Genomic DNA, 57,671 nt, shown 5'->3' with positions numbered 1-57,671 from the left:
CCTATGCGGTCATCCCGCATGGGGTGATGTCGGACATCGTGGTGAGCTACCTGCCCGGCTGGGATAAAACCCGCGCTTGGGTGCTGGCTCGCCCGCTCACCGGCTTTGCCGAGACCTTCGCGCAACTGATCGTCGAGGTTTCTCCCGGCGGCGGCACCACCAATCCCGAACCCGATCCGATGGCGGAATGCGTGATCTTCGTGCTGGCGGGCAGCATGCGCCTGACCATCGGTGCGCGCGCCTATCAGCTTGAGCCCGGCGGCTATGTCTTCGTCGCCCCCGGCGACAAGTACACCATCGCCAATGACAACGACACGCCCGCGACCTTTGTGTGGATTCGCAAGCGCTACGAACCCGCGCCGGGCATCGACAAACCCGAAAGCTTTGTCACCGCCGATATGGAAAAGCCGCCCGTGGAGATGCCGAACACTTCCGGCTACTGGTCCACGTCGCGCTTCGTCGATCCGCATGACCTGCGCTACGATTTCCACGTCAATATCGTGACCTTCCTTCCGGGCGGCACCATTCCGTTCGCCGAAACTCATGTCATGGAACACGGGCTCTATGTGCTTCAGGGCCGTGGCGTTTACCTTTTGAACCAAGACTGGGTCGAGGTCTCTGAGGGCGATTTCCTTTGGCTCCGCGCCTTCTGCCCGCAAGCTTGCTACGCCGCCGGTCGTCGCCCGTTCCGCTACCTCCTGTACAAAGACGTGAACCGTCACGCCAAGCTGGAGCTGGGATGAGCCGTATCATCACAACCGAGTCCCTGACCCCCGAGGCCTTCGCCCCTTACGGCGATGTGCTCGACGCCAAAGGCGCACCCGACAAGATCATCAATCAGGGCAAATGCGGTCGCTACCACGACCGCGCTCTGGTCGATGTCGCCCCTGACACCGGCGGCCGCGTCGGCGTGTCGGTCTTTCATGCCGAGCTGCGCAGCTTTCCCTACGAGCTCGACCTGATCGAACGGCACCCGGAAGGCTCCCAAACCTTCGTCCCGATGTCCGCCGATCCGTTCCTTGTGATCGTCTCCGATGGCCCCGATGTAACGCCCCGCGCTTTCGTGTCCGACGGCGCACAGGCGATCAATTTCCATCGCGGCACATGGCACGGCGTCCTGACGCCCCTCACCGGCAACGGCCTTTTCGCCGTGGTCGACCGGATAGGGGACACGCCGAACCTCGAAGAGCATTGGTTCGAGACGCCCTGGACCGTCACCCGCTGACGTTCCGTAACCGAGCTGCAACCTGCGGGAATAGCTCGACACAGCCTCGCTCCCCCTGCACAGTTTCCCAAGAAACGACGGCAGGGGACAGGCATGCAAGCTTCGGCACTTTTCGACACTGCGAAGATCATCGGCGGACGGCTCATCCGGCTCGATATCACCGGCATCAAACGGCTCTCGCGGGTCAACAGCCTCTTTGCCCCCGGCAAGATCGTCTGGAATTTCTCCCATCTCGATCAGCTCTTCCACGCCCTGCCCTTCGACATGCCAAGCGACGCGCCCAGCCCCCTGCCGGAGGCGAAAGCGCCGCTCACGGCCAGCGTTGATCTCGAACGCTATTTCACTGAGCGGAACGTCAAAAGCTTTCTTGTTCTGAAAGACGGCGCGATCCGCCATGAGCAGTATCTGCAAGGCACCCGGCCCGACGACCGTCACATCTCATGGTCCATGTCGAAAAGCGTCACCGCACTGCTCCTCGGCATCCTGATCGACAAAGGGATGATCCCCGCCGACATCCTTGAGGCCGAAGTACAAGAGCACCTGCCCGCCCTCAAGGGCAGCGGTTATGACGGCGTGCGCCTTCTCGACGTGCTCACCATGTCAAGCGGCGTGCGCTTCAACGAGGACTATGTCGATTATCATTCCGACATCAATCGTATGGGCCGGATCATCGGTGTCGGTGGCTCGATGGACGATTTCGCCGCCACGCTGACCCGGCAATGGCCACCCGGCACCTATATGCATTACGTCACCGTCGACACCCATGTCATCGGCATGATGATCCGGGCGCTGACCGGTCAAAAGATGATCGACCTGCTGAACACCCATGTGATCCGCCCCATGGGGGTTGAGCACAGCGGCTTCGTCATCACCGATGAGGAACAGGAACCCTTCGTGGCGGGAGGCTTCAACATGAGCACCCGCGACTATGCCCGACTCGCCCAGATGATGCTGCAGAAAGGCGAATGGAACGGCACGCGGATCGTGTCTGAGGCGTGGATCGACCGTATGACCCGGCAGACCGCCCCGCTTCCCGATCCAGAGACCGCAAAAATTCCCGACGGGCAATTGCGCTACGGCCTGCAATGGTGGCTGCCGCCAGAGGCGCGCGAGGGAGAGTTCTTCGGCATCGGGATTTACGGGCAATACATGTACATCCACCGCGCGGCGGGCGTGGTGATCGCCCAGAACGCCGCAGATACGGAATTCCGGGTCGGCGACGGCGCGATCAACCTTGAGACCCTCACCATGTTCCGGCAGATCGCAGAGGAGTTGGCTGGCACTTAGTCCCGCCACGCGCCCCGCGCGTTTCGTGCCCGACAAAAGTCCGACAGAAGTCCGACACTTTGCCGACAGCGATTTCAGGGCGATTTTGGGTGGTTCCGGGCAGCCCTCACGCCGCCCCAAATCCCCCGCCGCCCGGCGTTTCCATCACGAAAATCCCACCTGCGGGCAGGTCAATCTCGTCATTGCCCTGAAGCTGGATTTCGGTTCCGTCCGGCATCACCACCGAGTTGCGCCCAACCGCACCGGGTGCGCCGCCATCGACGCCGAAAGGCGGCACCACGCGATGCGAGCAGAGGGTTGTAACGGTCACCGGCGTGAGAAATTCTATCTTTCGGATCAAGCCGTTACCACCATGATGCACCCCTGCCCCACCGGAGTTCGGACGGATGGAGAATTCCAACAGCCGCACCGGGAAACGCGCTTCCAAAATCTCGGGATCGGTCATGCGGGTGTTGGTCATATGCGATTGCACCGCATCACAGCCATTGAAATCAGGCCCCGCCCCGGTGCCGCCCGCGATGGTTTCATAATTCTGAAACGCATCGTTGCCCCAGACAAAATTGTTCATCGTCCCCTGCGACCCGGCAATCACCCCCAGCGCACCGAACAACGCATTACACGCCGCCTGCGACACCTCCGTATTGCCCGCGATCACTGCGGCCCCCTCACCCGGATTGAGCATGGAGCCTTCCGGCACAATGATGCGGAGCGGTTTGAGGCAACCTTCGTTGAGTGGAATGTTTTTGCCCACAAGTGTCCGGAAAACATAGAGAACCACGGCCCGCGAAATCGACAGAGGGGCGTTGAAATTGCCCCTCTGCTGCGGCGAGGTGCCGGTGAAATCTACGGTCGCGGTGCGGGCTTTCGCATCGACCGTAAGCCGCACCTTGATCTGCGATCCACCATCCATCGGATAGGTGAATTCGCCGTCCGAAAGACGGTCAATCACGGCGCGAACAGAGGCTTCGGCGTTGTCTTGCACATGCTGCATATAGGCGGTGACCACATCTGCACCATAGCGCGCCACGACGCCCATAAGCGCTTGTTTTCCGGTCTCATTCGAAGCCACCTGCGCCTGAAGATCGGCGATATTCTGGTCAATATTGCGCGCCGGATAGCGCCCGGATGCGAGCAGCGTGCGCATTTTGTCTTCCTCGAAGCGACCCGCCGTCACAATGCGGGTGGTCTCGATCACAACGCCCTCTTCTTCGAGCGTCGTACTGTCAGGCGGCAGCGATCCGGGCGTGCGTCCACCGACATCCGCGTGGTGGCCCCGCGCGCCGAGCCAATAGGCAGGTTTGCCGTCCACAAAGACCGGCGTCACAACGGTAATGTCCGGCAGATGCGTGCCGCCGCGATAGGGCGAGTTGAGCACGAAAGCATCTCCCTCAGCGGCGTCGGCAAACTGTCGGATCACCGTCTGCACAGAGTCGGACATCGAACCAAGATGCACCGGCACATGCGGCGCATTGGCAACGAGCCGCCCCTCGGCATCGAAGATCGCACAGGAAAAGTCGAACCGCTCCTTGATATTCACCGACCAAGAGGTATTCGCCAGCGTCGCGCCCATCTGGTCGGCAACGGACATGAAGAGGTTCGACATGACCTCCAACAGGATCGGATCGGCTTCCGTCCCAGCCGCGGCATCGCGCACAGCAGGTGTCGCACGGGTCAGAACAAGATTTCCCTTGTCGTCCAGTCGCGCCGTCCAGCCGGGTTCGACCACATTGGTGCCCGTCGGCTCGGAGATCACCGCAGGCCCCTGAATTTCCGCATCCTGCGGCAGGGTGAGCCGGTCATAGAGCGGCACCTCGCCCCAACCACTGGCGCTCACAGTCAGCGTTGCTTTGGCATCGGCCCTGCCCTCTGGCATCGGCTGTCCTAAGGGGGCCTCCCCAGTTTCGCCAATCGCTTCCACGGCCAACATATCGAGGATCAGATCGCGGCCCGGAGGCGCAAAGCCGAAACGCGCTTTATGCGCCTCTTCGAACGCAGCGCTCATCTCCGGCGCAGAGCCAAAAGGCACATCGAGGGTCTGATGCGATCCGGTGTAGCGCAGATGCGCGCGGACAAGCGTCCGGATTTGGGCGACACCCTGCGCGGCAACTTCGGCCTCGACCTCAGACTTGAGCTCTGCGGCCATGGCCTCCGCCTGTACCAGATTGGCAAGCGGCGCATCCAGTTGCGCCTCGCGCAGTGCCCGGATTTCGGCCAGCCCCATGCCATATGCGGACAGCACCCCGGCGAAGGGATGGATCAGCACCCGCGACATGCCAAGCGCATCTGCAACGAGACAGGCATGCTGCCCCCCGGCCCCGCCGAAACACTGCAAGGTGTACTGCGACACATCATGCCCGCGCTCGACCGAAATTTTCTTGATCGCGTTGGCCATGTTATCGACGGCAATCTTCAGGAAGCCTTCGGCCACCTCTTCCGGCGACAGGCTCTGGCCTGTGGCCGCATTGATCTCGGCAGTCAGCGCCTCGAACCCACGTCGCGTCGCGTCAAAATCGAGCGGTTCATTGCCCTCCGGCCCGAAAACATGCGGGAAGTGATCGGGAGAGAGCTTGCCCAGAAAGACGTTACAATCGGTGACCGTCAAAGGCCCGCCCCGACGATAAGCGGCGGGACCGGGATCAGCGCCAGCACTTTCGGGCCCAACCTGAAACCGCCCATCGCGGAAGCTACAGATGGAACCGCCACCGGCGGCCACAGTATGAATGTCCATCATCGGAGCACGAAGGCGCACGCCAGCCACCTCAGTCTCGAAACTGCGTTCATAGAGGCCAGCATAATGCGACACATCCGTCGAGGTGCCGCCCATATCGAACCCGATCAACTGATCGAACCCGGCGGCTTCTCCTGTTCGGACCATGCCGACGATTCCGCCCGCCGGCCCCGAAAGGATCGCATCGCGCCCTTGGAACAGGGAGGCATCGGTCAGCCCGCCATTCGATTGCATGAACAAAAGACGCTCGCAGGCATGGCCCAGCGACAAAGCCTCGGCGACCTGATCGACATAGCGGCGCAGGATCGGAGAGAGGTAGGCATCGACCACGGTGGTATCCCCACGCGACACGAGCTTTGCCAAGCGCGAGGTCTCATGCGAGGTGGAGACTTGAGTAAACCCGATCTCACGCGCGATTTCCGCCGCACGGATTTCATGCGCGGGCTCCAGATAGCCATGCAGAAACGCGATGGCGACAGAACGGATGCCCGAGCCGTAAGCAGCTTGCAGAGCCTCCCGCGCGGCAGTTTCATCGAGCGGGGTCACGACCGAACCATCCGCAGCCAAACGCTCAGGCACCTCGGACACAGTCTCATAAAGCAGTTCCGGGCGCTCGATATCGAGGGCGAAGAGATCAGGCCGGGTTTGATAGCCAATGCGCAGCAGATCGCGGAAACCTTGGGTAATCAGCAACAGAACGCGCTCGCCCTTCCGTTCCAAAAGCGCGTTGGTGGCAACGGTCGTGCCCATTTTCACCGCCCCGATCGCGCCTTCGGGAATCGGCGCACCGGGCGCGAGGCCCAAGAGATCGCGAATCCCCTGTTCCGCGGCATCGCGATAGCGCTCAGGATTGTTGGACAACAGCTTATGGGTGTGCAGACGCCCCTCCGGATCGCGCCCCACCACATCGGTGAAGGTGCCGCCCCGGTCGATCCAGAAATCCCATTGTTTCGCGCCCATGCTGCCCTGCTCCGCTGTCTTTTCGTCTGTCGCGGGAGGTTAGGAGATCGCGGCACGGGCAACAAGGCGCGGCGAGAGATCAGGGTGAGATGGCAGCTCGGAAATTTCTGCGGTTTTTCGTCGAAATCCCTCTTGACCCTCGCGGTGGCTCCATCTATCTACGCGGCACTTCGGCGGAGTAGCTCAGTTGGTTAGAGCAGCGGAATCATAATCCGCGTGTCGGGGGTTCAAGTCCCTCCTCCGCTACCATCACCCTCACATCGAGAATACAGTGATCATAAAATAATAGTGATCAGGGTTCGCCGTGTCTGTTCCGATGTGTTGGCGCGCCGACCGCGAGCCACTCGGTTCACACGCGCTGCACCTGATAGCCGATTTGCGGCTCAAGGAAGACTTCGGTGAAATAGTCGTAAAACACCCGCGTCGCTTCACTCCATTCCTCTCCCTTATGCCAAGCCAGACCGACATCCATCGACGGGATCGCCAGATCGGTCGTCACCGTGCCAATTCGTCGCCCTTCGAGCGACCACGGGCGGTGCACCATATCTGAGAGGATGGTCACGCCTTGACCGTTCGCCACCATCGAGCGCACCGCCTCCGTTGAAGAGGTCCGCAGTTTGACATTGGGTGACAGACCCGTCGGCCCCCAGTATTTCATGGACGTGTGCGCCGCCTCATCGACCGTGAGCATGATGTAATCCTCATCCGCAATCTCCGCGAAGGTGGCGAGCCCCTTGAGCTGGAGCGGATGGTTTTGCGGCACCCAAAGACGGCGTTGGGAACGCAGAAGCGTCTGGGTCTCAAGTTCCGGGTTCGCTGTGTTCGAAGTCAGAAGAACCGCCATGTCGAAGCGGTTGGTGATCAAGCCCTCCTCGATGCTTTCGCGGTTCAACTCGCTCAGGCGAATGTCGAGCTTTGGGAAGCGATGCTGAAGACGGTCCAGATGGAAGGGCAGGAAGTACCCGATCACCGTATAGGTCGCGGCGATGTTGATCGTGCCCTCGATCTCGGAATGGCTCTGCACCACGTTGCGCGCCATCTCGACCTTTTCCATGATTTCGCGCGCCGCGCCCAAAAGCTCCCGTCCCGGCGGCGTCAATTCCATCCCGTGGGCCGTGCGCACGAATAGGATGGCGTCGAGATCCTGCTCCAACTCCCGCACCGCAGAGGTGATCGAGCTTTGCGAAATCCTCAATTCACTCGCCGCCCTGCTGACCTGACCAAGCTCGGCGGTGGCGATGAAATACTTCAGCTGACGTAGGTTCATGGACGCGCTCCTGTTCGGATTCTCCGAAATCTGTCGGAGCTATATTTCGAAACATCCTGCACAAACGGGATGAAAACGTAAAATTCGATTTTCGTTATATATATTATCTAAAAATCCGAACCACTTTGAGGCGACTTCGTTCACACATCGCCCAAAAATCGATCAAATCCTTATTTTCAGCGATTTTTTGATAATCCAAATTTCAAAAATTCATTCGGATTTTTCGATAATGCATGAGCTATATTTTGAATTTTACAAACAAAAGATTTTTTTCAGAGGATGGGCCCAACGAAATTAAGGACCAGTCATGCGAAAGATCATCGATTTGAATTGCGATATGGGAGAGGGCTTCGGACATTGGGTTCTGAGCGAAGCCCCGGATGAAGAGCTGATGGCTCTGATCTCCTCGGCCAATATTGCGGCCGGGTTTCATGCTGGCGATCCGAACTCCATGGATCGGGTGATCAAACTGGCGCAGGCCTACGGCGTTGGTCTCGGCGCGCATCCCGGCTACCGCGATCTTCAGGGCTTTGGTCGCCGCTACATCAAGACCACGCCGGAAGAACTGGTCAACGACATCATCTATCAGGTCGGCGCAGTGCGCGAGTTTGGGCGCCGTCATGGCATCCGCCTCCAACACGTCAAACCGCATGGCGCGCTTTACATGGAAGCGGCGGTGAATGAAGACCTGTCACGCCACATGATCGAAAGTCTTTCGGCGATCAGCGGCGATCTTCTGATCTTCTGCATGGGCGCCTCAAAAACTTACGAGGTCGCCAAGCGCCTTGGCCATCCGGTGATCCGCGAATTCTACGCGGACCGCGACTATGGCGATGACGGCGCGATTGTCTTCACCCGCCGCGTGGCCCGTCCCGATCCGCAGGAGATCGCCCAGAAATGCCTGCGCGCCTGTGTCGAGGGCAAGGTGACCAGCGTCACCGGTAAAGACATCGACATAGAATTCGAGTCGATCTGTTTCCATTCCGACACACCCGGCGCCGTCGAAATCGGCCGCGCCATTCGCACCATTCTCACCGAGAACGGTATCAACATCGCACCGGCTTCCGCCGTGCTCGAGACCGCCTGAAACCGGCTCCAACAACAGGGAAATGACAAAATGAGCGATATCCAATCCCCCCTCCCCGGCACGTTTTACCACAAACCTTCCCCGGAAGAGCCGCCGTTCAAAGGTCCCGGCGACAAAGTGGCCGTCGGCGATCAAATCGGTCTGGTCGAGGTGATGAAAACCTTCATCGCGGTCAATTCCGAGATCGAAGGCACGTTCAAAGGCTACAGCGTCGATGACGCCACACCCGTGACGGCTGGCGCGGTGCTCGCGGAGCTTGAGTGATATGGCGATCCAACGACTGTTCATCGCCAACCGTGGGGAGATCGCCGTTCGCGTGGTGAAAGCCGCCAAAGCGCTCGGCATCCACACCATTCAGGCGCATTCCGAAGCGGACACGGAGATGCTCGCCGTCAAACTCGCCGATGAGGCAGTTTGCGTTGGCCCCGCGCCCTCGAAAGACAGCTATCTGAACATTGCCGCCGTGCTCGAAGCCGCGAAAGCGACCAAGGCCGACGCCATCCACCCCGGCTATGGTTTTCTCTCTGAGAGCCCCGCCTTTGCTCGTGCAGTGGAAGAGGCTGATCTGATTTTCGTAGGCCCGTCAGCCGACACGATCGAGCGCATGGGCGACAAGGTCGCCGCGCGCCAAGCCGCAGAGGCCGCAGGCGTCCCGGTTGTGCCCGGTTCCGACGGCCGCATTGATGTGTCTGAGGCCCTCAGCGTGGCCGAGAAAATCGGCTATCCGGTGATGATCAAAGCCGCCGCGGGAGGCGGTGGTCGCGGCATCCGGATCGCGAAGAACGAAGCCGAGTTGAAAACCCTCGCGCCGCAAGCCAAGGCCGAAGCCGAAGCCGCCTTCGGTGATGGCGGTCTCTATATTGAGCGCGCGATCCTCTCCCCGCGCCATATCGAGGTGCAAATTCTTGGCGATGGTGAAAACGCAGTCCATTGCTACGAGCGCGAATGCTCCCTGCAACGTCGTCGCCAGAAGGTTTGGGAAGAAGCCGGGGCGATGTGCCTTGACGATGAGACTCGCGAAAGCCTCTGCGCCTCTGCCGTCGCACTCGCCAAAGCGGTGAACTATCGCGGCGCGGGTACGCTGGAATATCTCTACGACGAAGTGGCGAATGAGTTTTACTTCATCGAGATGAACACCCGCATTCAGGTTGAGCATCCCGTGACCGAAATGGTGACTGGTGTCGATCTGGTGGCCGAGATGATCAAGGTCTGCGGCGGCGCGAAACTGTCGATGACCCAAGATGAGATCAAAAAGACGGGTCACGCCATCGAAGTGCGCCTCTGTGCGGAAGACCCGTTCATGAACTTCATGCCCTGGCCGGGTGTCGTCTCGACACTCAAAGAGCCGGCTGGCGCAGGCGTGCGGTTCGATCACTTCCTCTCAGAGGGCTATCAGATCCCGCCATTCTACGACTCGCTTCTCGGCAAGGTCATCGTCCATGCCAACACCCGCGACGCGGCCATCGACAAGCTGGTGACTGCGCTGGAGAGCATGGAGATCGGTGGCACGAAGACCACCGCGCCGCTGCACCTTGCATTGGCCGCTGATCCAGAGGTGCGCAAAGGCGCCTTCCACACCCAATGGCTTGAGCCGTGGCTTGAGGCCGGAAACCTGTCCGCAACCAAAGGAGACGCCGCATGAAAACGCGTTACAGCTATGGCGGGGACGAGCATATCTATGTCGAGATCGACGATGAGATGTCCCTCGACGCCTTCTTCATCGCCCTGTCCCTGTCGAACATGGTACGCGAGGCCAATATCCCCGGCGTGACAGAGATCCTGCCCGCCAATGCCTCTTTTGAGGTGCGGTTCGATCCCGACATCATCGCGCCCGACGAGATGATGGCGAAGATCAAGGAATTCGAACATCAGGCCGAGGCACAGGAAAAGCGTCTCGATACCCGGATCATCGAAATCCCGGTCTATTTCCAAGACCCTTGGACCCACGAAACGCTGATGCGCTTCCGCGAACGCCACCAAGACCCGTCGGGGTCGGACCTTGATTACGCCGCGCGGATCAACGGCTATGACACGGTCGAAGACTTCATCGAAGCCTTCCATTCGCAGCCGTGGTTCGTCTCGATGGTGGGCTTCGTCGCAGGTCTGCCCTTCCTCTATCAGCTCGTGGACCGTGACAAACAGATCGAAGTGCCGAAATACCTTCGTCCGCGCACCGATACGCCGCGGCACACGGTGGGGATCGGCGGCTGTTTCGGCTGCATCTATTCCGTGCGTGGCGCGGGTGGGTACCAGATGTTCGGCATCACACCGATGACGATTTTCGATCCGGATCAAGAAGTCAGCTACCTGAAAGACTTCATGGTCTTCTTCCGCCCCGGCGACATCGTGAAATGGAAACCCATCGGGCGCGAAGAATTCGACCAGATCACCAAAGAGGTCGAGGACGGCAGCTACACGCCGCGCATCGCAGAGGTCGAATTCGATCTCGACGCGTTCAACAACGACATGACCGGCTTTAACGCCAAGCTGATGGAGGCCCTCAATGACGCTTGAGATCATCAAACCCGGTCTGGCAACGACCATTCAGGATTTGGGCCGCCCCGGCTATTTCCACCTCGGCATTCCCGAAGGCGGCGCGATGGATCGCCTTGCCTTCCGGGCCGCGAACCTTCTCGTGGGCAATGACGAAGATGCCGCCGGTCTTGAGGCCGTATTCATGGGGCCGGAGATCAAATTCGGTGCCGAGATGAGTATCGCTGTCACCGGTGCCGACATGCCGATGATGCTGGACGGTGAGCCGCGCGAGACTTGGACCTCTTTCACCGTGAAACCGGGACAGGTTCTGTCCTTTGGCTTCCTGAAAACCGGCGCTCGCATCTACATCGCCGTCTCTGGCGGGATCGACACGGAACCGGCTCTCGGCTCTCGTTCGACCTATCCCATCGGCGCTCTGGGCGGCTTCGAAGGCCGCGCGATTGCGGCAGGCGATGTGGTCCCGGTGGGCGAAGCCTCCCCGGTGGCCGAAGGCCGTACCGTTCCCGAAAAATTGCGCCGTCGCCCTGGCACACCCGCCGTTCTGCGCGCGATCACCGGGCTGTATTGGCACCGTCTGACTGAGAAGAGCCAAAAGGCCTTCTTTGACGACGATTGGGTGGTCGCGCCCGAGGCCGACCGCATGGGCTATCGCTTCCGTGGTGGTCAGCCGATGGAATTCGTGGATCGTCCGCAGCCCTTCGGCGCGGGTTCTGATCCCTCGAACATCGTGGATGGCTGCTACTCATATGGCTCCATTCAGGTGCCCGGTGGCCTCGAGCCCATCGTGCTGCACCGTGATGCGGTGTCGGGTGGTGGTTACTTCACCCTCGGCGCGGTGATCTCCGCCGATATGGACCTGATCGGTCAGCTCCAGCCGAATACGCCGGTGAAATTCAAACGTGTCGAAATGGACGAAGCCCTCGCCGCCCGCGCTGAGCGCAAAGCCATGATCGAAGCCATTCGTCAGTTCCTCTCCTGAGGGGCTGACGCTCTCCCCCGTGAGGCCACGCCTCACACTCCCTGACGCGAGGCCACGCCTCACATTCCCAATGGTGGGGGAATTTCCCTCCACGATCTTGCGGGGCTTCGGCCCCAGACGTCCGGGGCCCTGCCCCACCTCGAAAGCCAAACAACAAGCGGCATAAAGCCGCCTTCCCTGATGAACCAACAAGGAGTCAGATCCATGAAACTTGCCCTGATGACAGGCGCGGCACTTGCCGCGCTGGCCACCTCCCCCAGCTTCGCAGAAGACTGGTTCCCCTATGAGGCAGAAGAAGTGACCCCCGCCTTCTCGACCGACGGCACCACCAGCGCCGTCACCTACACGCCGCTCGAAAAGGCCGATGCGGCCTATGACATCTGCGTGTCCTTCCCACATATGAAAGACGCCTATTGGCTCGGCGTGGACTACGGTGTCTCCGAAGAAGCCAAGCGTCTCGGCGTCAAGATGAACCTCGTCGAAGCTGGCGGCTACACCGAGCTTGCCAAGCAGGTCAGCCAGATCGAAGACTGCGTCGCCGCAGGGGCCGACGCGGTGATCATCGGCGCGATTTCTTACGATGGCTTGAACAACGTGATCGCGGAAACCGCCGAGAAAGGCATCCCTGTGATCGACGTGATCAACGGCGTATCCTCCCCGGACATCTCCGCCAAATCTCTGGTGTCCTTCTACACCATGGGTTTTGAAACCGGGAAATACCTTGCCGAAAAACACCCGGCGGGCACCGATCCGGTCAAGGTCGGCTGGTTCCCTGGTCCGGCAGGCGCAGGCTGGGTTGAAGCCGCAAACACCGGCTTCCTTGAGGCTGTCAAAGGTTCCGCCGTCGAAGTTCTGGAGCCGCGTTACGGCGACACCGGCAAGGAAGCCCAGCTCAAACTGGTCGAAGACGTGCTGCAATCCGATCCCGACGTGAAATACCTCGCCGGCACCGCCGTGACCGCCGAAGCGGCTCAGGGTCTTCTGCGCGAGCGTGGCCTCACAGACGACATCGGCCTTCTCGCCTTCTACATGACCCCCGGCGTCTACACCGGCATCCAACGCGGCATGATCGCTGCGGCCCCGGCGGACTCGATGGTCATTCAGGGCCGGATCGCGATGGATCAGGCTGTGCGCATCATCGAAGGCAAAGACTACGTCAAACACGTTGGCCCGAAAATCTTCGTCGTTGACCAAGACAACATCGGTGACGTGTCCCGCGATGCAATCCTTCCGCCGGAAGGCTTCCGCCCGGTTTTCTCCGTCGAGTGATCCCAGACCAATCCTCGACCTAATGTGAAGACCATTTCGGGTGAGGCAGATCCCCTGCTGCCTCACCCGTCAGGAGGCCCCATGACTCTTCCGCTTTTAACCACGCACAATCTGACCAAGACTTACCCCGGCGTGCGCGCTCTGGACGGTGTCGATTTCGACCTGATGGCTGGCGAAGTCCACGTCCTGTTCGGAGAGAACGGCGCGGGAAAATCCACGCTGATTTCCATGCTCGCTGGCGCCAACACGCCCTCTGAGGGCAAGATTTACCTTGAGAACCGTGAGGTCGCTTTCGACTCCGTTGCTCGCGCCAAGGCGCATGGTGTCTTCACCGTGTTCCAAGAATTCTCTCTCATCCCGACGCTGACAGTCGCCGAGAATATGTTTCTCGGACAGGAACCGCGCACCGGGATGCTCATAGACCACGCCGAGATGCGCCGCCGCGCGCAGGAAATTTTCGATACGCTCGGGTTTCCAATCTCCCCCACCGCGCAGGTCTCGTCCCTGTCGCGCGCCCAGCAGCAAATGTTGGAAATCTCCAAAGCCTTTCACGGCGACCCGAAGGTTCTGATCCTCGACGAACCGACCGCCTCGCTCACCGACCGCGAGGTGGATCATCTCTTCGGCTTCATCAAACGCCAGAAGGAAAAGGGCGTCGGGATCATCTACATCTCGCACCGGATGCAGGAGTTCAAACGCATCGCCGACCGCATCACAGTGCTGCGCGACGGGGCCAAGATCGGCACGGTCGATATGGCCGTAACCGATGAGACTGCGCTGGTGGAAATGATGACCGGCCGGTCGATCGCGGAAATTTACCCGACCATCGCCACCGAACCCGGCGAGATCGTCCTTGAGGTCAAAGGCCTCGCCACCTCCGGCGTCGCGCCCTCTTCCCTAACGCTGCGCCGGGGCGAAGTCCTTGGCGTGGCCGGTCTGGTGGGCTGCGGCAAGTCTCGGTTCTTCCGGGCCATGATGGGATTGACCCCGGCCCGGTCCGGCACAGTCACCCTGAAAGGCAAAGACATCACCGGGATGCCCACGCGCAAGATCATCCGCGAGGGTCTTTATTACCTGTCCCCGGACCGCAAACACGAGGGGTTGGACCTTGCCAAGACATCCGACGAGAACCTCGCACTCAATGTCGTAACCTCCGGCGCGCCGGTGAAACGCGGCTGGATCGATTGGCGTTCCGTGCGCAGCACCGTAGCCGGGATCGCCACCCGCGTCGAACTGCCGGAAGACTACCGCGCCCGCCGCGTGTCACAGCTCTCGGGCGGCAACCAGCAAAAGGTGCTCTTCGGCAAAGCCTTTGGCCAAGACGCCGATGTCTACATTTTCGACGAACCCACCGTGGGCGTCGATATGGGCACCCGCGCCGCGCTGTATCTCAAGATCAAAGCGCTCGCAGAAGCGGGCAAAGCCGTGGTCGTGATCTCCTCCGACCTGCCCGAAGCGATCAACCTCTCTCACCGCCTCATGGTCTTCGCCAATGGCTTCGTCAGCGCCGAACTTCCGCGCGCAGAAGCCACCGAAGACACCGTCCTCAAACATTTCTTCACCGAAAGCGAGCCCGTCCAATGACCGATGCCACCGTGCAGGCGCAAAGCGACACCCCGCGCGCCAACCCGCTCAAAACGCTGTTCATCCGTGTCGGCGTTCTGCCCTTTTTCCTCGCCATCGCTCTGGTGGTGTTCACCCTCATGTCGAACAAGTTCCTGACCGGGCAGAACCTCGTGAACGTGGCGCGCCAGTCCGTCTATTTGGTACTCGTGTCCCTCGGACAGATGCTCGTTCTGGTGTCCGGTGGCTTTGACCTGTCGGTTGGCACCGCGATTGCGCTGACCTCGGTCGTCTCGGCCCTGTCGATGACATGGGCCTCGGGCGTGTTTGACAGCGTCTTCCTCGTCATCCTCATCGGCATCGCCGCTGGCGGCTTCACCGCGTTGCTCGTCGGGTTGATCAACGGCGTGGGCGTCGCCTATTTCGAAGTCTCCCCCTTCATCATGACCCTCGGCGTGTCCTCCGTCGGTGCGGGCCTTGCGCTGTTCATGACCGGCGGCATCCCGATCTCCGGCCTCCCGTTTGCCTTCGGCGACACCTTCGGCTTCGGCAAACTGTTCGGCATCCCTGTGCCAGTCCTGATCGCGCTACTTTGTATCGCCGTGATGTGGCTGGTGATGTCGCGCACGCCGCTGGGCACGCGCATCTATGCGGTCGGCGGCAATATCAAAGCCGCGCATCTCTCCGCCATCGACACCAAGAAGACGCTCGTTCTGGCCTATGTACTCTGCTCGCTGATTGCCTCTCTGACCGGTATCTTGCTGACCGCGCGCGTCGAAAGTGGCGAAGCAAACCTCGGCGGCACGATGGCACTCGAGTCCATCGCTGCTTGTGTCATCGCCGGAGTCTCCCTGCGCGGCGGGATCGGCCGGGTGCAGAATGTGGTGCTCGGGGCCTTCTTCATCGTCATGGTGCAAAACGGCATGAACCTCGCAAAAATCAGTTCCTACATGCAGATGGTTCTGCTGGGCGGCTTGCTCATCCTCGCGGTGATTTTCGATCAGCTACGCTACCGGATGATCATGCGCGGCCGCTGATAGCGCGACAGATATGAAACTTTGGAAAGGGGGCTGCATCGCAGTCCCCTTTTTTCATGTCCGCTTATTGGGGTGAGTCGCGGCGTCGAAATCTGCGCCTGTGCGTTTTTCACTGCAAAAAGTCACCGGAAGAAAAATGTAATACTTTTACGAACGGACATGCTGCATCTGCGAAAGAATGAAGGGCTCACTGTGTGGTGAAACCGTCTCTTTGCTGTAGAAATCCACTTGCGCCTTTTCTAAAAAAGCGCAAAAGGCGTTGAGAATAGGAGGAATTCCGCCCGCTTTGGGCAGCTTTTCGCCACAGCCCCTATGAATTGGCATTTCCTGCTGCAGAGCAAAATTCACGCCCTATTTACTGCAAAGACTATGACTGTACGGAGTACGAGTTTGACGAACACCACCGGGTCCACCGCCGCCGACATTCGCCGCCGCCGCTTTCTTGCGACGCTCGCGGGGTCTGTCGCCGTGTCCACGATGTTGCCCTACGCTTTGCGCGCGCAGGATGCCATCGCACAGACCTCGACGCCCCCCGCAACAGACGCCCCGGTTGCAGAGACGGCGACGCTCCCCGCGTTCAGCTTTGACAGCCTGACCGAAGAGATGCGCGTCGCCGCCGGGGAAAGCTGGCATCAAGGCGAGGTGATCGAAGGACCATTGGCCAACCTCGACTACGACGCCTACCAACGCATTCGCTTCCGCCCCGATCACGCCCGCTGGCAAGACGGCGGACAGGAATTCCGCCTGCATGCATTCCACCTTGGCTGGCTGTTCAAGGAACCCGTCCATATCTACGAGATCGTAGACGGACGTGCCCGGCCGATGGAGTTCACCACGCACGATTTCGAATATGGCGGCAATGTCAGCGAGCAAATCCCCGAAGACACCCCGATGCCGGGCGTTGCGGGCTTTCGCCTGCATGCGCCTCTGAACCGGGCCGATATTTTCGATGAGTTGATCGCCTTCCTCGGTGCGAGCTACTTCCGGGCTCTGGGGCGCGGCAATGTCTATGGCCTGTCGGCCCGTGGCCTTGCCGTCAACACCGCCATGAACGGCGGCGAGGAATTCCCGCGCTTCACCAATTTCTGGATCGAACGTCCGGTTCCCGGCGCGCCGACGATTGTGGTCTATGCCGCACTCGACAGCAAATCGGTGACCGGGGCCTACCGCTTCGCCATTACGCCGGGCGAGACCACCGAAATGGAAGTCACCGCTCGTCTCTTTATGCGCGAAAAAACCGATCAGATCGGCATCGCGCCGCTAACCTCAATGTATCTCTTCGGCGGGGCAGATCCGCGCGGGTTCGACGACTTCCGCGCTGCCGTACATGACAGCGAATATCTCGTGCTCAACACGCGCGGCGGAGAAACCTATCTGCGCGCGTTGCACAACCCCTCCCGTCTGGCCAGTTCCTACCTCGGCGCGGAAAACCCGCGGTCCTTCGGCCTGATCCAACGCAGCCGCGATTTCGACGACTACCTCGACGCGCAGGCGCATTACGAACGCCGCCCCTCGCTCATGGTCGAACCGATCGGCGACTGGGGCAAAGGCACGGTGCGCCTCGTGGAAATCCCGTCCAAACTTGAGGGCAACGACAACATCGTTGCCTTCTGGGTGCCCGAGGGCCAGATGGAAAAAGGCGCAGCGCTCGAATACGCCTATCGCCTGCATTGGGGCATGAATCCGAAAGGCGACCGCAGCGTCGACCGTGCCCGCGTCTTACGCAGCCGCGTCGGCGAAGGCGGCGTCGCGGGTGTCGAGCAGAAAAGCGACACGCGCAAATTCGTCATCGATTTTCAAGGTGGCACGCTCTCCGGTCTGCCCGCTGATGCAGAACTTTCTGCGCAGGTCAGCATCGGGCACGGAGAGATCAAAGAGGCTATTGTAAGCAAGGTCAGCGGCACCGATATCTGGCGTCTGGTGATCGAGGCAAAGGCTGAACCCGGAAATGTGACGGAACTTAAAGCCGCTCTCACGGGTTATGATCAGACATTAACGGAAACATGGCTTTATCAATGGGTGAGGGAATAACGATGGCTCACACTCCGACTGACACAGAAACAAACATGGGCAACAAGGCCCTGCTGGACGCCTCTCTGGACTGGACCCCGCCCGAAGCACCTCTCGAGATGCCGCAACAGGTTCTCGAGCGCAAAAAGACCGGGACGGAATGGTCCCGTGTGCTGCGCCTGATCCTGCCCGGAAAACCCGTCTAAGGGAGGCCGCACATGTCGTCTTCATCTCGTAAGGCGCTGGCTCCCGACCACCGCACGAAACTTTTGCGCCTCTTCGCCGTGAGCTTTGCGCTCTTGGCGGCGTTGACCGCATCGACCTTGCTGGCCGATGCCGCCATTCAGGACGGTATTGACGTTTGGGATGTCGTGCGGGGGCTTTTGATTTTCGTTACTACGGCCTGGCTGGCCTGGGGCGCGACCCTGTCTTTTGTCGGACTTGCTCCGAGTTCCCGAAAACGCAGCCCTGTGCCCGAGTTGAGCGCACCGGCACCGCGTGTCGTGGTGCTTGTCCCGATCTGCAATGAAGATCCGGTGACGACCTTTGCCCGCATCGCCGCGATGGACCATTCGATCCGCGCCGAGGACATGGCCGCAGATATCGCAATCCTGTCGGACACGCGCAACGAGGACGCCGCGCTTCTCGAACGCCAGACCTACCTGCGCCTGATCGAAGAGACTGGGGGCAAGGGCCGGATTTTCTACCGTCGCCGCAGTGACAACCGTGGCCGCAAGGCGGGCAATATCGAAGAATTCATCCGCCGTTCCGGTGGTGGTTATGATTTTGCGCTGATCCTTGACGCCGACAGCCTGATGGAAGGCCGCACAGTCCGCGAGATGGCCGCCAAAATGCAGGCCGATCCGCAGCTTGGCCTTCTGCAGACACTGCCGAAAATCATCGGAGCGCGGTCTTTCTTTGCCCGCGCCATGCAATTCGCGGCAAGCTTTCACAGCCCGATCTTCACCCGTGGTCTCGCCCGCCTTCAGGGCAACACCGGTCCCTTCTGGGGCCACAACGCCATGGTTCGGCTCAAAGCCTTTGCCGAAAGTTGCGCCCTGCCGGAACTCGCCGGACCGCCGCCGTTTGGCGGGCATATCCTGAGCCATGACTATGTCGAAGCCGCGCTTCTGGCGCGCGCGGGCTGGCGTGTGCAGGTGGACCACACCATCGGCGGCTCTTTTGAGGAAGGCCCGGAAAATATCCTGTCCTACGCCAAACGCGACCGCCGCTGGTGTCAGGGCAACCTTCAGCATTCCCGACTTTTACTTGCCCCCGGCCTCGCCTTCTGGTCCCGCTTCGTCTTCCTGCAAGGCATCTTCGCCTATCTCGTCTCCGTGCTCTGGGCGGCCTTCCTGATCGCGTCCGTCGTCGCCACGATCCTCGCGCCCGTGCCGAACTATTTCCCGGAACCGCACATGCTTTTCCCGGTCTTCCCCGATGACCGCACGAAGGAAATCACCGCGCTGATCGTCGGCATCATGGGGCTTCTGATCCTGCCGAAATTCGCGATCCTCTACGAGGCGTCCGGCACCCGTCGCACCGCGCGTTTTGGTGGCTCCGTGAGGGCGTTTTTCTCTGTTCTGGCGGAAATCTTACTCTCGTCCCTGATCGCGCCGCTGATGCTGATGTATCAGACCAAAGCCGTGATGCAGGTCCTCTCCGGGCGTGATGGTGGTTGGCCCGCAAACCAACGCGGCGAAGGCGCTCTGACGCTGGCCGAAGGTTTCCGGGCCGGTCTTTGGATCATGCTGACCGGTGGCGCGGCGCTCGCGCTCGTTGCCCGCGTGGCCCCGGACCTGACCCTCTGGCTCCTGCCCGTCTGCCTGCCGATGCTGACCGCGCCGTTCCTGATCGCATGGACCTCGCGCCCGCTGACGCACAAGCTGTTCCTTGTCCCCGAAGAACGTCGCCCCGCCCCGGTCATCCGCAGCTATCGCGAAATCCTTGGTCGCTGGCAGGACGCCGCAGAACAAGCGACGCCTGAGCCGGAGGCGCATCATGTCCCGGCCTGAACCCGCGATCCCCGAAGCGCTCTCCCGCCCCGTCAAACGCCCGCGCGATCCCCGGATCGACGCGTTTCGCGGTTTGGCGCTGCTGATGATCTTTGTCGATCACTCGCCGGAGAACCCGTATGAATACCTGACCGTCCGCAACATCGGTTTTTCCGATGCGGCGGAGGCGTTCTTTATCATGTCCGGCATCGCCGCTGGCTTGGCCTATACGGGCAGGTTTGAAACACGGCGCGAAAAAGGCCTCTGGCAGGCCATCGCGCCGATGTGGAAACGGTCCTGGACGCTGTATCTGGTGCAACTCTTCCTGACCGCCTGCGCGATTGCGATTTTCGCCGCCGGGGCGGTGATGTTCGGCGTTGACGACCTGCTGACCAAGATCAACCTGAAACAGGTGTTCGCCAACACCGAAGAGGCGCTCATCGGCATTCCGCTTCTGGGCCATCAGCTTGGGTATGTGAACATCCTGCCGGCCTATTCGGTCCTGCTGTTCTTCGGACCTTTGATGATCCTTCTGGGGCTTTGGCGCCCCATGGCTTTGCTTGGGCTCTCTGCCGCACTCTGGTTGGCGGCGGGCCTCTGGCGGATCAACCTGCCGAACTACCCGAACCCGGGTGGCTGGTTCTTCAACCCCGTCGCATGGCAGTTCATCTTCGTCGTTGGCCTTCTGACCGGCATCTTCCTGCGCCGGAGCGAGCGGTTCGTGCCGAAAACGCCCTGGCTCTTCTGGCTGGCAACAGGCTGGCTCGCTTTGGTCGTCGCGTGGCGATACGTGCCCGGTGTCGGGCCGTTCCTCAATCACCAGATGGCGCTTTTGGGCAAAGCGGGACTGCCGTTCAACATGGTGTCCCACGACAAGACCTTCCTCGCCCTGCCCCGTATGACGCATGCGCTGGCGCTGGCTTATGTGCTGTCCTGCCTGCCTTGGGTCACACGCCTGACCGGCTCGAAAGCACTGTCCTTCCTGCGCCTTTTGGGGCGTCAGGGCTTGCTGGTCTTTGCAACAGGCACGATCCTCGCGCTCTGCAACCATGTGATCATGGGCTACTTTGACGAGGCGCTCTGGCTCGGCTGGGCGCTTATGCCGCTTGGCGCACTGGTGATGATTGGCGTGGCGTGGCTCGGCGACATCCAGAAGACAGCAAAACGCCAGAGCGCTCCCCATCCCATCGCCTTCGCGGCACAGCCGATCCCGGCAGAGTGAACTTATTGGCCGAGCCCTTCGCGGCTCAGCCAGTCGCGAAACTCCGGCAGGTGCTCGACGTTCAAAGCGGCGCCAATCACCGGCGGGGTCGCGGACAGGGGCATGTTTTTCTCCTTCGTTCAGGTCAGCCCATTTTAGGAGCCGACCGTCACGAAAGGATGACAGCTCACCGGATCGCGAGACCTTTTTCATCAAAGAGATGCGTGCGGCCTTCGCCGAATTTCAGGCCGACCTTTTCGCCGACCTTATGCGGCGCGTCACCCAGATCACGGACCGTCATCTGTCCTGCACCATTCTCCGCGTCGATGATGATGTAAGTGTCCGCGCCGAGGTATTCGACCACATCGACCACACCGTCGAGATCGCCCTGCCCTGCGGGCACGATGGTGATGTGTTCCGGGCGAATGCCAAGGTCTTTGCCCTTGTCGCCCAGCCCCATCGCCGTCGCCGGGATCACGTTCATTTTCGGCGAGCCGATGAACTGCGCCACGAAGAGGTTGCCGGGGCGTTCGTAAAGCTCTTTCGGCGAACCGACCTGCGCGATTTTACCGGCTTCCAGAACGACGATCCGGTCGGCGAGTGTCATCGCCTCGACCTGATCGTGGGTCACATAGATCATCGTGCTTTCAAGCGAGCGGTGCAACTTGGCCAGCTCATAGCGCATCTCGACCCGAAGCGCGGCATCAAGGTTCGACAAGGGTTCGTCGAACAGGAATGCCGTGGGGTCCCGCACGATGGAGCGACCGATGGCGACGCGCTGACGTTGCCCACCAGACAGGTCTTTCGGGCGGCGGTCGAGATAGTCTTCGAGTTTCAGAACCCGCGCCGCCTCATCGACTTTCTGCGCGATCACGTCCTTCGGTTCACCGGCGGCCTTGAGGGCAAAGCCAACATTATCGCGCACCGACATGTGCGGGTAGAGCGCGTAGCTTTGGAACACCATCGCAAGCCCGCGTTTCGAGGGCGGCTCGGCGGTGGCATCGCGCTCACCGACGAACACCTTGCCGCGGGAGGTTTCCTCAAGCCCCGCGATCATCCTGAGAAGCGTGGATTTCCCGCAACCCGAAGGACCGACGAAAATGATGAACTCACCTTCTTCGATCTTGAGATCAACGCCCTTGATCACCTGTACTTCGCCAAACCATTTCTCGACGGCCTGCAACTCGATACTTGCCATGTTATGTCTCCTTCCCTGCCGTTAGCGGGGCACGACCGACGCCGCACCATGTGAGCCAGACGGCAGCCGTCCAGCCAAAGGACGGACCGCCGCAGGGCGTTCCATCGATCGGATCATAATATTCCCAAAACCCGCCCATCTCGATCAGGCGGGCGGTTTCATCGCGCAGTCGCGCTTCGGCCTCTTTGCGGCCCATGTCCTTGAGCCCCATGGCGATCAGCGAATTGACCACAGGCCATGTCGGACCGCGCCAATAGCGACGACGTTCAAACCGTTCGCTGTCCGGGTCTGCTGATGGGATGCCATAGGCAACCTTGTCCCAGCTTCGCGCGAAATGCGCGTCGAGTGCCGGGCGGGAGACCCCTGCGAGATAGGCGAGGAACGCGCCCGACCCGAGCACACCGGCAAACGTAGCGCTGCGCAGGTCATAAGCATCGAACCAGCCTGTCTCAGGGTTCCAAAGCTTGTCGAGACCATTGCGAAGCTGCGCTTCCTGCGCAAGAAGCCCCGAGACGTCCTCCCCAAGAAGTCGCCCAAGCTCGATAAGATCGGCAAAGGCCCGCAGAAGAACGAAAGTGATCCCCGGATCGGCCATCAGGAACGGACCGTTTGCGATCATCTCCCGATCATCCCAATTCACCGACCGGCCAAACGCAAGGATCGCAAGATAGCGGTCATAGTCAGACGCGACGGGGCGTTGATCTGCATTCAGAAGACCAAGATCGCGCCGCTTGTTCTCTCGCGAGATGCGGATGTAGGGATCCCTGTCATCGACCGGCACGTTTGCCATGCCGATGTCCCAATCCGGGCAATTGTCCCGCCCGGATTCCCACGGGTGCACAATGGCCACAGGCCCGTCCGCACAACGCTCCCGGATCCACCAGTCATGCCATGCGACCAGCTTGGGGTAGAGCGCTTTGACATGTGGCAGCCCGGCGTCCGGGTCCGCCTCGTAAATCTTGCGAATGAGCGTCGCGGCGACGGGCGGCTGCGAAATGCCGGACGTGGGCGGCGATTGATCCGCGCCCCACACGTCGGGACCGGGGAAATACTCCGGATCGACCTCATGGAACACCATATGGGGCACCATACCGCTGTCCCATTGGCTTGCGAACAAGAGCTCCACCTCAGTCCACGCCCGCGTGATGTCGAAGGTGGAATAGCCCCAGGCAGAGAACATGCTGTCCCAGTTCCACTGGAACGGATAGAGCCGCGCCGTCGGGATCGTGTAGCCGCCACGATCATTGCCCAAGAGCACGTCGCGGGCAGCTTGGTCGAGTGGGTTTTGAGATACCTTTGTCATATCAACGCCCTCCCTGCGCAGAGCAGTGGCCCTGCGCGTTCGACATTTGAAACGTGCCACTGGCATCTTTCATTTTGCGATGCAAAACCATGTCTCACCCTTTCACCGATCCTGCCGTCAGCCCCTTGGTCATGAATTTCTCAAGCCCCAGGAACAGCGCCATGATCGGCACGGTAGCAATCACCGAGCCCGCCATAAGGTGTTGTCGTGGAATTTCCGAGGAGTTGAGCGAGGCAATGCCGCGCGTCAGCGTGAATTTCGACGGATCATCCAAGAGCATGAAGGCGAGAAGGAATTCATTCCACGCGATCATGAAGACGTAGAGCGACACAGAGGCGAGCGCCGGCAGCGACAACGGCAGGGTGATTTTCCAGATCACCTGAAGCCGTGACAACCCGTCCATCAGCCCCGCTTCCTCAACCTCAGAAGGCAGGCCGCGGAAGTAGCCCTGTAGCATGTAAAGCGCCACCGGGATGGTCGTCACCGGATAGATCATCACGATGCCCGCCACGGAGTTCCTGAGCCCAGCCATGGAGAACGCGATGTAGATCGGCAGGGCCAAAACGATCATCGGCACCATGTAGATCAACAGGATAGAGCGCGAGAACGCCGCCTGCCCACGAAACCGCAACCGCGCCACGGCATAGGCACCGGGAATGGCAAACAGCAGCGTGATCAGAACCGTCAGCACGGAAATGTAGAACGATGTCCACATGTAGCTGCCGAAATTATACTCCGTCATCAGCTCAACATATGAGCGGAACAGCCCCCAGCCTTTTGAGATGTCGATGGAGAAATCGAGCGGGTTCTGCATCAGCTCCGCCTGATTTTTCAGGCTGGTCATCAGCATCACATAGAAAGGAATAACCACGATGGCGGTGAAGAACACATAGCCAAAGCCCTTGAGCGCCTTGATCACCGCATCCTCGAACTCATGCCGGGTGAGCGCGCCCAAGGTAAGCTCTTTGAGATAGACGACGAGCGGCCAACCGATTCCGATCCCCATGAACAGTGCTGCAACCACGCGCGCCACCAGCGACACGTTGCCCGTCAGAACCGGACCGATCCCGAGGGACAGGGCGACGAAATAGACCACAGCCAACACGGCTGAGGCGATCACCACCTTGCCGCGCCAAACAAGCGCAAGACCGGTCGGAATCCCGAAGATCAGGGACCATGTGATCGAGGGGCGGAAGGCTTCGCCCGTGGCGAAGCTCATCGCCACCGCGACGGTCACCGCCAGCACAAAGGTCCAGAGCACGCCCAGAAGCGGGCCGGTGATATAACCGAAACGAAGGTATTTCATAGCCCTTCCTCCTTCGACATGAATTTGAAGAAGAACACGGAGAACAACAGCAGACAGGCAAAGATCACAACCGCGACCGCCGCCCCAGCACCGATGTTCGACACAGCAAAGGCCTGTTCATAGACATTTACGGTCAGAACCCGCGTCCCCGCGTTGCCGCCGGTCAGAAGGAAAATGTCGTCGAACTTGTTGAAGGTCCAAATGAAGCGCAAGAGGAACAGGACCGAGAGGATACCCAAAAGCTGCGGCAGGCTGAGATACCAGAATTGCTGGAAGGGCGATGCCCCGTCCATATCGGCGGCCTCATACATATCCGTCGGGATCGACTGCATCCGTGCGAGAATGAAGAGGAAAGAGAGCGGGAAATAGCGCCAGATCTCGAAAGCCGTGACCATCAGAAGCGCCAGAGGTTTTTCGCCAAAGAAATTGATTGCGTGATCTGTCAGGCCCATCTGCACGAACAGCGCATTGGCGGAACCGGAGAAAGGGTCGAACAGAAGAATCCACGCGAAAGCGACGGCGATCACCGGAGCTACGTAGGGAAAAAGGTAAAGCCCGCGCAAAATCCCCTGCCCTTTGAAGGAGTGATTGAGCAACATGGCAGCGAACAGCCCCATGATCATCGCGCCGACCGTGCCGAAGATCGTGTAAAACAAGGTCACACCAAGGACAGCCCAGAACTCGCCTCCGTCAAATACGGACACGAAATTCTTCATCGTGAACTCGCCATTGGTGAGCACGAAAGAGGCTTTGCCATCGACCTCGACCGGGTCATCGTCCACGTCGCGACCGGCATCGAAATAGGCCTGCTCGGTCACCACCGGAATGCTGAGCGTCTCGCGATGCCCGCCTTCCCAGTCCCCTAGGTCGCAGAACAGCTCTCCCTCGGCAATCTCACAGCGTGGATCAAGATCATCCGCAAGCGTCAGACCTTCTGGCCAGACATCGGTGAGCGTCACGCCTGTGATTTCTGACGTTGGCGAAGAATTCCTGAGACGATAGCGCAGCGTTGCCTCATCTCCGGCGGACGCAGGACGGCCACGTAAATCTTCACGCACAACAGTTTCCGGTGCGCGCAAATCAGCCAGAGAAACCGGTTTGACCGAAATCCAGAACACCGCAAGAAGCGGCAGGATCACAACCAGCGAAACGGCAAGAATGGTCGGGGTCAAAAGTCCCCATGCAAGCCGCGCCTCGGTACGGGCCAAAGGCCCGGAACCGCGCGGCGGTCCGATGTCCGACATGGAAAACTCCCTGTCTTTATAGGAAAGTGGCGGGGCGGATCATACCGCCCCGCGAAAGATCGGTGTTATTCGATCGCGCTCAGCTCGGCGTTCATATCCGCCACAGCCGTTTTCGCGTCGATGTCACCATCGATGTACTGACGCACAACGCGGTTGATCACCTGGGAGTTGTTCATCTTGGACGCCAGACCAAGCTGACCTTCCTTGACACCCCAACGCTGAGCCACATCGAGACCGCCGACGATCTCGTCAACCATCTCCTGCGCATAAAGATCACCCAGCGGCGCTTTGCGATCCACACCAACCGGCAATTTCGCCCATTCGTTGATGAAATACTCCGGATCGTCTTCGGTGCCGCGACGGGTCGGGAACATACCTTCCGGCGCGATGGAAAGCGTCTGGATATAGCCCTCGTCCATCGAGAATTCGACGAATTCCTCCGCCGCATCAAGCGACGCATCCGTGGTGATGCCGAAATAGTTGATGTTCGCATAAGCCGCGCCATCCGGGTTGGACGGACCGGAGAAGTTGGTCACGATACCGGTTTTCGACGCCAGTTCCGTGGAGGTCGGATCGTCATTGATGGTGGGCGGAGCGCTGTCACGCAGACCGGCCAGCTCATCGAGGATGAAGGGCGACCAGAAGACCATCGCAGTATTGCCGGAGAAATACAGCGTCCGTGCCTGATCCCAGTAGAGATCGCCCGGAGGCGACGCTTCCGCGATTTTCTTATAGAACTCCAACACTTCGGTGGTTTTGACCTCATCGAGCGGGGCAAACCCATCGGCACCCACCGGGCTCACGCCATTGGCGAGGAACACATGTTCAAGCACCTGCGACATGAAGGCTTCATCGACTTTCGTCGCAGCCACGAAGCCATACATTTCCGGCGGATTGTGCAGTTTTTCAATCGCGGCTTCTACGGCGGCATAAGAGGTCGGCGCCTCAAGCCCAGCCGCATCGAACAGGTCTTTGCGATAGACGATCATCTGGGTCCAGCCATTCGCAGGCACGGACGCATAGCCGTCATCCATCGCCGCCATCGCAAGCGCCCCGGAGGCGAAGGTGTCAGCGCCAAGGTTCTCGATCACGTCGGTTGCGGCGTCGATATCGAGGATACCGGCTTCGGCCCAAGGCAGGGCGTATTGCAGCGGGTGATAGATCACATCCGGCAGGTCGCCCGCGGCAAATGCGGCGGTGGCACGCGTGCCAAGCTCGGATTCCGTGACCGGAATCACCTCGACCGTATTACCGGTTTTCGCCTCAAACGCCTCTGCCATTGCCTCCTGCTTGGCCAGACGATCAGGCTGTTCCTCTGTCGTCCAGAACCGCAAATTATCGGCACCTGCCGCCATGCTCGACAAAGCGAGCGCCGTGGCGGCAGTGGTCAGAAGGGTCAGCTTTTTAAAGGTCATCTCTCTCTCCCTGAGTTGATGATGATTACGTGTAAACAGCGGCCAGATCGGCCAAATGCTGCGCCAGTTGTTCCGGCGTCAGCGCGGGCCGTCCCGTAGAACCGCCCGGAGTGAATGTTGCGCGAATGAGCCCTTGTGCGACGGGCGCCTCGGGGTCTTGCATCCGGTCGATGAACATCTCGCCAAGGCGCGCACCGGCTTGGCGATTGTCCACGGCGAAGGTCGCAAGGCGCGGCCACATCGCCTGCCCCTCGGGAGCACCGTCATACCCAACGACGGAAAGCTCGGAGCCGATTTTGAGACCGAGAGTGTTCGCCACCTCATAGACCCCGCGTGCGAGCGTGTCGGTGGCGCAGAGGATGGCGGTCGGCGGCGCTTCAAGCGCGAGAAACTGCCGCGTTGCCTGAGCCGCATGATCGGGGGACAAGGCCCCTTCGATCATCAAAGCAGGATCAAAGGTCATCCCTTCGGCAGCAAGTCCGGCTCTGAAGCCTCCCCGCCGCGCATGGGAAAAAGCATAGTGCGGCGCAGAGCCGATGTAGCCGATCCGACGATGCCCGAGCCGCGCCAGCCAATTGACCGCATCGGTCATGGCCGCCTCACTCAGCACATCAAAATAAGACATCATTTCATGATGATTTGGGCGCCCGTAACAAATAAAAGGTACTTTTTCGCGCTCAAGGAAAGCAATGCGCGGATCATCCCAAAGCACACGTTGGAGGATAAACCCGTCAGCTTTCCGATCCCGAACGAGATCACGCATGATGCGAACAGTGTCGGCTTCGCTCTCCGATGTGGCAATCGTCAGCGTCCAGCCTGCGGCGGATACGCTCTGCGTCAGACCTGCAAGAAATTCCGCGAGGAAAGGTCGGTGGGCGTCATGCTGCGACAGCTCCACGACAAGACCAAGCGAGCAGCTCCGCCCCGTCTTGAGCGCCTGCGCATGGCTTAAAGGGTGATAGCCCATCGCCTGCGCCGCGCGGATGACGCGCGTTCGGGTGGTTTCTGAAATATCGGGGTAGCCGTTCAACGCGCGGGAAACAGTGCCTTTCGTCAGGCTCAAGGCCTGCGACAAGTCCGTAATCGTCACCCGCGCATTGTCGCGCGCACGACGGTCGATGTTTCCGTTTGACCGCACTTGATTCGCCTCCTCCTGACAACACTGTGGTTCCGAAACCGGTTTCGGCAATGTTTTTTATCAAATAGTCTGGAAAATCGGCATTGCAAAAATGCGCTTGCTGAGTTTCCGAACCCTTTGAAAATTGTGGGGAAGTTCAGGCGATGCGGAAAACCTTGGCGGCATCCTCCTTGGAAATCTCGGATTTCTTGTGAGACGAGGTGACACGGCCACGCTCCATGAAAACAAGCTGATCGGCGAGGTCATAAGCGAATTCGAAATACTGCTCGACAAGAACAATCGCCATGTCGCCCCGGTCGCGCAGAAGCGAAATCACGCGCCCGATTTGTTGGATGATATTGGGCTGGATGCCCTCGGTCGGCTCATCCAGAAGAAGCAATTTCGGCTTGATGATCAGGGCGCGAGCGATGGCGAGCTGTTGCTGTTGCCCCCCCGACAAGTCGCCCCCTCGGCGATGCATGAAGTCCTTGAGGATGGGGAACAGTTCGAAAATCTCGTCCGGAATGAAATGCTCGGATTTGGGCAGGCAGCTGAACCCGCTTTCCAGGTTCTCCTTCACCGTCAGCAACGGGAAAATCATCCGCCCCTGCGGCACGATGGCGACGCCTTTATGGGCAAGCTCATGAGCCGGGGCTTTGCCCACATCTTCCCCATCGAGCATCATGGACCCACCCGAGCGCGGATGGCTGCCGGAGATCGCTTTCATAAGGGAGGTCTTGCCCACCCCGTTGGTGCCCATGACACAGGTGACCTTGCCGGCCTCAGCCGTCAAATCGACGTCATAGAGGATTTGCGACCCGCCATAATGCAGGGAGAGGTTATTCACTTCGAGCATGGTAATCCCTCCTTTAGCGCCCCAAATAGACGTCAATCACGTCTTGGTTTTGTGTCACGTGATCGAGCGAGCCTTCGGCCAGAACCGATCCCTCATGCAAAACCGTGACCTTGCACTCCAATCGCCGCACGAATTCCATGTCATGCTCAACCACAACAACAGCACGCGTCTTCGCCGCCTCTTTGAGAATGTCGGTTGTGTGTTCGCGTTCCCCGAGCGTCATCCCCGCCGCCGGTTCATCGACCAACAAGAGCTTGGGGTCTTGCGCCAGCAACATGCCGATCTCCAACCATTGCTTTTGACCATGCGACAGCTCACCGGATTTGCGCTCAAGCTGATCAGATAGACCAATTTCAGCGGCCAGCTCCTCGACCTTCGCGAGATCCTTGGGCTTGGGCCGGAAGAACAGCACCTTGAGCGGGTTGCGATCGTTTTTCACCGCCATGAGTAGGTTATCGAACACCGACTGGTCCTCGAAGACAGTGGGGCGCTGAAACTTCCGGCCGATCCCGGCCCGCGCGATCTTCGCCTCGTTCATGCCGATTAGATTGCGCGACATGTCCCCCCAGAGCACCTTCCCCTCATCGGGTTTGGTCTTGCCGGTCACGATGTCCATAAAGGTCGTTTTGCCAGCCCCGTTCGGCCCAATGATCGCGCGCAATTCCGCTTTGCCGATCTCGAAGGACAGGTTGTTGATCGCCTTGAACCCGTCAAAGGTGACGGAAATGCCGGAGACCTCAAGAAGCGTATTCGCACCGCTCATTTCTCCGCCTCCTCTTCACGCAGGGAGCCTTTATCGGGACCAAGCGGCTTGCCATGTCGGTCGGGCGACATGCGCCCCGAGATCAGATCGAACAAGCCGCCGATGCCTTTCGGCGCGAACAGGGTCACGAGGACAAAGGACAGGCCCAGAAGCACCAGCCACCAGTCGACCCATTTGATCGTGTAGAAGCCGAGGTTGATGTCGGGGGCCTGACCGCCGGTGAACCAAGTGGAGACAAGCGAGACGAAAGCCGCGCCGATCACGGCCCCATAGATGCGACCACGCCCGCCGATGGCGACCCAAACCGCAAGGTAGATCGAGGCGATGGGAGCGATCTCCGCCGGGTTGATGATCCCCGCCTGCGGATAATAGAGCGCCCCACCAATGGCTGCGATCACGGCGGTGAGGGTGAAGACGAAAAGCTTGAACCCTTCGACCGAATAGCCAAGGAACCGCACTCGTGCCTCATCATCGCGAATACCACGAATGACGGAGCCGAATTTGCCGGAGACCACGAAACTCGCAATCAGGTAGGTCAACAAAAGCGCGAATGCCGAGGCCCAGAAGAACCAGATCGAGATGTAATCCTGCGAGATGCCGTCTGCGCCGGGAAGGTTCTGGAGGCCCGACAAGCCGTTGTTACCGCGCAGGCCGGAGTCGTTCTGGAAAAGATACAGCGACAGGGCCAAGGTCATGGCTTGGGTCAGGATCGACAGGTAGACGCCCGTCACGCGCGAGCGGAAGGCCAGCCAACCAAAGACCAGAGCAAGAATGCCCGGCACGAGAACGACCAGCGCGATCTGCGCCCAGAAACTATGGGCGAAATACCAGACCAGAGGGAACTCTGACGACCCAACAACACCGAAGATTTGTGTTCCGATCGCGTCCGAAATCTCGGAGGCGGTCGGCGGCAGAGGGGCGTTGGCGAGGCTTTCGAGCACGATGAGCTTGGTCCGCGCATACATCAGCCACATGCCGATCATGTATCCGCCGAGGCCGAAGAAGGCGAAATGACCGAGTGAGAGAATGCCCGTGTAGCCCCAGACCAAATCCATCGCGATGGCGACCAACGCAAGACAGAGCGTCTTGCCGAGGGTTTTCACGAAAGAGGTGGAGATCGCACCCGCGCCGTAGGCTTCCGAGAGGAAGGTCACAGCCAGCGTGAAAATCACCAGAACCGCGATGAAGACCGGGAGAGACGGGGTTTTCTTGAAAATTTCCATGGCTCAATCCCTCCCTTAATCCCCAGCCGCACGGCCTTTGAGGGCGATGATCCCCTTGGGCCGGAACTGGATGAAAATGATGATGAAGATGATCATGTAGGTCTGCGCCGCCAGCGTATTCGACGGGTTGAACCATTCGATGCCCTTTTGCAGGAAACCGATCAGCCCCGCGCCGAGAAGCGTGCCCCAGATATTGCCGACACCGCCCACGACCACGGTCATGAAGGACTGGACGATATAGTCCTGCCCAAGCTCAGAGGTCACTTTCGCATAGAGCCCAATCGCCACACCCGCGACACCCGCGATGCCGGAGCCGAGACCGAAGGTCAGCATGTTCACCTTGTCCGGGTTGATCCCCATCGACGCCGCCATGCGCGGGTTTTGGGTCACAGCGCGGGTCTCAAGCCCGAGGCGCGTCTTCTTCATGATGAAGAGGAAGACTCCGAGGAAGATCAGCGCGAGCACAAAAATCGCGATCCGGATGTAGGAGATCGACACCACATCGTTGAAGGTCAGCGCGCCATCGAGCCACCCCGGCGAAGTCAACGGACGTGCCTGTGTGCCGAAAATGTTTTTGGCGAGCTGCTGCAACGCGATGGAGACCCCAAAGGTCGCCAGAAGCGTTTCCAGCGGGCGGTTGTAGAGCCAGCGGATGATGAGCCGTTCCATCGCCACCCCCGCAGCGAAGGTGAAGGCAAATGCCACCGGAAGCGCGACGATGATCGAGATCGTGTAATCGGGAATGATCTGCTGGATCACATAGCCGGTGTAGGCGCCCATCATGATGAATTCGCCATGCGCCATGTTGATCACCCCCATCACCCCGAAGGTGATGGCAAGGCCGATGGCGGCGAGGAAATAGATCGAGGCCAGCGACAGGCCGTCCAGCGACAGATCGATAAACTGATTGAACCCGACCGCACGGTTGATCGACGACAGCGTCGCCTCTGCCGCGTCGGTCACCGCTTTGGATGGCTCGGCATAAACCTCGGCAAAGCGCACGCCCTTGGTGGCCTCCGCCTCCGAGAATTCCGGATTGAACGCGGGGGCGACACCTTGCGCGGCGAGCGCAGCATAGGCGCGATCCCGCGCCTCCTGCGTGTCCAACTCGGCAAGAGGGATACCGCCGACCTGCCCGTCTTCAATATGCGCTTCCAAAACGGCTTTGCGCTCGGAAGGCGAGGGTTGCGGCGAGATCGCACCGGCGGACACCATCAGGGCATAGGCATCAGTCACCGACAAATCGCGAGACCCTGCCCGCAAATCGCGTTTGACATTGGCGCTGTCCGGTAGGTCTTCGGCATAGACGACCTTGGTGGCGACAATCGGGTTCAAAGCCGCCCGGGTATCGAGCGACAGTGACCCACGGAAGCTGTCAATGGCATTGACCCGCGCCGCCTCGTCCGTGTCGAAACGGATGGTCAGAAGACGCTCGGTGGTTTCTTTCAAAGCCTTGATCTCTGGATCGGCCTCGCCTTTGATCGAGGCGCGCAGCGGTGCGAGGTGGCTGGCCTCACCATCTCGCTGAATCGCCAAAAGCGCATCGCGGCGGCGGGCCGGATCGGGGTCGTTGAGTTGGAATTGCACAAGCGCCGCGCCGATCATGGCACGAATGCCGGAGTTCGGCTTGAGCTGGTCGATCTCCTCCTTGTCGAACGCGCCGACTTCTTCTCCCGTTGTGAAATCGAACAAGGTGTAGCTCGAGCGATCCAGCTTTTCGGCATAGAAGAAAAGCCCATCCGCCTCGCGCTGCCACATGTCCTTGTTCTGCCATTTCTCAAGCACGGTCTGCGCAGCAGGCAGGCCAGACATGGCGATGGCATCAATGGCGGGGGCGATGGTCTTGCGCGAGGATGTCTCAATCTCGGCGCGATGCTCCTGCAACACGTCCTGAATAGTCCGGTCCTGCGCCTGTGCAGCGAGCGCACAGGTGATCAGGATCAGACACGCGGCGAAAAGGCGGCGGATCATGAAAGGCTTTCCGAATGGGAGGATGGAAGGGCGGCGCACCGCCCCTCCTTTATCGTCCGGGACAGATCAGTAGTTGGATTTGATCTGAACGCAGGTTTCGGTCTCGGTGTTGTACATACCGCAGCCGAGGTCTTTCCAATCGGATTTGAGCACTGCGGATTCCGGTAGGTAATCGGTCCATGCATCGCCCGGAACCGGATCGGTCTCGGAAATGATGTCGAACTGACCATCGGCAAGAATTTCGCCGATCAGCACCGGTTTGGAGAGGTGATGGTTCACACCCATCACAGCGGTACCGCCCGTCAGGTTCGGGAATTCCTGGCCCCACATATGCTCGCGCACGGCATCCACATCGGTGGTTTCCGCTTCCGTCACTGCGTTCACCCACATGTTGAAGCCGATGTAATGCGCTTCCATCGGGTCGTTGGTCACACGGCTGTCGTCACCGATGAAGGCGTGCCACTGCTCGATGAAGGCTTCGTTTTCCGGGGTGTCGGCGGACATGAAGTAGTTCCAAGCGGCGAGATGGCCGACAAGGTTCGTCGTGTCGAGACCGGAAAGCTCTTCCTCACCCACGGAGAAGGCCACGACCGGGATGTCGTCGGCAGAAACGCCTGCAGCGGCAAGTTCTTTGTAGAAACCGATGTTCGCGTCGCCGTTGATGGTCGAAATCACACCGACCTTCTTACCGTCTGCCCCCAGCGCCACGACGTCCGCAACGATCTTGGACCAGTCAGAGTGGCCGAAGGGCGTGTAGTTTACGAAGATATCTTCTTCTGCGATGCCTTTGTCTTTCAGATACGACTCGAGAATGTTGTTCGTGGTGCGCGGGTAGACATAGTCGGTGCCGAGCAGCGCGAATTTTTCGACGCCCAGTTCATCGAGGAAGTAATCCGTGGCCGGAATGGCCTGTTGGTTCGGTGCCGCACCCGTATAGAACACGTTTTTGGAGCTCTCTTCGCCCTCGTATTGAACCGGGTAGAACAGCAGGCCGTTGAGTTCTTCGATCACCGGCAAAACGGATTTGCGCGACACGGAGGTCCAGTTACCGAAGATCACATCCACATCCTGAACCGTCAAAAGCTCACGCGCTTTTTCGGCAAAGAGCGGCCAGTCAGAGGCCGGGTCCACAACCACGGCTTCAAGTTCACAGCCCAGCAGGCCACCCTTTTTGTTCTGCTCGTCGACGAGCATCAGCATCGCGTCTTTCAGCGTCGTCTCCGAAATCGCCATCGAGCCGGACAGCGAGTGCAGCACGCCGACCTTGATCGGGCAATCGGCGGCAAATGCGCCGGAAGCAAGTGCGGTGCTTGCAAAAAGAGCCGAGGCCAGAGTGGCTTTAAATTGAGTTTTCACGTCCATGTTCCCCTTGGATTAAATGCTGCAAAGCCATTGGCATCGCGCAGAGCGCTCATCTCCATATACTTGGATTTAAATGAAAAATGCCTACAGCCTCCTATGCAGCGTCAGATGGTTTTGTCTTCACGCAATAGGTCAGCCGGCAAGTCGAGCTTTTGCGTGCGCCCTCCTCAATTTCACGCTCCAAACTGGCCCCCAGACTGGATCTAGCGAAACTGTGGAACGGGTCGTACACAAGACTGTGATCGGGCAAAACGCGCACACAAGACTGTATACAACCGCATAGCGTGCAAATCGGGGAAACGGCAAGTGTTGCTCATTTTTTGCACTAACTCCGCGCGTCTTGTCACTTTGCTGCGCAAATTTCTAAAGTCGGATCAGGCGTTCTTCACGGACGATTCCATGTGACAACGTCCGCGAAGCCCGCACGCTCTGCCCTAGACCAAACTGCACGTCCTTTAAGCGCGCTTCTTGCGTTCACGTCGCGGAATGTGAGTTCAATTGTCAAATTCCGCCTTGTTTTTTGATCCGCGTCATGAAGTTTCATGCATTGATTGATATGACTAGCCGACAAGAACGGTGATCCCATCCGGGGGTGATCGTCCACGCTTGAGACAGCAAGACGCGATACTGCAAGGAGCGCACGTGACCGTATTTAAGAACATTCCTTTCGATCAGCTCGAAATCGGTATGGAAGCCGAACACCGCCGCCTCTGTGTTGCGGATGACCTCTACGTCTTCGCCCATGCTTCCGACAACTTGAACCCGCTCCACCTGCCACATGACGACAGCGAGAAGGGGGCCGCAGCGAAGCCCATCGCCCCGTCGTTTTGGGTGGGCTCCCTGATCTCCGCCGTGCTCGGCAACAAACTCCCCGGACCGGGCACGCTCTATCGCTCTCAAAACCTGGTCTTCCATGAGCGCGCCCATGCGGGCGAGGAATTAATCGCCAATGTCAAACTGATCCGCAAAGAAGGGGACAATGTCGCTGTCTTCGCCACCACGGTGAAACGCGCCGACGGCACCCTTTTGGTCGAAGGCGAGGCGGAGGTCATCGCCCCCCTCGAAAGCCAAAGTTTCGACAGCCAAGACGTTCCCGGTCTGACCATCGAAAGCCATCGTCATTTTGACATGCTTCTGGACATGGCCGAAGCACTCCCGGCGACGCGCATGGCCGTGGTCGCTCCCGAAGAAGAGAACTCTCTGCGCGGCGCGCTCATGGCGGCGGATCATAATCTGATCACACCGATCCTGCTTGGCGACGAGGACAAAATCCGCAGCATTGCGAAAGAGCTGGGCCTCTCGCTTGACGGCATTGAGCTGATCCATTGCTGCACCCATCGGGAAGCGGCGGAACTCGCCGTGACGATGGTCCGCGAATCCCGCGCCAGCGCGATCATGAAGGGCCATTTGCATACAGATGACCTGCTCCGCCCGATCCTGAGTTCCTCCGGCGGTCTCAAAACCGGACGCCGTCTCAGCCATATCTTCGTGATGGATGTGCCGGGACTTGATCATCTGCTCATGGTGACTGACGCCGCCATCAACATCGCCCCGGACCTGCCGACCAAGGTCGATATCGTGCAGAACGCGATTGATCTCGGCATCAGCCTCGGGATCGAAACACCGAAGGTTGGCGTCCTCTCCGCCGTCGAAACCGTGAACCCGAAAATCCCTTCGACCCTCGATGCGGCGGCCCTGTCGAAAATGGCGGATCGCGATCAGATCAGGGGCGGGATTGTAGACGGTCCGCTCGCGATGGACAACGCCGTCAGCCTCACCGCTGCGCGCACCAAGGGCCTCAAGGGCGTGGTTGCAGGGCATGCCGAAATCCTTGTCGCTCCGAACTTGGAAAGCGGCAACATGCTTGCGAAAGAGTTAACCTTCATCGCCCATGCCGAAGCGGCGGGCGTCGTCATCGGCGCGCGTTGTCCGATTGTGCTGAACTCCCGTTCCGACAGCGACAAATCGCGCCTCGCCTCCTGCGCCGTCGCCGCGCTTCATGCCAAACGCGCGCGGGGGATCTCCTGATGGGACAATGCATTCTGACCGTCAACGCGGGTTCATCCTCTGTGAAATTCGCGCTCTATCAATCCGGGGACACCCCGGCATGCATCGCACGCGGACAAGTGCAAGGCATCGGCTCCACCCCCAGCTTTCAATTCAAATCCGGTGGTCCGAAAGAGACCAAACTCATTGAGGCCAAGGATCAGGAAGCGGCGCTAGACGTCATTCTTGAAAAGATCACGCCGCTGCTGGACGGGCAGGACGTTGCGGGGGTCGGACACCGGATCGTACATGGCGGCCCGCTGCGGGCGACGCCGACAGAATTGACCGACGAGATCATGGCCGATCTCGTCACCTTCAACCCGCTCGCTCCGCTGCACCAACCGCATAACCTTTCGGCGATCGAAGCGGCAAAACGCGCCTTTCCCTATGCGCTGCAAATCGGCTGTTTCGACACGGCCTTTCACCGCAACCACCCTTGGGAAAACGACATCTACGCCATCCCGCGCAAATATTACCAACAGGGCGTTAAGCGTTATGGCTTTCACGGGCTGAGCTATGATTACGTCTCGCACCAACTGGTGCGCGAACGCCCAGACCTGCACGGCAAACGGATCATCATGTGCCACCTCGGCAGTGGGGCTTCGATCTGTGCCGTGAACAACGGCGTGTCGATCTCCTCCTCCATGGGCTTCTCGCCTCTCGACGGCATCCCGATGTCCACCCGCTCCGGCCATCTCGATCCGGGCATCCTTCTGTATCTGCTCCAGACCGAAGGCATGACGCCCGAGGAATTGACCCATATGCTCTATTACGAGTCCGGGCTTCTCGGTCTCTCCGGGGTCAGCCATGACATGCAGGTTTTGGAAGCCTCTGAGGAGCAAGGCGCGAAAGATGCGGTCGAGTATTTCGTCTACCGTGTGCGGCGGGAGATTGGCGCTATGGCGGCGACCCTGTCCGGCATCGACGCCTTGGTGTTCTGTGGCGGCATCGGGGAAAATTCCCCCAATATCCGGCAACAGATTATTGAGCGGCTCGGTTTTCTCGGCATTGTGCCCGACGAAGAGGCCAATGTTCAGAACGCCAAGCAAATCGCCAAGGGACCGACCCCGGTGTTCGTCCTGCCAACAGACGAGGAACAGGTGATTGCCGACGCCGTGGCGAAGGCCCTCACCCCGGCGCATTGAACGTCAGCCCTCAGCCGCCCGGAGCACCCGCGCCGGGCGGGCTTTCATGGCCCGCCATGAGAACAGCAAAGACGTCAGCATCGTCATCGCAATCCCGCCCAGAACGATCAAAAGCGCGGAACTGAGGGAAAACACGAACTCCGTCTCCATCACGAAATGCATGACGGCCCAAGCCCCGAGCGTGCCGGTCAAAAGCGCAACGACACCCGCGCCAAGCCCGAGGATCAGCGCCCGCAAGGCAAAGCTCGCCAGAATACGCGCACGGGCCGCGCCGAGCGTTTTGAGCACCGCCGCCTCATAGCGCCGCCGCTCTTCGCCAGCCGCCGCCGCACCGATCAAAACCACCGCCCCGGTGATCAAAGTCGCCGTCGCCCCAAGCGTCGTAGCCGCCGCGATGCTTTGCAGGATGGAGACCACCCGATCAATCGCATCGCGCACGCGAATTGTGGTGATGTTCGGATAGCTCTTCGCCAGATCGCGGATCAGCGGCGCTTCCGCCTCCGGGCTGGCATAGATCGTCGCGATCCATGTATGCGGTGCCCCGGCCAGTGCCACAGGGTTCATGGTCAGGATGAACCCCATGCCTGCGCTGGAAAAATCGACGTCTTGGAAAGACGTGATCATGGCGGGGATGTCGCGCCCGAGGATATTGACCGTCAGCTGATCGCCGAGCTTCAAACCCATCTCCTCAGCTTCCGTCGCCGCGAAACTGATCTGCGGGTCGGTATCCTCAGGTGACCACCAGTCTCCCGAAAGCACTTTCACATTCTCGGGTTTCTCCCCCGCATAGGTCACGCCGCGATCCCCGCGCAGCACCCAATGCGGTCCCGCGACCGTCTCCGCATCCTCGCCGTTGATCTTAGTAATCAGCCCGCGCAGCATCGGTGCGCTTTGGAACCGGCTGACGCCCGGATCGGTGGTCACACGTTCCGTCAGCCCCGCGATTTGATCGGGCTGGATATCGACCACGTAATAGGAGGGCGCACGCTCCGGCAGGTCGCGTTCGATTGCACCGCGCATATTGGCGTCGATCTGTCCGATGGCCGAGAGAACCGTGAGGCCGAGACCGAGCGACAAGACCACTGCAACCGCCTCGCTTCCCGGCCCGCCGACGGAACCAAGCGCAAGGCGGAGCGGAAGATTGCGGCGCATGGACGGAAGACGCGACAAACGCCGCGCCAGCCGGCCCAGACCACGCCCGGCCAGCACCAAAGATGTGAAGGCAACGAGAAGGCCGAAGAAGGTCCAGAGCACCAAGGCTGCGTCTTCTGAGAACAGAACGGCGGACAGAACCAGCATTGCGAGCAGCACGGCCATCGCAATGAGATAGGGCCAGCGCGGCAGGCCTCTCAATCCGAAAAACGCGTCACGATAAAGCGCGGCGGGCCGGATGCGCTCGGCACGCGACAGGGGCCAGAGCACAAACAGCGCGCTCGCGAGAAACCCGTAAAGCGCGGCTTCCAGAAGCGGGGCGATCTGGACACCCGAGGCGACCGGAACAGGCAGAAGCGTCTGGATGAAAGGCATGGCGAAAATCGGGACAAGCCCGCCGAGGACCACCCCGACCAGAATAGCCCCACCTGTCAGCACAGCGATTTGAAGCGCGTAAGCGAGGAAAATTACCCGCCGCTCCGCCCCGAGGGTTTTCAGCGTCGCGATGACGGAAATCTTGTGTTCGAGATAGCTGCGCACAGCCGAGGACACGCCAACGCCGCCCACGGCCAGCCCCGCCAATCCGACGAGGACAAGGAAAGAGCCGAGCTGTTCAACGAACTCGTTGACGCCGGGCGCACCGTTGCGCGCATCCCGCCAACGGAAGGCCCCCGCCGCGACCTCCGCCTCAGCACGCGCTTTGAGCGCATCGAGATCGGTGTCTGACGGCAAGTCGAGCCGATAGGAACTTTCGAACAATGTACCGGGCGCGAGCAATCCGGAGTCTGAGAGCGCCGAAAGCGAGACGATGCTGCGGGGACCAAGCGTGAAGCCCGATCCTGCCCCATCCGGTTCGCGGGTCAGTTCGGCCATGACGACAAAAGGCACATCGCCGATCCGAACCTGATCGCCCAAGGACAGGCCAAGCCGTTCTATCAGAACCGGATCAAGCACGATCCCCGGCAAACCGTCTTGCCCCGACAAAGCCTCAGTCAAAGACATCTCCGGCGACAGCCCGACCGTCCCGACAAGCGGGTAAGCCTCGTCGACCGCTTTCACCTGCGTCAGAGCGCGTTCGTCGCCGACGCTGAGCATGGAGCGGAAATCAGCAATCTCGGACAAGCGTTCGGAATGATCCTCCATCCACGCGCGTTCATCCGGTGCCGCGAAGCGATAGGTGAACTGCATCTCCGCATCGCCACCCAAGAGCGCCGCGCCTTCACGGGCGAGGCCTTCGGAAATACTGTCCCGCACGGAAGTCACCGCCGCAATCGCGGCCACGCCCAGCAGAAGACAAAGGATCAGAATGCGAAATCCGCGCACGCCGGAACGCAACTCCCGCCGAGCAATGGACCAAGCCATACGCAGATCTTTGAGGAGGCTCACGCCTGCCCCTCCGGTTCAAGCTGTCCATCCCGCAAGCGGATCACACGGTCACAGCGTGCGGCGAGTTCATTGGAGTGCGTCACCAGAACAAGCGTCGCGCCATAGCGATCGCGCAGCCTCATCAACAGCTCCATGATCGCCTCTCCCGTTGTCCCGTCGAGATTGCCGGTCGGCTCATCCGCGAGCAAAATCTCCGGACGCGGGGCAGATGCACGGGCCAAGGCCACGCGCTGTTGTTCTCCGCCAGACATTTGCGCGGGGTAGTGATCAAGCCGCGCCCCGAGGCCGACGTTCTCCAACTCGGTCCGTGCACGGTCAAACGCATCGTCATGCCCGGCCAGTTCCAGAGGGATTGCAACATTTTCCAAGGCGGTCATGGTCGGAATAAGGTGGAAGGATTGGAACACCACCCCCATATGATCTCTGCGAAAGCGCGCCAACTCGTCCTCGTTCATCGAGGTCAAATCGCGCCCGAGCACGGAAATCTTCCCGGCGCTGGCCATCTCAAGCCCGCCCAAAAGCATAAGGAGTGAGGATTTGCCCGATCCCGAAGGCCCGATGAGCGCAAGCGTTTCGCCGCGCGCGACCGTCAATGAAATGCCCCGTAAAATCTCGATACGCCCCGCGTTGCCATCAAGTGTCAAACGCGCGTCGGTTGTGGCAATGACCGGGTCCATAGGCTTCCTTTCAAATCTCTTCAAAAAATATGGGGCCGCAGGTTCTCAGGGCAAGCATCGCATTGGTTTTTTGGTCAAGATTTGGTTGATGCTCTGGGCAACGGCGGCAAGTGCCGATCCGGTCCGCATCGCCGCTTTGGGCGACAGCCTGACGCAAGGCTACGGGTTGGTTGCACAGGACGGGTTTACCGCCCAGTTGCAGGATTGGCTCGACGCGCATGAGATTGAGGCGACCATCGTCAACGCAGGTGTGTCGGGCGACACCACGGCGGGCGGACTGTCGCGGGTGGACTGGACCCTGACGCCGGACATTGGCGCAATGATCGTCACGCTTGGCGGCAACGATCTTTTGCGCGGCCTCTCGCCGGAACTGACCCGCACCAACCTGTCTGGCATTCTCGAGGCCGCCAAGGCGAAGAACATTCCCGTTCTCTTGGTCGGCATGCAGGCCCCCGGCAATTACGGCGCGGAGTATAAGTCCGCCTTCGATGCGATCTACCCGGACCTCGCCGCCGACTATGGCACGCTGTATTTCGAAGGGTTTCTCAAGCCGCTCACGGAACTTGGCCCTTGGGACGAGATTTTGAAAACCAAGATGCAGCCCGACGGCATTCACCCGAACGCAGAAGGCGTTGCGGTGATTGTCGAGGCGATGGGGCCGACAGTGGCCAAGCTGGCGGAACAAGCCGCCACGGCGCAGCCGGATTAGGGCTTCGGGTGATCGTCGTAGTCGCCCATGAGGATGCGGTTGGCGTCCCCTTCCGGGTCGTCATATTGCCGCGAGCGGATCGACCAGAAGAACCCGGCCAGCCCCAACCCGCCGAGAAAAATCGAAATCGGGATGAGATAGACGAGTACGTTCATGATTTTCCTCTCAAAACGGTTTTGACGCGCGTTTCAGACGGAGCGCGTTGAGCGAGACCGTAATCGAACTTACCGACATCGCCAAGGCCGCGGCGAGTGGTGTCGCAAACCCCGCAAGCGCAATCGGCACGGCGATCAGGTTGTACAGCGTCGCGATGTTGAAGTTTTCCTTGATCCGCCGGGTGGCGGACACAGACACCTGCGTCGCCTCGCCGATGGGCGCGAGCGATTTGCCGAGCAGCACCATGTCGGACACCACACGCGTCGCTTCCAAGGCGGAGGCAGGCGAGATCGACACATGCGCAGCGGCAAGGGCTGCGGTGTCATTGAGACCATCGCCCACCATCAGGACCTTGCGCCCGGATCGGGTCAGCTCGGCCACACGCAGCGCTTTGGCTTCTGGCAAGCATTCCGCATCCCAGGCTTCGATCCCGATCCGCTGCGCGATGTCGGCGACGGCGGCAGGCGCATCGCCGGACAAAAGGACCACATCCTTGCCCTGACGCTTCAAAGCGGCCACCGCATCGGCGGCCCCTTCACGCAGGTGATCGATGAAGGTGAAGGCAACCGGCGCCTCCTCCCCGATCCGCAGATAGGTCGCGGTTTGCGGGAGGGCCTCGGCCTCAAGCCATGTGGCGCGCCCGAGGCGCACGGTCTGACCGTTGAAGACGCCTTCAACACCCTGCCCCGGCACTTCGCGAATGTCGCTCACCGCTGCGGGAACGATGTCCGCCGCGCGGGCGGCGTCATATAGAGCAGACGAGAGCGGATGCGCGGAGCCGGAGGCCAGCGCCATGGCGACAGAGCGCGCACGGGGGGGGATGTCAGCCAGATTGGCCAGTTCAGGTTTGCCCTCTGTGAGCGTGCCTGTCTTGTCGAACACCACGGTATCAACCTCGGCCAGACGTTCGATGGCGGTCGCCGATTTGATCAGGAGCCCAGCACGGAACAAGCGCCCCGAAGCGGCGGTGGTCACGGCGGGCACGGCCAGACCGAGCGCACAGGGACAAGTGATGATCAGCACCGCAACCGCGATGTTCAGGGAATGGCGCACATCCATCGTCGCGATCATCCAACCGACAAAGGCGAGCAGCGAGAGGATATGAACGGCAGGCGCATAAATCCGCGCTGCGCGGTCGGCCAGAGAGGTGTATTTGTTGCGCGAGGTCTCCGCCATCGCGACGAGATCAGCCATCCGGTGCAGCGAACTGTCCTCGCCCGCCGCCGTGACTTTCACAATCAGCGGCCCGGTCAGGTTCACCTCGCCTGCGGAGACAATGCTGTCGACGCCCGTTTCCACCGGAAGGCTTTCGCCCGTGAGCAAAGAGCGGTCCAGCTCAGATGCCCCCTCGACCACGATCCCATCGACCGGCACCCGCGCGCCGGGAACGACACGCACCAGCGCGCCTTTTTCCAAATCCTTGATCGAGATGACCGTGCCATCGGTCAGCATCACGCGCGGCACTTCAAGGGCCGCGAGTTCTTCAGCGGCAGAGCGCGCCACGGAACGGGTGCGGTAATCGAGATAACGCCCGGCGAGAAGGAAGAAGGTCAGCGACAGCGCGGCGTCGAAATAGGCGTGCCGCCCCGATTCCATCGTCTCGAACAAAGACATGCCGCCCGCCAGAAGAATGGCGAGCGAGATCGGCACATCCATGTTGAGGCGCTTGGCTTTCAGGGCCGACCAAGCTGAAGAAAAGAACGGCTGCGCGGCATAGGCGATTGCCGGAAGCGCAATCGCAGCCGACACCCAATGGAACATGTCGCGTGTCACGTCAGAGGCGCCGGACCAGACCGCGATGGACAGAAGCATCACGTTCATCATCGCAAAGCCAGACACCGCGATGCGTGTCAGGATCGCGCGGCCCTTTTTGTCGGTTTCCGTGGCGGAAATCGCGCTGGCGTCCAGTTCATAGGCTTCATAGCCCGCTTTGGTCAGCGCCCCGACCAGATCATCGACGGAGACGTCTTCATCGGCCTCCACCTGCGCGCGTTTGAGCGTGAGATTCACACGCGCGGCGCGCACGCCGGGCTGCTTGGTCAGTTCACGCTCGACACCGGAGATACAGGCCGCACAATAGATTGCCGGCAAAGACAGCACGAAACGCGCGTCGCGAACGTCGCGCGCATGGGCTGTTTCTTCGGCGGCCGGAGCGGCCACACAGGCCGGACAGGCCGAGATCTGAACCTCGGACATGGGAAATGCCTTTAGCGTTTGACGTGGATGACGATCCGCTGGGTGAAATGGGTTCCATCCTGCGCCGTGGCCGTCATCCGGTAGTTCCAGTTGCCCGCCGCCAACATGCCGGTTTTCGCGACATAGGCTTCGCCATTAAAGCTGAAGTCAGGCTGTTGATCGTCCACGACCGTGGTGGCCCGGCCCAGCGTGCCGCCAATCTCGGCGACCTCGACGGCCTGCCCGTCCACATCCCGGATATAGACGAACAGATGTTCCTGATCGTCCACCGCCTCGACAGTCCAGCCAAGCGCTTCCTGAGCCTGCTTGTCGCGGTTGAACGTCTGCGAAACCCCGTAGGAATTCGCAGTTTCCAGTCCCGGGAAAGTCTTCACGGCCTGAACGGCCATGAAGATATTGACCCCGATGATCACGGAGAAGGCAGACACCGTGCCGATAAGGACATGTTTGCCTGTAATTTCACGCGCCATCTTTAGTTCCCTTTCCCGTTGAAGACAGAGTCCACAGAGACCCGCTCGCCCGCAACGCCGTCTTCCACCCAGAAGGAGAAGTCCGTGCGGTCGGACATGGCAGCTTTGGACCCGGCGGGGGCTTCGACATAGGCGCGCACGATGCGCATCTCGTCGGCTTTCACCGCAATCGTGTCGCCCGCAGCCGTATCGGAATCCTGCAGTGTCACCGTCAAAGTATCATCGCCCGTGACGCTAACACGGAACTCCCGTTCCTCGCCATGCTTGTTGCGCAGACGCAGGTCGTAAATGTTGCGGATCGCGCCATCGGACTGCATCACATAGGTCGGGTTGCGCACCGGCGCGACCGTCATGTCGATGTCGGAGCGCGCGAACAGCGCCCAGATCAGCCCGATGCCGACACCGGCCCAGAGCACAGTGTAGAGAATGGTGCGCGGGCGGAAGATGTGTTTCCACACCGGCTTTGGTTTCTCACCGGAAATCTCGCGCGGCTCATCCGTCAGGGCCATGTAATCGATGAGACCACGCGGCTTGCCGATCTTGTCCATCATCTCGTTACAGGCGTCGATACACAGCGCGCAGGTGATGCATTCAAGCTGTTGACCGTCGCGAATGTCGATCCCCATCGGGCAGACGTTCACGCAGGCCATGCAGTCGATGCAATCGCCAAGTTCGGCCGCATGAGCGCCCTTGCGGTGCTTACCGCGCGGCTCACCGCGCCAATGGCGATAGCCCACGGTCAGGGTATCTTCGTCCATCATCGCGGCCTGAATACGTGGCCATGGGCAGGCGTAGATACAGACCTGTTCGCGCGCCATGCCGCCAAAGAAGACGGTGGTCGCGGTCAGGATCGCCATCGTCATATAAGCGACCGGATGCGCTTGGCCTGTCACCAGATCGACCAGAAGCGTCGGCGCATCGGTGAAATAGAACACCCAGGCCCCACCGGTCGCGAGGCCGATGATCACCCAGGACAGGTATTTCATCACCCGCAGACGGAATTTGCGGAAGTCCATTTTCTTCTGACGGTGCAGACGCAGGCGGGCGTTGCGGTCGCCTTCGATCCAGCGCTCGACCAGAATGAAAAGATCGGTCCAGACGGTTTGCGGGCAGGCATAGCCGCACCAGATCCGCCCTGCGGCGGAGGTAAACAGGAACAGCCCAAGCCCGGCCATGATCAGAAGCCCGGCGATGAAATAGAATTCATGCGGCCAAATCTCGATCCAGAAAAAGAAGAAGCGGCGGTTGGCGAGGTCGATCAGGATCGCCTGATCCGGCAATTCCGGACCACGGTCCCAGCGGATCCACGGAGACAGGTAATAGATACCCAGCGTCACCGCCATGATGATCCATTTGAGAGACCGAAAATTCCCTTTTACACGACGAGGGAAAATCGGTTCACGCGCTTCATACAGCTTATGTTCGGGGGAATTGTCGGTAGAGCTCATGGAGCGTTGCCTTTTCGACTGTTCGCGGTTTTGCCCTTAATGCGGGCCGCCACCTGTCTCAGCCTTGATGTGCATCAAACTTTTATGAAGGTCGGCTGAAAGGTACATTAAAAACACGCCTTGGACCTGCAGACCCTGCCACAGAGTGCCCGTGAAACGTAAGAGAAAACCGCAGCTGGTCACGCTGCGGTTTATATTTGTGGGCACCGACCCTGAAGAAACGCGCGAACAGGATCAAGGGCCGGTGCCGCAACCCGGGCGTTGCCGCCCGGATTCGCAAGGTTTACTCGCCGCCGCCCAACTGGTGGACGTAGAGCGCAGCTGCGTTGACCTCAGCCTGAGACAGACGCAGGCCCCAAGCCGGCATCACGCCGAAACGCGCGTTGTAGACCGTCTCATAGACAGTGTCGTGATCGCCACCATAGAGCCAGATCGCATCGGTCAGGTTCGGAGCGCCCTGATAGATGTCACCGGTGCCGTCTTCGCCGTGGCAGGAGGCACAGTTGTATTCAAACACCTCTGCCCCCGCAGCAGCGAGATCCATATCATAAGTGCCGCCAGCCATGTTGGTGCCATCGTTTTCGGGATCGGACAGGGACATGGCGAAGGCCACGACCTGATCGATTTCCTCATCCGTCAGCAGCTCGTCGGCACCGAATTTCGGCATCTCGGAGTAGCGGGCATCGTCGGTCTCGTTGCGGACACCGTGCTGAACCGTGTAGGCGATCTCGTCGATCGTACCGCCCCAGAGCCAGTCATTGTCCAACAGCGTCGGATAGCCCACATTGCCCTGCGCACCGGAACCGTGGCACTGCGAGCAGTTGGCACGGAACACGGCAGCGCCCATGTTGACACCGTAGTTGTAAACATCGGTCCCCGGCATCACCTCGGTCACGTCGGCTGCGGCCAGTTCGGCCTCGACACCGGCGTTCATCTCCTCGAACGAGGCGATTTTCTCGGCAACTTGCGCACGGGTGGACCATCCGAGCACACCAGCGGTGGCCCCTTTGATCATTGGCCAAGCCGGCATGGCGATCGTGTAACCGATCCCCCAGATGATGCAGAGATACCAGATAACCAGCCACCAGCGCGGGAGCGGGTTGTTGTACTCTTCGATCCCGTCCCAGGAATGACCTGTGGTTTCGACTTCTTTTTTACTCATGTCCTCGCCTCCTCTTCGGCGGGTTTGTCTTCATGCCGGAAGATGACATCAGCCGTGTCGCGATGCTGCCTGCGGGAGCCCGGGCGAAACGCCCAGAACACCGCAGCGGCAAAGAACACGAACATAGCCAGCAAGACCCAGCTGTCGGCAAATTCACGAAGGATGTGATAATCCATCTCTTCTGTTCCTTAGCGGGACGCATCCGGAGTGAAGGTCGAGAAATCGACCAAGGTGCCCAGCATCTGCATGTAAGCGATGAGCGCATCCATCTCCGTGATTCCGTCCTGACCGTCAAAGTTCCGCACCTGCGCATTCGGGTAGCGTTCGAGGAGACCCTCGCTGTCGCTCCACGGATCCGCCTGATTCACGAAGTCTTCTTTGGCGACTTCGATCATCTCGTCGGTATAGGGCACACCAACGATACGGTGGGTTTTCATCAGGTCCTCGATATACTCGGGCTCGATGTAACGGTCCGACAAGAAGCCATATTTCGGCATCACCGATTCAGGCACTACGGACTGAGGATTGGTCAGGTGGTCGACGTGCCACTCGTCGGAGTAGCGGCCGCCCACACGGGCGAGGTCGGGCCCCGTCCGCTTCGACCCCCACTGGAACGGGTGATCGTATTTCGATTCCGCTGCCAGCGAGTAGTGACCATAACGCTCCACCTCGTCGCGCATCGGACGGATCATCTGCGAGTGGCAGACGTAGCAGCCTTCCCGCACGTAGATTTCCCGACCGGTGAGCTCCAGCGGGGAGTAGGGGCGCACGCCCTCTACATCCTCGATGGTGTTTTCGAGATAGAACAAAGGAGCGATCTCGACGATCCCGCCCACGGTGACGACCAGAAGGGCGCCGACCATCAGCAGAGTACCGTTGGTTTCGATGATCTTATGTTTATCAATGAGAGCCATGTTCGAAACCCTCCCTTATTCTGCCGGAGCCATGGCCGTCGCATCCGCCTTCACAGGCGCACGACGCACGGTCATGTAGAGGTTGTAGCACATGATGATTGCACCGGTGAGGTAGAGCACCCCGCCAAGAGCACGCACAACGTACATCGGATGTTTCGCAGCCACGGTGTCAGCGAACGCGTTCACGAGGAAGCCTTGGCTGTCGACTTCGCGCCACATCAGGCCTTCCATGATACCCGTGACCCACATCGAAGCAGCGTAGAGCACGATGCCGATGGTGGCGAGCCAGAAGTGCCAGGACACGAGACCGAGCGAGTAGAGACGCTGACGGTTCCACAGAGCCGGGACGAGGTAGTACAGGGCCCCGAAAGTGATCATGCCGTTCCAGCCCAGAGCACCGGAGTGCACGTGACCGATGGTCCAGTCGGTGTAGTGAGACAGGGAGTTCACAGCGCGGATCGACATCATCGGGCCTTCAAAGGTCGACATGCCGTAGAAGCCGACGGAGATCACCATCATGCGGATCACCGGGTCGGTACGCAGTTTGTCCCATGCGCCGGAGAGCGTCATCAGACCGTTGATCATGCCGCCCCAGGAGGGCATCCACAGGATCACGGAGAACACCATGCCGAGGGTCGAAGCCCAGTCCGGCAGAGCCGTGTAGTGCAAGTGGTGCGGGCCAGCCCAGATGTAAATGAAGATCAGCGCCCAGAAGTGGATGATCGACAGCTTGTAGGAGAAGACCGGACGTTCAGCCTGTTTCGGCACGAAGTAGTACATCATGCCCAAGAAGCCTGCGGTCAGGAAGAAGCCCACAGCGTTGTGGCCGTACCACCACTGGGTCATCGCGTCCTGCACGCCGGACATCACCATCACGGAGCGGGAGCCGAGCAAGGAGACCGGGATTGCAAGGTTGTTGACGATATGCAGCATCGCGATCGTGACGATGAAGGACAGGTAGAACCAGTTCGCAACGTAGATGTGCTTTTCCTTGCGGGTGAAGATCGTCCCCATGAAGGCCACGAGATAGGCCACCCAGACGATGGTCAGCCACAGGTCGATATACCATTCCGGCTCGGCGTATTCCTTGGATTGGGTCACACCCAGCACATAGCCGGTCGCAGCCAGCACGATGAACAGGTTGTAGCCCCAGAACACGAACCAGCCGAGGTTGCCGCCCCAGAGACGCGATGCGGAGGTCCGCTGAACCACGTAAAAAGAGGTCGCAATCAAAGCGTTGCCGCCAAAGGCAAAAATCACTGCAGAGGTATGCAGCGGGCGCAGACGCCCAAAATTGCCGTGGCCTTGCAGGAATTCAAAGTTCAGCTGCGGGAAAGCGAGCTGAAACGCGATGAACGTCCCCGCCAAAAAGCCAACGACGCCCCAGAGAGCCGTCGCGATGACCCCGGCGCGCACAACGCCGTCGAAATATCCGGTCGGTGCCGGTTTGACGTCGCCCGTCGTGCGCAGGGTGTAGATAAAAGTAATGGCCGCGGCGGCCATAAAAATGAGCGCGTGCACCTGATAGGCAAAGTCGCGCCCGTAGTTCGCGGCAAGGCCGAACAGGATCACGGCGATCCCTAGCACTGCCAGCTTGGTATAGTTCCACATATTGCGTCCCTTCGTTCGTTTGCCCTCGTCCATAGGGCATAGCCGTCCCGCATTTGACCCACGGGGTTCGACAGTCTGCGATTTGACTCACACCAATGTGAACAACCTTGATCTGTGTCAAAACGCCGACAATTACGATTGTTATGCGCCCAAAAGTCAGCAGGTATCTTCATACCCGCGCCAATCAGCCGCATCCTGTTCGCATAGACAAATCTGACGCAAAAAGTCTATTTGTGAAAATTATATTTTTGATATGCCTTTACTCTCTGCCTGAAACGTCGTCTTTTGTTGATCTCCGTCAAAGCGATATTTTCCTGTCGGAGCGATGATTTCATCAATCAGACACACACCCGAAGGAGGCGGACATGCCCTTCAAAACCATCACAACGATCATGTGCAACATGGAGGCAGACCGCCACGCTCTTGATGCGGCGGTGGCCTTGGCCCGGAAAGAAGAGGGGCATCTCGATGTAATTTGCCTCGGCCTCGACCGGACACAGCCCGGCTTCTACTATGCTGGCACCAACGCCATGGCGCTTCAGGATAACCTGCAGCAGGCGCAGGCCGACAGCAAAAAAGTCGAAGAGGAAGTCTCCGAGTACCTCAAGTCTCTGGACATCTCTTGGTTCACCAATCCGGTCACCGCTCAAATGGCTGGCCTGACCCCGCAGCTCGCGCATTTCCTGCGCTTCTCCGATGTCGTCGTCCTGCCCCGCCCCTATGGCGAAGGTCGCGGTCACGAACATGAAGAGATTCTCGAAGCCGCGCTGTTCTCCGGTCGGGTCCCGGTTCTCGTGATGCCCGATGGTGTCGACGTTCCGGAAAGCATCGACCGCGTGGTCGTCGCTTGGAACGAAAGCGCCGAAGCGCTCGGAGCCATCCGTGCCGCCCTGCCGATTCTGCAAAAAGCCGATCTGGTGGACATCACCATCATCGATCCGCCGCAGCACGGTCCCGACCGGTCCGATCCGGGCGGCTCGCTTTGCCAGATGCTCGTGCGTCACGGCGTCCGTGCCGAAGTTTCCGTTCTCGCGAAAACCATGCCGCGCATCTCCGACGTGCTCGTACGTCAGCTGAGCGACAAGGACGCCGACATGCTCGTGATGGGCGCCTATGGCCATTCGCGTTTCCGCGAATCCATCCTTGGTGGCGCAACCCGTCACATGCTTGAACTGGCGGAAATTCCGGTTCTGATGTCGCACTAACCGCGCGACGACACGCAAAAACCGGTCTGCGCTGCCCTCCCTCACGCGCAGACCGGATTATCTGGGAATATCAGGCCCAAAAAGAAACCCCGCGAAACAAGTCGCGGGGTTTCTTTATTCAAGTTGGAAACGCTCGTCTTAGATCATCAAGCCGCCGTCGGTGTCGTCGCCCGTCTCGATCTGCAAGCGGTCGAAGTCGGGAATCACCACGCGGCGTTTGCCTTCCAGCGTGATCACCCCGTCGCGCTTGAGCGCCGAGATTTGCCGAGAAACGGTCTCCAGCGTCAGACCGAGATAATCCGCCATCGCTTCCCGCGTCAGCGGAAGTTCGAACTCCATGCCATCGCCCGCCGTGGTCAGCTCAAGCGACGCCTCACGCCGTGCAATGATCGCCATCAGCGAGGCAATTTTCTCACGAGCGGTTTTCCGACCGAGGATCAGCATCCATTCTCGGGCCGCATCCAGCTCGTCGAGCGTCATTTCCAAAAGGCGCTGACCGATATGGGGTGTCCGCACCATCATCTGCTCGAACGGCTTGCGACGGAAGCAGCACAGGGTGAGATTCGAGACCGCCACAACATCGTAAGGCGCCACATCGCGCCCCGGACGTCCAAGAAAATCGGACGGCAGCAACAGCCCGACCATCTGCGTGCGACCGTCTTCCATCGCCTGACTGAGAGAGGCCACCCCGGTGACGACAGAGGCCACGAAATCCATCCGATCCCCGGACCACACAATGGGCTGTCCAGCCTCGTAAGAGCGGTAGTATTTGATCGCATCCAACTCTTCGAGTTCATCCGCCTCGCACCGCGCACAGACTGAGCGGTGACGGATTGGGCATGATCCGCACTCTTTATGGTCAAACAGAATTTCGTTCATTGGTGCGCTCGCAATTCTTGATCTGGGTCAATGCACCCGATCTTTGATGGGCTACAGCGTATCTCTATGAACAAACACACGCAACTCCGCAAGCTAGGCCTTTTTGACGCCCGTGTCCCCCGGTACACGAGTTACCCGACGGCACCGCATTTCTCCGACACCGTCGGCGGCAATGATGTGGCCGGATGGCTGTCTGCGCTCAATCCTGCCGAGCCGATCTCTCTTTATGTCCACGTCCCGTTCTGCCGCAGGCTTTGCTGGTTCTGCGCCTGCCGGACACAGGGCACAAGCACGGCGAGCCCCGTTGCCGCCTATGTCGAGACGCTCAAAGCGGAGATCGCGCTTGTGAAGGCGCGTCTTCCCGAAGGGATCGAGATCGGCCACCTGCACTGGGGCGGCGGCACGCCGACCTTGCTTGAGGCCGATATGATCGCCGACCTCTCAACCACGATTCGCGACCTTGCCCCCTTTGCGGAAAACTACGAATTCTCGGTCGAGGTTGACCCGAACGAGATTGATGACGCCCGTCTCGATGCGCTGGCCGAAGCGGGGATGAACCGCGCCTCCATCGGGGTGCAGGATTTCGATCCGCAGATCCAAGAAACCATCGGACGCATCCAATCCTATGAGACCACGAAAGCCGCGGTCGAGGGCCTGCGCGCGCGCGGCATCCGTTCGCTAAACGCCGACATCCTCTATGGCCTTCCGGGCCAGTCACGGGAGAAAATTGCCGAGAGCGTGCAGAAACTCCTGTCGCTGTCGCCGGACCGTGTGGCCCTGTTCGGCTATGCCCACGTGCCTTGGATGGCGCGTCGTCAGAACATGATCCCGACCGATGAACTTCCGACGCCGGAAGAACGGCTCGACCTGTTCAACACCGCGCGCGATCTCTTCGTCTGGGACGATTACGCCGAGATTGGCATCGACCACTTTGCGAAAAAAGGCGACGGGCTTGAGGTTGCGCTGCGCACCGGCAAGCTGCGCCGCAATTTCCAAGGCTATACCGACGACAAATGCCCGACCATGGTTGGTATCGGCGCGTCTTCGATCGCGAAATTCCCGCAGGGCTATGCCCAGAACCAGCCTTCAACCTCGAAATATCAGGCCACGGTGCGGGCGGGCGAGCTGCCGATTTCGAAGGGCCACCGCTTCACCGAAGAAGACCACCTGCGCGGTCGGATCATCGAAGCGCTGATGTGCGACTTCCGCGTCGAGGCGGCGGAACTGAAGGAGAGCTTCGGCCTGTCTCAGGCAGACTTCGAAGCCTATGCAACCAGTGTGGCAGAAGCCTTCCCGGAAATGCTCGACATTTCGCCCGAGCGGATCGTCATTCGTGAAGAGGCCCGCCCGCTGACCCGCATGATCGCGCGCCATTTCGACGCCTATGACATGACACAGGCACAGCACTCCTCCGCCGTGTAATCCCCTTCGTAAGCCGAGAAAGGCCCGCGTTTATCGCGGGTCTTTTTATATCTGCACCTCTCTGCCCTTGCCATTGCCGACGTTTTGCCGGACACCCGGCGCAACGACTGGAGACACGACAATGGACATTCTTTCCCGCCTCGAAGCGATCACCCCGCATGTGCTGACCGGAGCCGACGCTCTGCCCTACGGTCGCGATTGGGTCGGGAAATATGCGACGGCTCCGCTGGCCGTGGTGCGTCCGGGCACGACCGCCGAAGTCTCCGCCATTCTCGCGCTTTGCCATGAGACCGAGACCCCTGTGGTCCCGATGGGGGGCAACACCGGCCTGACCGGCGCCACAGCCGCCGAAGGTGCGCTGATCCTCTCGCTCGACCGGATGCAGACGATCCGCGAGATCCGCCCCGAAGCCCGCATCGCCGTGGTCGAAGCCGGTGTGATCCTGCAAGACCTGCATGACGCTGCCGAACAACAGGGCCTGACCTATCCCATGACCTTCGGCGCGCGCGGCTCTGCCCGGATCGGCGGGACGTTGGCGACCAATGCTGGTGGCTCGAACGTCCTGCGGTATGGCAATACCCGCGATCTGTGCCTTGGCGTCGAAGTCGTTCTCGCCGATGGACGCGTGCTCGACCTCATGAGCGAGCTGCATAAGGACAATTCGGGCTATGACCTGCGCGATCTGATGATCGGCTCGGAAGGCACGCTCGGGGTTATCACCGCCGCCGTTCTCAAACTCTTCCCCGCGCCGAAAGCTCATGCGACAGCCATGGTCACCACCACAGGCCTCTCCGCCGCGCTGCGCCTTCTGAACGCGCTGCAAACTCGCACCGGCGGCATGGTCGAAGCCTTTGAGTACATGCCCCGCGGTTACATGGACAATCTCGCCCTTTACCGTTCCGATCTGACCCCGCCTCTGGGCCACGATCAGGATCACACGATTTTCCTTGAGATCGGCTCCACCATGCTGCGCGATTGCACCCCGGACGAAAACGGAGAAATCCCGCTCGTGGCCCATCTTGAGGACACGCTCGGAGCGATGTTCGAAGAAGGTCTGGTGCTCGACGCCGCCCTCGCCCAATCCGAGGCGCAGCGTAGCCTGATGTGGGAAATTCGTGAGGCGGCTGCAGAGATTTCGACGGCTGTGAAGCCCGTTGTGATCAACGATCTCTGCCTCCCGCTCGACCGGCTTGAGGCGTTCATGGACGAGGCCGAAACGCGTCTGCGCGCCCTCGACCCCGGTTTCAAAACCTGCCCGGTCGCACATTTGGGCGACGGCAACATTCACTACACGGTTTACCCGAGCACGCCCGATCTGGTGGATCCGCTCATGGAAGAAGTCGAAGAGATCGTGCGCGAAATGGGCGGCAGCTTCTCTGCCGAACACGGGATCGGCCTTGCGAAACTGCCTTCGATGGAACGCCGGAAGAACCCGGTCGCACTTGATATGATGCGCGCAGTGAAAGCGGCGTTTGATCCGAAAGGCATTCTCAACCCCGGAAAAACCCTGCCCTCCTAAGGGCAGAGGTTATTTCCAGTCGAAGAACCCGGCGCCCGCGCGTTCCAGAAGCTTGATCGCCATTTCAACGCCCATCGCGACGCCATCTTCGACCGCACCGGACATGTCTTCGGTCAGGCTTTCCGAACCATCCGTGCGCAGGATTTCCCCGCGCAGACGCAGCGTCCCCCCCTCGATTTCCGCGAGCCCGGCAATCGGGGTCTGACAAGACCCGTCAAGCTTGGCAAGAAACGCCCGTTCACAGGCCATCGCCAGCCCGGTCGCCTCGTCATGCAACGCTGAAAGCATTTCTGCGACAGCCGCATCACCGGCGCGGCGCTCAATCGAAATTGCCCCCTGCGCCACGGCAGGCAGCATTTCTTCCGCCGTCACCGCTTGGCGCGGGACGTGATCAAAGCCCAGACGATTCAGACCAGCCATGGCGAGGAATGTGGCTTCCGCCACGCCGTCCTCAAGCTTTTGCAAGCGGGTCTGCACGGAGCCCCGGAATTCGACGACTTGCAAATCCGGGCGCTTGTTCAAAAGCTGCGCCTTGCGCCGCAGCGAGGAAGAACCGACCACAGCCCCTTGCGGCAGGTCGGTCAAAGCCTTGCCATCAAGTGTGATAAACGCGTCGAACGGGTTCTCGCGCGGTAGGTAGGTGTCGAGGATCAGCCCCTCGGGCTGGATCACCGACATATCCTTTGTCGAGTGCACCGCGATGTCGATCTCGCCGCTCAGAAGCCGATCTTCGATCTCTTTCGAGAACAGCCCCTTGCCGCCCAATTCCCGCAATGAGCGGTCCTGCACCCGATCTCCGCGCGTCGACACGGAGACGATCTCGAACGCCTCCTCCGCCAGATCAAAGGCGGCCATCAACCGATCACGGGTTTCATAGGCCTGCGCCAGTGCGAGCGGCGAGCCACGGGTGCCGATTTTCAGGGGTTCAGCGGGGGTCGGAAGCGTCAATGTCATGGCAAAGGCTTACCTGCGGCAGATCGGCCTGACAAGCGGGGAAAAGCCCCTCTGTGCCTTGACAAAAGAGCGCAAGGCGGGGACGAGTGCGGGAACGAAAACGGGAGGCCGCGATGACCGAGAAAACGATCCTGAAAGCGCTCAGAGGCGAAGTGCAGAAAGTGCCGCCGATCTGGATGATGCGTCAGGCCGGGCGTTACCTGCCCGAATATCGCGCCACGCGAGCCGAGGCCGGAGATTTCCTGTCGCTGTGCTACAATTCCGATCTTGCCGCCGAAGTGACCCTGCAACCGATCCGGCGCTACGGCTTCGACGCCGCGATCCTTTTTGCCGATATTCTCCTGCTGCCGCAGGCTCTGGGGGCGGACCTTTGGTTCGTCACCGGCGAGGGCCCGCGTCTTTCGACCATTCAGTCGGACGACGACTTTGCCGCACTCAAAAGCAAGGATGACATCCATGACAAGCTCGCACCGATCTATGAGACCGTGCGCATCCTGTCGCGCGAACTGCCGAAAGAGACGACGCTGATCGGGTTTGCCGGTGCGCCCTGGACCGTTGCCACCTACATGATCGCCGGGCGCGGCACAAAAGATCAGGGCCCGGCCCATGCGCTGCGCGAAGGCAACACAGAACTCTTCGAGAAGGTCATCGACCTGCTGACCGAAGGCACAATTGAATATCTCGACCAGCAAATTCAGGCGGGAGCCGAAGTCGTCAAAATCTTTGACAGCTGGGCCGGGAGCCTCAAGGGCGAGGCTTTTGAGAAATACGCCGTTGAGCCGACCCGCAAAATCACCGCCGAGCTGAAAGCGCGTCATCCCGGAATCCCGGTGATCGGCTTCCCGCGCGAAGCGGGCGAGGGCTATATCGGTTTCCACGCCAAAACCGACGTCGATTGTGTCGCGCTCGACAATTCCATCACCCCGGAATGGGGCGCTGCGAATGTGCAGAAAGACGGCTGCGTGCAGGGCAACCTCGCCTCGTCCCATATGGTGACGGGCGGCCAAGCTCTGATCGACGAGGTGCGCCATGTCCGTGACGCCTTCTCCAAAGGCCCGCACATCTTCAACCTCGGCCACGGCATTACGCCGGACGCGGATCCGGACAACGTCAGCCTGATGATCGAGACCCTGCGCGAGAACCAAGGCTAAGAGCTCCCACCAAATTTCACACCAATGCCCGCCGCGAGAGATCTCTCCCGGCGGGCATTGCTTTTAGAGAGTGCCGCATTCAGCTCGCGGAACTGCCTTGCTGCGGAAGATCGTTCAAGCTGAAGTCCCCGGCGACAATCGAATCCTCGATCGCTTTCAACGACAGGTTCGCCGCGTAATAGTCGCCCTTCGCGATCTGATCGGAGGCCTGCTGAATGTTGTTAACGCTGCCGTTGATCGGCACCATGAGCGCCGTATAGTCGATATCGACTTTCGCCAGTTTCAACACTTCGAGCGCCTTCTGCTGATCGCCCTGCGCCAGATGTTTGCCGGCTTTCGACATATCTTCCTTGTTGGCGTCCGTCGGCATGAACCCTTCCGCGAGGCTCACTGAGGTCTCGAAGGGCACATACATGTCGTCCTTATCCTTCGTCTGATCGGATTTGATCTCGATATCCGCCGCGGTTTTCTGCGCGCCCGTGAACTCATCGACGGCTGCACCCGTCAGACTTTTGGCCAGATCGGTATCGCCCTCGAACAAGGCAATCCGCGCGGCATGCACATTCTGCAAAGCGTCTTTGGTACTTTCCGAAGTTTCAAACGCAAGC

At 60.1% G+C, this 57,671-nt stretch carries 48 protein-coding genes and 1 tRNA gene (2 of these 49 running past the window's edge); 23 read left to right on the top strand and 26 right to left on the bottom strand.

Features of this window, described 5'->3' with window-relative positions; translation table 11 throughout:
• The 3 genes from ACYBHZ_RS15590 to ACYBHZ_RS15580 form a co-directional block, all read left to right on the top strand.
• A protein-coding gene (locus ACYBHZ_RS15590) for a bifunctional allantoicase/(S)-ureidoglycine aminohydrolase (RefSeq protein WP_460275202.1) crosses the window boundary here: on the top strand, nt 1-743 show its 3' portion. Its footprint begins 88 nt before the window's first position; 743 of the gene's 831 nt are visible here — the last part of the coding sequence; the start codon falls outside the window, past its left edge; the stop codon is at nt 741-743.
• Nucleotides 740-1,225, top strand: a complete 486-nt coding sequence (locus tag ACYBHZ_RS15585) for an ureidoglycolate lyase (RefSeq protein WP_460275201.1) — start codon at nt 740-742, stop codon at nt 1,223-1,225. Before ACYBHZ_RS15590 ends, ACYBHZ_RS15585 begins: the two co-directional genes overlap by 4 nt.
• A gap of 93 nt (nt 1,226-1,318) precedes the next feature.
• Nucleotides 1,319-2,512 carry a serine hydrolase domain-containing protein gene (locus ACYBHZ_RS15580; protein ID WP_460275200.1) on the top strand — a complete coding sequence of 398 codons (1,194 nt, stop codon included), beginning with the start codon at nt 1,319-1,321 and terminating at the stop codon, nt 2,510-2,512.
• Nucleotides 2,513-2,618: 106 nt separating this feature from the next.
• On the opposite strand, the gene ACYBHZ_RS15575 is transcribed toward ACYBHZ_RS15580, so the two are convergent.
• Entirely contained in the window at nt 2,619-6,200 is a 3,582-nt protein-coding gene (locus ACYBHZ_RS15575) for a hydantoinase B/oxoprolinase family protein (RefSeq protein ID WP_460275199.1), read from the bottom strand.
• A 172-nt stretch (nt 6,201-6,372) separates the two neighbouring features.
• On the opposite strand from ACYBHZ_RS15575, the gene ACYBHZ_RS15570 reads away from it, so the two are divergent.
• Nucleotides 6,373-6,449, top strand: a tRNA-Met gene (locus tag ACYBHZ_RS15570).
• A 100-nt stretch (nt 6,450-6,549) separates the two neighbouring features.
• Here ACYBHZ_RS15570 and ACYBHZ_RS15565 read toward each other — a convergent pair.
• On the bottom strand, nt 6,550-7,467 hold the full coding sequence (locus ACYBHZ_RS15565; RefSeq protein WP_460275198.1) for a LysR family transcriptional regulator: 918 nt from the start codon (nt 7,465-7,467) through the stop codon (nt 6,550-6,552).
• 307 nt (nt 7,468-7,774) lie between these two features.
• On the opposite strand from ACYBHZ_RS15565, the gene ACYBHZ_RS15560 reads away from it, so the two are divergent.
• The 12 genes from ACYBHZ_RS15560 to ACYBHZ_RS15505 all read left to right on the top strand — a co-directional run bounded on the left by ACYBHZ_RS15560 (nt 7,775) and on the right by ACYBHZ_RS15505 (nt 21,124).
• Nucleotides 7,775-8,554: a 5-oxoprolinase subunit PxpA gene (locus ACYBHZ_RS15560; protein ID WP_460275197.1), complete on the top strand. Its 780-nt coding sequence runs from the start codon at nt 7,775-7,777 to the stop codon at nt 8,552-8,554.
• 30 nt (nt 8,555-8,584) lie between these two features.
• The gene (locus ACYBHZ_RS15555; protein ID WP_460275196.1) at nt 8,585-8,818 is read left to right on the top strand and encodes an acetyl-CoA carboxylase; all 234 of its coding nucleotides are present in this window, start codon (nt 8,585-8,587) and stop codon (nt 8,816-8,818) included.
• A gap of 1 nt (nt 8,819) precedes the next feature.
• The gene (locus ACYBHZ_RS15550; protein ID WP_460275195.1) at nt 8,820-10,196 is read left to right on the top strand and encodes an acetyl-CoA carboxylase biotin carboxylase subunit; all 1,377 of its coding nucleotides are present in this window, start codon (nt 8,820-8,822) and stop codon (nt 10,194-10,196) included.
• Nucleotides 10,193-11,068 (top strand): 5-oxoprolinase subunit B family protein, encoded by an 876-nt coding sequence (locus tag ACYBHZ_RS15545; protein ID WP_460275194.1) that lies wholly within the window; start codon nt 10,193-10,195, stop codon nt 11,066-11,068. Before ACYBHZ_RS15550 ends, ACYBHZ_RS15545 begins: the two co-directional genes overlap by 4 nt.
• On the top strand, nt 11,058-12,029 hold the full coding sequence (locus ACYBHZ_RS15540) for a 5-oxoprolinase subunit C family protein (RefSeq protein ID WP_460275193.1): 972 nt from the start codon (nt 11,058-11,060) through the stop codon (nt 12,027-12,029). The genes ACYBHZ_RS15545 and ACYBHZ_RS15540 overlap by 11 nt, the downstream gene beginning before the upstream one ends.
• A gap of 204 nt (nt 12,030-12,233) precedes the next feature.
• Nucleotides 12,234-13,298 carry a TMAO reductase system periplasmic protein TorT gene (gene torT / locus ACYBHZ_RS15535; protein WP_460275192.1) on the top strand — a complete coding sequence of 355 codons (1,065 nt, stop codon included), beginning with the start codon at nt 12,234-12,236 and terminating at the stop codon, nt 13,296-13,298.
• 81 nt (nt 13,299-13,379) lie between these two features.
• The gene (locus ACYBHZ_RS15530; RefSeq protein WP_460275191.1) at nt 13,380-14,882 is read left to right on the top strand and encodes a sugar ABC transporter ATP-binding protein; all 1,503 of its coding nucleotides are present in this window, start codon (nt 13,380-13,382) and stop codon (nt 14,880-14,882) included.
• Nucleotides 14,879-15,898, top strand: a complete 1,020-nt coding sequence (locus tag ACYBHZ_RS15525) for an ABC transporter permease (protein ID WP_460275190.1) — start codon at nt 14,879-14,881, stop codon at nt 15,896-15,898. The genes ACYBHZ_RS15530 and ACYBHZ_RS15525 overlap by 4 nt, the downstream gene beginning before the upstream one ends.
• Before the next feature lie 369 nt (nt 15,899-16,267).
• Nucleotides 16,268-17,929 (top strand): OpgD/OpgG family glucan biosynthesis protein, encoded by a 1,662-nt coding sequence (locus ACYBHZ_RS15520; protein ID WP_460275189.1) that lies wholly within the window; start codon nt 16,268-16,270, stop codon nt 17,927-17,929.
• Between the two features lie 35 nt (nt 17,930-17,964).
• The gene (locus ACYBHZ_RS15515) at nt 17,965-18,114 is read left to right on the top strand and encodes a hypothetical protein (protein ID WP_460275188.1); all 150 of its coding nucleotides are present in this window, start codon (nt 17,965-17,967) and stop codon (nt 18,112-18,114) included.
• 12 nt (nt 18,115-18,126) lie between these two features.
• Complete coding sequence (mdoH, locus tag ACYBHZ_RS15510) at nt 18,127-19,923, top strand: glucans biosynthesis glucosyltransferase MdoH (protein ID WP_460275187.1); 1,797 nt, start codon at nt 18,127-18,129, stop codon at nt 19,921-19,923.
• The gene (locus ACYBHZ_RS15505; RefSeq protein WP_460275186.1) at nt 19,910-21,124 is read left to right on the top strand and encodes an OpgC family protein; all 1,215 of its coding nucleotides are present in this window, start codon (nt 19,910-19,912) and stop codon (nt 21,122-21,124) included. The genes mdoH and ACYBHZ_RS15505 overlap by 14 nt, the downstream gene beginning before the upstream one ends.
• A 166-nt stretch (nt 21,125-21,290) precedes the next feature.
• Here the strand turns inward: ACYBHZ_RS15505 and ACYBHZ_RS15500 are convergent, their stop codons facing one another.
• The 11 genes from ACYBHZ_RS15500 to urtA form a co-directional block, all read right to left on the bottom strand.
• Nucleotides 21,291-22,301, bottom strand: coding sequence for an ABC transporter ATP-binding protein (locus tag ACYBHZ_RS15500; RefSeq protein WP_460275185.1), 1,011 nt, complete (start codon nt 22,299-22,301; stop codon nt 21,291-21,293).
• A 1-nt stretch (nt 22,302) separates the two neighbouring features.
• A complete protein-coding gene (locus ACYBHZ_RS15495) occupies nt 22,303-23,604 on the bottom strand; it encodes an MGH1-like glycoside hydrolase domain-containing protein (RefSeq protein ID WP_460275184.1) in 1,302 nt (433 codons plus the stop codon).
• A gap of 94 nt (nt 23,605-23,698) precedes the next feature.
• Nucleotides 23,699-24,910 (bottom strand): carbohydrate ABC transporter permease, encoded by a 1,212-nt coding sequence (locus tag ACYBHZ_RS15490; RefSeq protein ID WP_460275183.1) that lies wholly within the window; start codon nt 24,908-24,910, stop codon nt 23,699-23,701.
• Nucleotides 24,907-26,154: an ABC transporter permease subunit gene (locus ACYBHZ_RS15485; RefSeq protein ID WP_460275182.1), complete on the bottom strand. Its 1,248-nt coding sequence runs from the start codon at nt 26,152-26,154 to the stop codon at nt 24,907-24,909. The genes ACYBHZ_RS15490 and ACYBHZ_RS15485 overlap by 4 nt, the downstream gene beginning before the upstream one ends.
• A gap of 65 nt (nt 26,155-26,219) precedes the next feature.
• Nucleotides 26,220-27,569, bottom strand: coding sequence for an ABC transporter substrate-binding protein (locus ACYBHZ_RS15480; RefSeq protein ID WP_460275181.1), 1,350 nt, complete (start codon nt 27,567-27,569; stop codon nt 26,220-26,222).
• A gap of 25 nt (nt 27,570-27,594) precedes the next feature.
• A complete protein-coding gene (locus ACYBHZ_RS15475) occupies nt 27,595-28,707 on the bottom strand; it encodes a LacI family DNA-binding transcriptional regulator (RefSeq protein ID WP_460275180.1) in 1,113 nt (370 codons plus the stop codon).
• Nucleotides 28,708-28,843: 136 nt separating this feature from the next.
• Nucleotides 28,844-29,542 carry an urea ABC transporter ATP-binding subunit UrtE gene (gene urtE, locus ACYBHZ_RS15470; RefSeq protein WP_460275179.1) on the bottom strand — a complete coding sequence of 233 codons (699 nt, stop codon included), beginning with the start codon at nt 29,540-29,542 and terminating at the stop codon, nt 28,844-28,846.
• Nucleotides 29,543-29,555: 13 nt separating this feature from the next.
• On the bottom strand, nt 29,556-30,305 hold the full coding sequence (gene urtD, locus ACYBHZ_RS15465) for an urea ABC transporter ATP-binding protein UrtD (RefSeq protein ID WP_460275178.1): 750 nt from the start codon (nt 30,303-30,305) through the stop codon (nt 29,556-29,558).
• Nucleotides 30,302-31,528 carry an urea ABC transporter permease subunit UrtC gene (gene urtC, locus ACYBHZ_RS15460; RefSeq protein ID WP_460275177.1) on the bottom strand — a complete coding sequence of 409 codons (1,227 nt, stop codon included), beginning with the start codon at nt 31,526-31,528 and terminating at the stop codon, nt 30,302-30,304. The genes urtD and urtC overlap by 4 nt, the downstream gene beginning before the upstream one ends.
• Nucleotides 31,529-31,543: 15 nt before the next feature.
• Nucleotides 31,544-33,499: an urea ABC transporter permease subunit UrtB gene (gene urtB, locus ACYBHZ_RS15455; protein ID WP_460275176.1), complete on the bottom strand. Its 1,956-nt coding sequence runs from the start codon at nt 33,497-33,499 to the stop codon at nt 31,544-31,546.
• 66 nt (nt 33,500-33,565) lie between these two features.
• The gene (gene urtA / locus ACYBHZ_RS15450; protein WP_460275175.1) at nt 33,566-34,861 is read right to left on the bottom strand and encodes an urea ABC transporter substrate-binding protein; all 1,296 of its coding nucleotides are present in this window, start codon (nt 34,859-34,861) and stop codon (nt 33,566-33,568) included.
• A gap of 642 nt (nt 34,862-35,503) precedes the next feature.
• Between urtA and ACYBHZ_RS15445 the strand changes: the two genes are divergently transcribed.
• A complete protein-coding gene (locus tag ACYBHZ_RS15445) occupies nt 35,504-36,889 on the top strand; it encodes a bifunctional enoyl-CoA hydratase/phosphate acetyltransferase (protein WP_460275174.1) in 1,386 nt (461 codons plus the stop codon).
• Nucleotides 36,889-38,052: an acetate/propionate family kinase gene (locus ACYBHZ_RS15440; protein WP_460275173.1), complete on the top strand. Its 1,164-nt coding sequence runs from the start codon at nt 36,889-36,891 to the stop codon at nt 38,050-38,052. The genes ACYBHZ_RS15445 and ACYBHZ_RS15440 overlap by 1 nt, the downstream gene beginning before the upstream one ends.
• A gap of 3 nt (nt 38,053-38,055) precedes the next feature.
• Here the strand turns inward: ACYBHZ_RS15440 and ACYBHZ_RS15435 are convergent, their stop codons facing one another.
• A complete protein-coding gene (locus ACYBHZ_RS15435) occupies nt 38,056-40,566 on the bottom strand; it encodes an ABC transporter permease (RefSeq protein ID WP_460275228.1) in 2,511 nt (836 codons plus the stop codon).
• 20 nt (nt 40,567-40,586) lie between these two features.
• A complete protein-coding gene (locus tag ACYBHZ_RS15430) occupies nt 40,587-41,267 on the bottom strand; it encodes an ABC transporter ATP-binding protein (RefSeq protein WP_460275172.1) in 681 nt (226 codons plus the stop codon).
• A gap of 88 nt (nt 41,268-41,355) precedes the next feature.
• Between ACYBHZ_RS15430 and ACYBHZ_RS15425 the strand changes: the two genes are divergently transcribed.
• A complete protein-coding gene (locus ACYBHZ_RS15425; protein ID WP_460275171.1) occupies nt 41,356-41,976 on the top strand; it encodes an arylesterase in 621 nt (206 codons plus the stop codon).
• On the opposite strand, the gene ccoS is transcribed toward ACYBHZ_RS15425, so the two are convergent.
• The 8 genes from ccoS to ccoN all read right to left on the bottom strand — a co-directional run bounded on the left by ccoS (nt 41,973) and on the right by ccoN (nt 49,933).
• Nucleotides 41,973-42,131: a cbb3-type cytochrome oxidase assembly protein CcoS gene (gene ccoS / locus ACYBHZ_RS15420; RefSeq protein ID WP_460275170.1), complete on the bottom strand. Its 159-nt coding sequence runs from the start codon at nt 42,129-42,131 to the stop codon at nt 41,973-41,975. The genes ACYBHZ_RS15425 and ccoS overlap by 4 nt on opposite strands.
• 10 nt (nt 42,132-42,141) lie before the next feature.
• Entirely contained in the window at nt 42,142-44,328 is a 2,187-nt protein-coding gene (locus ACYBHZ_RS15415) for a heavy metal translocating P-type ATPase (RefSeq protein ID WP_460275169.1), read from the bottom strand.
• 11 nt (nt 44,329-44,339) lie between these two features.
• Entirely contained in the window at nt 44,340-44,798 is a 459-nt protein-coding gene (locus tag ACYBHZ_RS15410; RefSeq protein WP_460275168.1) for a FixH family protein, read from the bottom strand.
• A gap of 2 nt (nt 44,799-44,800) precedes the next feature.
• The gene (ccoG, locus tag ACYBHZ_RS15405) at nt 44,801-46,246 is read right to left on the bottom strand and encodes a cytochrome c oxidase accessory protein CcoG (RefSeq protein ID WP_460275167.1); all 1,446 of its coding nucleotides are present in this window, start codon (nt 46,244-46,246) and stop codon (nt 44,801-44,803) included.
• Between the two features lie 283 nt (nt 46,247-46,529).
• A complete protein-coding gene (ccoP, locus tag ACYBHZ_RS15400; protein WP_460275166.1) occupies nt 46,530-47,408 on the bottom strand; it encodes a cytochrome-c oxidase, cbb3-type subunit III in 879 nt (292 codons plus the stop codon).
• Nucleotides 47,405-47,584, bottom strand: coding sequence for a cbb3-type cytochrome c oxidase subunit 3 (locus tag ACYBHZ_RS15395; protein ID WP_460275165.1), 180 nt, complete (start codon nt 47,582-47,584; stop codon nt 47,405-47,407). Before ACYBHZ_RS15395 ends, ccoP begins: the two co-directional genes overlap by 4 nt.
• A gap of 12 nt (nt 47,585-47,596) precedes the next feature.
• Nucleotides 47,597-48,322, bottom strand: a complete 726-nt coding sequence (gene ccoO, locus ACYBHZ_RS15390; RefSeq protein WP_460275164.1) for a cytochrome-c oxidase, cbb3-type subunit II — start codon at nt 48,320-48,322, stop codon at nt 47,597-47,599.
• A 15-nt stretch (nt 48,323-48,337) separates the two neighbouring features.
• Nucleotides 48,338-49,933 carry a cytochrome-c oxidase, cbb3-type subunit I gene (ccoN, locus tag ACYBHZ_RS15385; RefSeq protein ID WP_460275163.1) on the bottom strand — a complete coding sequence of 532 codons (1,596 nt, stop codon included), beginning with the start codon at nt 49,931-49,933 and terminating at the stop codon, nt 48,338-48,340.
• Nucleotides 49,934-50,298: 365 nt separating this feature from the next.
• On the opposite strand from ccoN, the gene ACYBHZ_RS15380 reads away from it, so the two are divergent.
• Complete coding sequence (locus ACYBHZ_RS15380; protein ID WP_460275162.1) at nt 50,299-51,138, top strand: universal stress protein; 840 nt, start codon at nt 50,299-50,301, stop codon at nt 51,136-51,138.
• 138 nt (nt 51,139-51,276) lie between these two features.
• Here ACYBHZ_RS15380 and fnrL read toward each other — a convergent pair whose 3' ends face one another.
• On the bottom strand, nt 51,277-52,017 hold the full coding sequence (gene fnrL, locus ACYBHZ_RS15375) for a transcriptional regulator FnrL (protein WP_460275161.1): 741 nt from the start codon (nt 52,015-52,017) through the stop codon (nt 51,277-51,279).
• A gap of 66 nt (nt 52,018-52,083) precedes the next feature.
• On the opposite strand from fnrL, the gene hemN reads away from it, so the two are divergent.
• Nucleotides 52,084-53,439 carry an oxygen-independent coproporphyrinogen III oxidase gene (hemN, locus tag ACYBHZ_RS15370; protein ID WP_460275160.1) on the top strand — a complete coding sequence of 452 codons (1,356 nt, stop codon included), beginning with the start codon at nt 52,084-52,086 and terminating at the stop codon, nt 53,437-53,439.
• A 121-nt stretch (nt 53,440-53,560) separates the two neighbouring features.
• On the top strand, nt 53,561-54,958 hold the full coding sequence (locus ACYBHZ_RS15365) for an FAD-binding oxidoreductase (RefSeq protein ID WP_460275159.1): 1,398 nt from the start codon (nt 53,561-53,563) through the stop codon (nt 54,956-54,958).
• 9 nt (nt 54,959-54,967) lie between these two features.
• On the opposite strand, the gene hemC is transcribed toward ACYBHZ_RS15365, so the two are convergent.
• On the bottom strand, nt 54,968-55,912 hold the full coding sequence (gene hemC / locus ACYBHZ_RS15360) for a hydroxymethylbilane synthase (protein WP_460275158.1): 945 nt from the start codon (nt 55,910-55,912) through the stop codon (nt 54,968-54,970).
• Between the two features lie 113 nt (nt 55,913-56,025).
• On the opposite strand from hemC, the gene hemE reads away from it, so the two are divergent.
• The gene (gene hemE / locus ACYBHZ_RS15355; protein ID WP_460275157.1) at nt 56,026-57,063 is read left to right on the top strand and encodes a uroporphyrinogen decarboxylase; all 1,038 of its coding nucleotides are present in this window, start codon (nt 56,026-56,028) and stop codon (nt 57,061-57,063) included.
• Nucleotides 57,064-57,142: 79 nt separating this feature from the next.
• On the opposite strand, the gene ACYBHZ_RS15350 is transcribed toward hemE, so the two are convergent.
• On the bottom strand, nt 57,143-57,671 hold the 3' portion of the coding sequence (locus tag ACYBHZ_RS15350; protein WP_460275156.1) for a YfdX family protein. Its footprint extends 137 nt past the window's final position; only the last 529 of its 666 coding nucleotides appear in the window; its start codon lies beyond the right edge, outside the window — the gene reads right to left on this strand; it ends in the stop codon at nt 57,143-57,145.

The organism is Celeribacter sp. ULVN23_4 (genome assembly GCF_054788345.1).
Note: the sequence above shows the minus strand (reverse complement) of the source record. Positions and strands in the feature narration are given on the sequence as shown.

Bases quoted from the DNA above. Each gene is read 5' to 3' on its own strand.
- ACYBHZ_RS15365 (WP_460275159.1), top strand. From the start codon at position 53,561: ATGGACATTCTTTCCCGCCTCGAAGCGATCACCCCGCATGTGCTGACC.
- ccoS (WP_460275170.1), bottom strand. From the start codon at position 42,131: ATGAACGTACTCGTCTATCTCATCCCGATTTCGATTTTTCTCGGCGGG.
- ACYBHZ_RS15580 (WP_460275200.1), top strand. From the start codon at position 1,319: ATGCAAGCTTCGGCACTTTTCGACACTGCGAAGATCATCGGCGGACGG.
- ACYBHZ_RS15560 (WP_460275197.1), top strand. From the start codon at position 7,775: ATGCGAAAGATCATCGATTTGAATTGCGATATGGGAGAGGGCTTCGGA.
- ACYBHZ_RS15520 (WP_460275189.1), top strand. From the start codon at position 16,268: ATGACTGTACGGAGTACGAGTTTGACGAACACCACCGGGTCCACCGCC.
- ACYBHZ_RS15555 (WP_460275196.1), top strand. From the start codon at position 8,585: ATGAGCGATATCCAATCCCCCCTCCCCGGCACGTTTTACCACAAACCT.
- ACYBHZ_RS15585 (WP_460275201.1), top strand. From the start codon at position 740: ATGAGCCGTATCATCACAACCGAGTCCCTGACCCCCGAGGCCTTCGCC.
- ccoN (WP_460275163.1), bottom strand. From the start codon at position 49,933: ATGTGGAACTATACCAAGCTGGCAGTGCTAGGGATCGCCGTGATCCTG.
- ACYBHZ_RS15515 (WP_460275188.1), top strand. From the start codon at position 17,965: ATGGGCAACAAGGCCCTGCTGGACGCCTCTCTGGACTGGACCCCGCCC.
- ACYBHZ_RS15480 (WP_460275181.1), bottom strand. From the start codon at position 27,569: ATGACCTTTAAAAAGCTGACCCTTCTGACCACTGCCGCCACGGCGCTC.
- urtA (WP_460275175.1), bottom strand. From the start codon at position 34,861: ATGGACGTGAAAACTCAATTTAAAGCCACTCTGGCCTCGGCTCTTTTT.
- ACYBHZ_RS15565 (WP_460275198.1), bottom strand. From the start codon at position 7,467: ATGAACCTACGTCAGCTGAAGTATTTCATCGCCACCGCCGAGCTTGGT.
- ACYBHZ_RS15550 (WP_460275195.1), top strand. From the start codon at position 8,820: ATGGCGATCCAACGACTGTTCATCGCCAACCGTGGGGAGATCGCCGTT.
- urtE (WP_460275179.1), bottom strand. From the start codon at position 29,542: ATGCTCGAAGTGAATAACCTCTCCCTGCATTATGGCGGGTCGCAAATC.
- ccoP (WP_460275166.1), bottom strand. From the start codon at position 47,408: ATGAGTAAAAAAGAAGTCGAAACCACAGGTCATTCCTGGGACGGGATC.
- urtD (WP_460275178.1), bottom strand. From the start codon at position 30,305: ATGAGCGGTGCGAATACGCTTCTTGAGGTCTCCGGCATTTCCGTCACC.
- ACYBHZ_RS15545 (WP_460275194.1), top strand. From the start codon at position 10,193: ATGAAAACGCGTTACAGCTATGGCGGGGACGAGCATATCTATGTCGAG.
- ACYBHZ_RS15395 (WP_460275165.1), bottom strand. From the start codon at position 47,584: ATGGATTATCACATCCTTCGTGAATTTGCCGACAGCTGGGTCTTGCTG.
- hemN (WP_460275160.1), top strand. From the start codon at position 52,084: ATGAACAAACACACGCAACTCCGCAAGCTAGGCCTTTTTGACGCCCGT.
- ACYBHZ_RS15540 (WP_460275193.1), top strand. From the start codon at position 11,058: ATGACGCTTGAGATCATCAAACCCGGTCTGGCAACGACCATTCAGGAT.
- ACYBHZ_RS15575 (WP_460275199.1), bottom strand. From the start codon at position 6,200: ATGGGCGCGAAACAATGGGATTTCTGGATCGACCGGGGCGGCACCTTC.
- ACYBHZ_RS15415 (WP_460275169.1), bottom strand. From the start codon at position 44,328: ATGTCCGAGGTTCAGATCTCGGCCTGTCCGGCCTGTGTGGCCGCTCCG.
- hemE (WP_460275157.1), top strand. From the start codon at position 56,026: ATGACCGAGAAAACGATCCTGAAAGCGCTCAGAGGCGAAGTGCAGAAA.
- torT (WP_460275192.1), top strand. From the start codon at position 12,234: ATGAAACTTGCCCTGATGACAGGCGCGGCACTTGCCGCGCTGGCCACC.
- ACYBHZ_RS15495 (WP_460275184.1), bottom strand. From the start codon at position 23,604: ATGACAAAGGTATCTCAAAACCCACTCGACCAAGCTGCCCGCGACGTG.
- ACYBHZ_RS15435 (WP_460275228.1), bottom strand. From the start codon at position 40,566: ATGGCTTGGTCCATTGCTCGGCGGGAGTTGCGTTCCGGCGTGCGCGGA.
- ACYBHZ_RS15485 (WP_460275182.1), bottom strand. From the start codon at position 26,154: ATGTCGGACATCGGACCGCCGCGCGGTTCCGGGCCTTTGGCCCGTACC.
- urtC (WP_460275177.1), bottom strand. From the start codon at position 31,528: ATGGAAATTTTCAAGAAAACCCCGTCTCTCCCGGTCTTCATCGCGGTT.
- ACYBHZ_RS15440 (WP_460275173.1), top strand. From the start codon at position 36,889: ATGGGACAATGCATTCTGACCGTCAACGCGGGTTCATCCTCTGTGAAA.
- ACYBHZ_RS15500 (WP_460275185.1), bottom strand. From the start codon at position 22,301: ATGGCAAGTATCGAGTTGCAGGCCGTCGAGAAATGGTTTGGCGAAGTA.
- ACYBHZ_RS15490 (WP_460275183.1), bottom strand. From the start codon at position 24,910: ATGAAATACCTTCGTTTCGGTTATATCACCGGCCCGCTTCTGGGCGTG.
- ACYBHZ_RS15530 (WP_460275191.1), top strand. From the start codon at position 13,380: ATGACTCTTCCGCTTTTAACCACGCACAATCTGACCAAGACTTACCCC.
- ACYBHZ_RS15525 (WP_460275190.1), top strand. From the start codon at position 14,879: ATGACCGATGCCACCGTGCAGGCGCAAAGCGACACCCCGCGCGCCAAC.
- ACYBHZ_RS15410 (WP_460275168.1), bottom strand. From the start codon at position 44,798: ATGGCGCGTGAAATTACAGGCAAACATGTCCTTATCGGCACGGTGTCT.
- ACYBHZ_RS15380 (WP_460275162.1), top strand. From the start codon at position 50,299: ATGCCCTTCAAAACCATCACAACGATCATGTGCAACATGGAGGCAGAC.
- mdoH (WP_460275187.1), top strand. From the start codon at position 18,127: ATGTCGTCTTCATCTCGTAAGGCGCTGGCTCCCGACCACCGCACGAAA.
- hemC (WP_460275158.1), bottom strand. From the start codon at position 55,912: ATGACATTGACGCTTCCGACCCCCGCTGAACCCCTGAAAATCGGCACC.
- ACYBHZ_RS15430 (WP_460275172.1), bottom strand. From the start codon at position 41,267: ATGGACCCGGTCATTGCCACAACCGACGCGCGTTTGACACTTGATGGC.
- ccoO (WP_460275164.1), bottom strand. From the start codon at position 48,322: ATGGCTCTCATTGATAAACATAAGATCATCGAAACCAACGGTACTCTG.
- fnrL (WP_460275161.1), bottom strand. From the start codon at position 52,017: ATGAACGAAATTCTGTTTGACCATAAAGAGTGCGGATCATGCCCAATC.
- ACYBHZ_RS15505 (WP_460275186.1), top strand. From the start codon at position 19,910: ATGTCCCGGCCTGAACCCGCGATCCCCGAAGCGCTCTCCCGCCCCGTC.
- ccoG (WP_460275167.1), bottom strand. From the start codon at position 46,246: ATGAGCTCTACCGACAATTCCCCCGAACATAAGCTGTATGAAGCGCGT.
- ACYBHZ_RS15425 (WP_460275171.1), top strand. From the start codon at position 41,356: ATGCTCTGGGCAACGGCGGCAAGTGCCGATCCGGTCCGCATCGCCGCT.
- urtB (WP_460275176.1), bottom strand. From the start codon at position 33,499: ATGATCCGCCGCCTTTTCGCCGCGTGTCTGATCCTGATCACCTGTGCG.